A 47,549-nucleotide genomic window follows, 5' to 3' on the forward strand; every position below is an offset into this window, starting at 1 on the left:
GGGGCACCGTGGGGGAATTTGCCTGCGCCGCCGCGAATTGCTCCTGGTACTTACGGATCGTCTTCCGGTCAACGCCCGTAATCCGGGCGATCTCCCGCTGACGTTTGCCCGCTGCGACGAGCGTGGCGATGGTTGTTTGCAGATGCGGCTTCAAGACATTCACTCCAACAACCCCTCTTCTTCATTCGAGGGGTGCAAGGTAACGTCCTGCCAGACCGCGCCAGCATCATGCTCCGCGTGTCTCTAGGTGGGGGATTTTGAGGTGCCCACAGGTGGGGGAATTTGCCCGCCCATCGGGGTTGTCGGCAATCGCAGGCGTGGTTGTGGGTCCTGCACTGTGGTCGTTTGCAGCGCTGATGTTCGTACTGGCGGCGGCCGGCTCTGCTTTCGACGCGCGCAAACTGTGGTCGCGCGTTGCCACCGTTGAGCACGAGGGCGCGGAGACAGACCTGGACGAGGCCTCGCTGCAAGGGTCGGTTACCGCCGCGCAATGCGGTCTCGCGCTATGTCACGATTGCGGACTACTCGCAAGTGCGCAGACTCACGCTCACCCGTTGCGTTGCCCGCGCTGTGGCGCCACGCTGCACCTGCGCAAGCCCGCAAGCCTGTCGCGGACCTGGGCCTTCCTGATTGCTGCGATGGTGATGTACATCCCGGCGAACATGTTGCCAGTGATGTACACGAACTCACTCTTCGGGACAGAGAACGACACGATCCTCTCTGGCGTCGTCTATCTGTGGACATCGGGATCGTGGCCGCTGGCGATCGTGGTGTTCGTCGCGAGCATCGCTGTGCCGATGCTCAAGATCCTCGCTCTCGGATACTTGACGATCTCCACGCAGATGCGCTCGCGATGGTACGCCGATGAGCGCACACGGATCTACAGGATGGTCGAGTTTGTGGGGCGCTGGTCGATGCTCGACATCTACGTAATCACGATGCTCGTCGCGCTCGTGCAGTTTCAGGCACTTGCGACAATTCAGGCAGGAAACGCGGCAATCGCGTTCGGTGCTGTCGTAGTGCTTACGATGTTTGCTGCTATGGCGTTTGATCCCCGCCTTATGTGGGACGAAGTGGAGCGAGATCATGCCCGGACTGGAGAAAAAGCCTGATTTCCCCAACGCGGATGCGGTGCCGCGATCGCGCTGGCGTCTGCAGGTCGTCTGGCTCGTACCCATCCTCGCGGTCCTGATTGGAGGGTGGCTCGCGGTCAAGGCGATTGTCGAGAAGGGGCCAACGATCACGATCAACTTCGCAACCGCTGACGGTATCGAGGCGGGCAAGACGAAAATCAAGCTCAAGAACGTTGACATCGGGCTCATCAAGACCGTGACGTTGACCCCCGATAGCACGCGAGTCATCGCATCCGCGGACATCAACAAAAACGCGACGAAATTGCTCGTCGGCGACACCCGTTTCTGGGTTGTGCGCCCACGCATATCCGGTGGGACAGTGTCCGGCATCGGCACGCTCCTGTCTGGCTCCTACATCGAGATGGATGTCGGGAAATCGAAAACCGGACGTCGCGACTTCGTCGGCCTCGAAGTCCCGCCGGTGACCACGAGCGATGTGCCGGGGCGCGAATTCATCCTGAAAAGCGCGAATATGGGCTCGCTCGATGTCGGCACGCCGGTATTCTTCCGGCGGCTGGAGGTCGGGCAGGTATCCAGCTATAAGCTCGATCCTGACGGACACGGTGTAACGCTGCGCGTATTTATCAACGCGCCGTACGACAGGTTCGTTCTTGCAGATACCCGCTTCTGGCACGCAAGCGGTGTCGATGTGACACTCGGGTCGAATGGCATCCAGGTGAACACGCAGTCGCTCGTGTCGATCATGATCGGCGGTGTGGCATTCGAGTCGCTGCCGGGCGCGGTCGACGAGGCCGTCGCTGCGACCGACTCAACCTTCACATTGTTCCAGGATCGGGCTGACGCGATGAAGGCGCGCTATCGCGTCGTCGTCAAGTACCTCGCGAATTTCACGGAATCGGTTCGGGGATTGACCGTGGGCGCGCCCGTTGATTTCCGTGGCATTGTGATCGGAGAAGTGACAGCGATCTACACACGTTATGATCCCAAGATCGACAGATTCACCGTTCCGGTCGAAATGGATCTGTATCCGGAACTCTTCACGTCCCACTATGAGGCCAACAGGGGCACCACCGCCAGCGGCCGACTGTCCAACGAGGATCCTCACGCGCTTGCGGATCGCCTCGTCGCAAAGGGACTGCGTTTCCAGCTTCGAACTGGCAATCTGCTGACCGGGCAACTGTACCTGGCCGCCGACTTCTTTCCCGATGCGCCGAAAGCCGCAGTCAACTGGGCTTCGTCGCCTCCGGAAGTGCCGACAATACCGGGTAACCTCCAGCGGTTGCAAGACAACGTCACGCAACTCCTGGCAAAGCTGAACACGATACCTTTTGACACGATTGGCAAGAACACACAGCAGACGCTGGCGAGTGCGAAGACGCTGCTCAACGATCTCGACACCCAGGTCGTCCCGCAGGCGCAAGGCACCTTCGCTGCGGCCCACACTGCGCTCGACTCGGCCAATAGCGCGTTGCAGCCGGACTCCACCCTGCAGCAGAACGCGAACGACGCGGTACAGGAGCTTTCGCGCATGGCCACCGCTTTCCGTACGCTTGCCGATTATCTGGAGCAGCATCCGGAGGCCTTGATTCGCGGCAAGAAGCAGGGGGCCCACCCGTGAGATTGCTCTTACAGCCCTCTTGGTTACACTTCTTCCAGCCCCGGATTTCGTCTCGTGTCCGAAGGCAGCCAGTGCAAAGACCGGTCTTCCAATCAAACGCGCAGACATCGATGCAAGGGGATTTGACTGCCATCGGTCAGGCAACAGCGGGCGTCGGATTCACTTCGACCGTTACGTGCGATAGTTCCTTGAAGCGCTTGAGTGCTGCTCGATAGAAGCCCGGGCTCCGCCGCGCTTCACCGGTGGCCACCGATACGATCGCGCTCATGTGCCCTGGACCGACGCGCCAAACGTGGAGGTCTAGCACGGTGTCGCCGTTGTCTTCGATGACATGACGGACGTTCTCGGCCATACGCCTGTCCAGATTCATGTCGAGCAGAATGCCACCTGTATCGCGCATCAAACCCCACGACCAGTTTGCAATCACCAGTGCGCCGATTACGCCCGCAAGCGGGTCCATCCAGACCCAGCCAAACGCTCGCGCAAGCAGCAGCCCGATAATGGCCAGCACGGAAACCGCCGCGTCGGCAATGACGTGAATGTAGGCCGAGCGGATGTTGTGGTCACGATTCGCGGCCGCCTGTGCATCGCTGTGATCGTGCTCGTGTTCCTCGAACTCGATCTGATGTTCCCCATCGGGCAAGTGGACAATGGCCTTGAATGCGTGCGGCTCGGGAATGTCGTCTTTCGACTCCAGATAGCCGCCGCGATCCGCAAACGCGAAGGTCTGGTGCGTGCCGTCGGGGCGGATCGTCGTAACTGAAACAGCATTGGCGCTGAGCTTTGAGGACGCTGTTTCGGGCGTAATGCGGAAGACAGGCGGTACGCCGTCTTCGAAGACCGACAACGCAAATACGCCAGCGCTGCCGAAGACGCGATGCACTTCGTCTTCGTGACCGTGTTCGTCTTCATGAGCGTGACCGTGGCTGTGGTTATGTCCATGACTGTGGCCGTGGTGGTCGCCACTCAGCAACCAGACGCTCGCCAGATTCACCAGGAGGCCCAGTATCGCGATGGGAATCGCCTGGCCGAAGTGGATGGGCACGGGTGAGAGGAAGCGCGAGACGGCTTCGTATCCGATCAGCAGCGCGATCATGGCGAGCACGATGGCGCTGGTAAAGCCTGCGAGGTCGCCCAGCTTGCCGGTGCCGAACACGAAGCGTTTGTCGCTCGCGTGTCTGCGCGCGTAGGTGTACGCCAAAGCGGCGATGAGCATCGCACCGGCGTGTGTCGACATGTGCAGACCATCGGCAACGAGCGCCAGCGAGCCAAAAAGACTGCCGCCGACGATTTCAGCCACCATCATCGCGCTGCACAGCGCGATCACCATCCAGGTTCTGCGCTCGTTGTCTTCATGGGCTGCACCCAGAAAGATGTGATCGTGCCCCGCTCCGAAAGCGGAATTCGCAAAATTGCTCATAGTTCCCTCTTACTTGAAGTAGCTGTGGACTACCTCAATCAACTGCTCGGTGCCGCTGCCGTGCTCGTCGTCCGGTTCTGCGTCGACGAGATGCGTTCGGATGTGGTCCTCGAGAACTACGGCAAGCAGTCCGTTCATCGCGCCACGGCTACTGGTAATGAGTTGGAGCACATCCATGCAGCCGCGCTCTTCTTCAAGTGCACGTTCAATCGCCTCAACCTGTCCCTTGATGCGGCGAACACGGTTGAGCAATTTCTGTTTTTCTCGAATCGTATGGCTCATGGTCACATCCAGAATAGCGTAGGGGGGTATCTTACCCTGGATAGGGTACGGGGGTATACATTTCTGTCAGGCTGGGCCCGCGTGAAACGCTGCTCACGCAGTCGCAAGATAAGGGCGTTGCCTGCAAAGCAAGTGCCTTCCGGGGAATGGCTTGTAGCACGACGGTCAGGGGCGTAGAGTGATTAAAGGAGATGGCATTCTCCTGAAACCGCCCCGACGGGCTAATGATGCCTACAGGCCTGGGAACAGGCACTGTCGGTTCGCGGTTTTTTCGCTGGCCCCACCTGTGTCTGAGCCGTCAAGACGGCGATTCCCGGTTCACATCGTCACAGCCCAACCTTCATCTGGGCATGGGCTTCGTCGCGATCACCTGGCGACAGGAGGCATTCATGCAAGGTAGTCAACTCACTGTATTCGCGGCTAATCAACATCATCGTGTACGGCACCTCCCGGTCGTGGATTGGATACTTGATGAAGCCAAACACGCTGGCATTCAAGGCGCAACGGTTGTCGACATAGCGGAGGGCATTGATGCGAAGGGAAAATATCATGCAGCGCGCTTTTTTGAGCTTGCGGAACAATCGGTCGCCGTCACGTTCATTGCAGAAGATGCCCAGATCGACGATCTGCTTGAAAGACTGAACGTCGGCGGCGTTCGCCTTTTTTATACGCGGGCGCGAATCGAATACGCCACGCTTGGAACGGAAGGAGCGCGTTGATGGACTGCAGCGGGATACCGGCGGCGGACAACGTCCAGGATGAAGGCAACGCAGCATTGTGATTCCGTGACACGGCGATGCCGATGCGTTCCCTGGCGGAAGGGGGGGGCAGTGCGCTGCGATGCAGCAAATGTCGACGCCGGAAGGTTGCCCTAGAATTAGTCAAAGGTCGGTCGGTCGCGTGGCGGCACGGGGCAATGCCGCCGGTCGCAGCGTCTGCTCAGCGGCCCCGTGCGAGTGGGCGGAGGAACCCATGAACGGCTATCAGCTTACGTTTTATACCGAACACAACCGACGTCACGATCATCGGACGGTGTGTGAGTGGTTGCTTCACGAAGCGAGCCGGTTGGGCATCCACGGCGTTTCGGTTATCAATTGTGCGGAGGGCACGGGGCACGCCGGCGCGCATCATGGGGCGCATCTGCTGAATCTCGCCGACCAGCCGGTGCAGATTATCCTCGCGGTCACTGAGGATGAGGCCCAACGCATGCTGGAAGCGGTAGAAGCTGAGCACGTCCATGTCTTCTACACACGGACTCCCATTGAATTTGGGGTGCTAGGCGGGGAGGAGCCCCGGAAGGAGAAAAAGCACCTTTCGATATTCGGTCATAACCCGCACTAGATCCTTCTACAACTGCATTCTCATCGTACTGGTCGGCGTGACGCTGGTGCGTCTTTGCGCCTATGCGTCACGCTCCCGTCGACACGGCGCGAAGCCCCGGCCCCCGCGATCAGCCGCGTCGCTCAAACGTGTTATTTGATGCGCCAATATCGAATGCAAAATGAACCGCAAATCACGGTTGCCCGGCAGATTCCGCGCAGCGTATGGATTCTCGGTTGCGTGAGCCTTTTCATGGACATCTCATCTGAGATCATCCACAGCCTGCTGCCCATGTTTTTGCTCGCCACCCTTGGCGTCAGCGCTGGAACGATCGGACTCATTGAAGGCATCGCGGAGGCCACGGCACCCATCGTCAAGGTGTTTTCCGGTGCGTTGAGTGATTACCTGGGCAACCGGAAGTGGCTGGCAGTGGCCGGGTATTCGCTCGGGGCAATGAGCAAACCCCTTTTTGCCGTCGCGCCTGCTGTCTGGGTAGTCGTGGCGGCCCGCATCATTGACCGCATCGGCAAGGGAATCCGGGGTGCGCCCCGCGACGCACTCGTGGCTGATGTCACGCCGCAGCATCTGCGTGGCGCAGCCTTCGGGCTGCGCCAGGCGCTCGATACGGTCGGCGCATTCCTCGGACCGCTGCTGGCTGTTCTCATTATGCTGGTGTGGGCAGACAACTTTCGGCTCGCCTTTTGGCTTGCGGTCATCCCGGGCGTGCTCGCGGTAGGCCTGTTGGCGTTTGGCGTGAGGGAGCCAGTGCACGAACCACTCGCAACGAAAAGCAATCCGGTGCGTCTGGAAAGCCTCAGGGATCTTGGTTCGGACTACTGGTGGGTCGCCGGAATAGGCGCCGTTTTCGCGCTGGCGCGATTCAGCGAAGCGTTTCTGGTGCTTCGTGCCATGAAGAGCGGGATACCGATTGCGCTCGTTCCGCTAGTCATGGTGGTGATGAATATTGTCTACGCACTGTCCGCTTATCCGTTCGGCAAGCTCGCGGACACCATGAGCCATACGCGGTTGCTGGTGGCGGCCCTCATTGTGTTGATTGGCGGTGACCTCGTGCTTGCGAACGGGACGCACTGGAGCGTCGTCGTCGCGGGCGTCGCGCTTTGGGGGCTGCACATGGGGATGTCCCAAGGGCTGCTCGCCACGATGGTCGCGCACACCGCGCCTGCGCATTTGCGCGGCACGGCGTTTGGCTTGTTCAACCTGCTTGGCGGTATCGTTACGCTGGTTTCGAGCGTCATCGCGGGCCAGTTGTGGGAGCGCCTGGGGGCGGCGACCACGTTTTATGCGGGTGCAGCTTTCAGCGTTGTGACCGTCGTATTGCTCGTGTTACACCCCACTCCGGCAGCCGGACAGGCAGGCTAGATCACGATGCCGACGAGCTTGTCGTCGCGCAGTACGGGAACGGGCTTGATGCGGTGCCGTTCGAGCAGGTCGGCAATCTCCGGCAGCGGCGTATCTGCAAAGCGCTGGTTCAGGCCGCGCTTTGCCGCCGGTTGCCCTTCTCACGAGTCTCGATCAGGACCGCACAGGGGGACTTTTCGATGACAACTCCGCACGTCGACGGATTGGCCCAGCGGCGTAGCCGCGATAAGTGGTGATGCCCCATCACAATGACCTCTGCGTTCAGCAGGCGTGCCTGCTCGACGACGACCTCTGCAGGATTTCCTGCACAGAAGTGCTGCTCCACCGCGAGACCCCGGTCGGCAAGCTGGGTGGCTGCGGCAGCGAGGACTGATCGTGCAAAAGACGTCTGCTCGTTTGCGCAAGGATAGATCAGACCATCGGAGGCGACACCGCTCTCACTACTGGAGGGCAACGCGTAGGAGGGGTCGACCACGCATAGAAGGTGGACGGTTGCCGTACCCGGCGCGGCCACGCGGCTGGCCAGATCGATGACATCGATGCTCTGTGGCGAGCCGTCCAGTGGAACGAGGAGGATAGTGAACATGGTGGTGATCCTCTTGCAGCTCCGCTCGACACGCGGCCTGTTGTCTTCGGGAGGAGACGTGTCAAGCGAGTACGCGCCGGGATGCTCAACAGATTGTCCCGCTTTTGCATGGCGAAGTGGAATCGTCGGCACGATCGTCCACAACCGCGCGCCTTGATGTTTGCCAATCGTAAGGTGCAGGCACGCATATTGCGGCATTAGCCGGTTGCGCCCTCGCCAGCAGTCGCGACCCTCACCTTTCATGAAGTCGACGGCTGCTCCGCAACGTCGCGAGCAATCGATTCAATTAGAACAAGCTCCGACGACAGAGACCGCGTGGCATCGGACTCCCCCTTGCTTTTTTTCGGCCCTCGAGGTGAAAAAAATGGACGCTCCTACGAGTACGGCGACGGCGGCGCAAGAGAACAACATCGAGCGGATTGCTCTTATGCTGGGTGCTTTCCGGCGCGGCGACGCGTCGGCACGACTGCCTGACGATTGGGAGGGGCCATCAGGTAGAGTCGCGGCGGAATTCAATCTGCTTGCTGCGCAATGCGGCAAGATGTCCGTCCAGCTCCGGGATGTGACGAGCAATCTATCCCCGCATACGACGGACAATGCCGGGCGGCGTCTGTCCGTCGAGGGACTCGACGGCTTCTGGTTTGATCACGCCACCAATATCAATGTAGTCATCGAGCGCGGCGAACCTGCCACGGAGTGCGCAAAGACGATCCTCCGCGCGGTAAGTGCGCTCAAGGATGGCGAAACAATCGAGCTGCCCCCCGAGTGGTCCGGTGTGCACGGCAGGCTGGCCCAGGTCTTCAACGAACTCGTCGACCAGAACGTACGCATGTCCGAAGAGCTCGCGCGTCTGAGCCGGGTCGTCGGCAAGGAGGGGCGTCTCAATGAGCGCGCCGCATTGCCGTTTGCCCGCGGGTTCTGGCGCGATTCGGTCGACGCCATCAACTCGTTGATCGGCGACCTGGTGCACCCCACGAGTGAAGTCGCCCGTGTGATCGGGGCGGTGGCGCAGGGCGACCTCTCCAAAAACATGGCACTCGAAGCCGATGGCCGCGCGTTGCAGGGCGAATTTCTCCGCACGGCGCGCACGATCAACACGATGGTCGACCAGCTGGGTACGTTCGCGGCAGAGGTCACACGCGTGGCGCGCGAAGTGGGAACCGAAGGCAAGCTTGGCGGCCAGGCCGACGTCCAGGGCGTTGCCGGAACCTGGAAGGACCTGACTGACTCCGTCAACTTCATGGCCGGCAACCTGACGAGCCAGGTGCGCAATATCGCCGAAGTGACCATGGCGGTCGCCGCCGGTGACCTGTCCAAGAAGATCACGGTCGACGTCAAGGGCGAAATTCTCGAACTGAAGAACACGATCAACACGATGGTCGATCAGCTTCGGTCGTTTGCCTCAGAAGTGACGCGGGTTGCCCGCGAAGTCGGCACCGAGGGACGGCTCGGCGGACAAGCCGACGTCCAGGGCGTCGCGGGCACCTGGAAGGATCTCACCGACAACGTCAACTTCATGGCGGGCAATCTGACGAGTCAGGTTCGAAACATCGCGGAGGTCACAAAAGCCGTTGCGGCTGGCGACCTTTCAAAGAAGATTACGGTTGATGTGAAAGGCGAGATTCTCGAACTGAAGAACACCGTCAACACGATGGTCGACCAGCTGCGCTCGTTCGCCTCAGAAGTGACGCGCGTCGCCCGTGAAGTCGGCACCGAAGGCAAGCTTGGCGGCCAGGCGGACGTGCAGGGCGTGGCCGGTACGTGGAAGGACCTGACCGACTCCGTCAATTCGATGGGCGGCAATCTCACCGCGCAGGTGCGCAACATTGCTGACGTGACCACCGCCGTCGCCGCCGGGGACCTCTCCAAGAAGATTACGGTCGATGTGAAAGGCGAGATTCTGGAGTTGAAGAACACCATCAATACGATGGTGGATCAGCTCCGTTCCTTCGCCTCGGAAGTGACGCGCGTCGCCCGCGAAGTCGGCACCGAAGGCAAGCTCGGCGGCCAGGCGGACGTGCAGGGCGTGGCCGGTACGTGGAAGGACCTGACCGACTCCGTCAACTCGATGGGCAGCAATCTCACCGCGCAGGTCCGCAACATCGCGGAGGTGACCACTGCTGTCGCCGCTGGCGATCTTTCAAAGAAGATTACCGTCGACGTGAAGGGCGAAATCCTCGAGCTCAAAAACACGATCAACACCATGGTCGATCAGCTCGGGTCCTTCGCTTCGGAAGTGACACGCGTGGCGCGCGAGGTGGGCACCGACGGCAAGCTCGGCGGCCAGGCGAATGTGCAAGGCGTGGCGGGCACATGGAAGGACCTCACGGACTCCGTGAATTCCATGGGCAGCAACCTCACCGCGCAGGTTCGCAACATTGCCGACGTGACAACGGCGGTCGCTGCGGGTGATTTGTCGCGGAAGATCACCGTTGACGTGAAAGGGGAAATTCTCGAGCTGAAAAACACGATCAATACGATGGTGGATCAGCTTCGTTCGTTTGCGTCCGAAGTCACGCGCGTCGCGCGCGAGGTCGGCACGGAAGGCAAGCTCGGTGGTCAGGCCGACGTGCAGGGCGTGGCCGGCACCTGGAAGGACCTGACCGACAACGTGAATTTCATGGCGGGCAACCTCACGAGCCAGGTGCGCAACATTGCGGACGTGACCAAGGCCGTGGCGGCCGGTGACCTTTCCAAGAAGATCACGGTAGACGTCAAGGGTGAAATCCTCGAACTGAAGAACACCATCAACACGATGGTCGACCAGCTTGGTTCGTTCGCCTCGGAAGTGACGCGGGTGGCGCGTGAAGTCGGAACGCTCGGCAAGCTCGGCGGCCAGGCGGACGTGCAAGGCGTGGCCGGCACCTGGAAGGACCTGACCGACAACGTGAATTTCATGGCGGGCAACCTCACGAGCCAGGTGCGCAACATCGCGGACGTGACCAAGGCCGTGGCAGCCGGCGACCTTTCCAAGAAAATCACCGTGGACGTCAAAGGCGAGATCCTCGAACTGAAGAATACGATCAATACGATGGTCGACCAGTTGCGCTCGTTTGCGTCGGAGGTCACGCGCGTCGCGCGCGAGGTCGGCACGGAAGGCAAACTCGGCGGGCAGGCGGACGTGCAAGGCGTGGCCGGCACCTGGAAGGATCTGACCGACAACGTGAACTTCATGGCGGGCAACCTGACGAGTCAGGTGCGCGGCATCGCCCGGGTCGTGACGGCCGTCGCCAATGGCGACCTCGACCGCAAGCTGACCGTCGAAGCCAAGGGCGAAATTGCTGCGCTCGCCGACACGATCAATAGCATGACCGACACACTCGCAACCTTCGCCGACCAGGTGACGACGGTGGCGCGCGAGGTGGGCGTGGAGGGCAAGCTGGGCGGTCAGGCGAAGGTGCCGGGCGCCTCTGGCACCTGGAAAGGGCTCACGGAGAACGTCAACCAGCTTGCCGCGAACCTGACCACCCAGGTGCGAGCGATTGCCGAAGTCGCGACCGCCGTGACCCAGGGCGATCTGACCCGCTCGATTACCGTGGAGGCCCAGGGCGAAGTTGCGGCGCTCAAGGATACGATCAACGAGATGATCCGTAACCTGAAGGACACCACGCAGGTCAATACGGAACAGGACTGGCTCAAGACCAACCTCGCAAAATTCAGCCGCATGCTGCAGGGCCAGAAAGACCTCGTGGCGGTTGGCGAATTGATCCTTTCCGAACTCGCCCCCGTGGTCGGCGTGCATCGGGCCGAGTTCTACGTGCTGGATAGCGCTTGCACGCCGCCATCGCTGCGCCTGACGGCGAGCTATGCGTCGGGCGGCCACGCGACCCACGGCAAGCTTGTCCGTCTCGGCGAGGGGCTGATCGGCCAGTGCGCAGTTGAAAGGCGCAAGATCCTCCTCGAGCCGCCCGCAACGGAACCCTTCCGGATCACGTCAGGCCTCCTGAGCGTGACGCCTCACAACGTGCTGGTGCTTCCGGTCGTCTTCGAGGCGAAGGTCAAGGGGGTGATCGAGCTGGCGTCCGTCGAGCGCCTCAACCCCACGCATCAGGCTTTTCTCGATCAGCTCACGGAAAGTATCGGCATCGTGATCAACACGATCGAGGCCAATACCCGCACCGAAGACCTGCTAAGGCAGTCCCAGACGCTTGCGCATGAGTTACAGAGCCGGCAGGAGGAGCTTCAGCAGACCAATCAGCAGTTGCAGGAAAAGGCGCACCTCCTAGCGCACCAGAATGAAGAGGTCGAACGCAAGAATGCCGAGGTCGAGCAGGCGCGGCAGGCACTTGAAGAAAAGGCGAGGCAGCTGGCTCTCACGTCCAAATACAAGTCCGAGTTTCTCGCCAATATGTCTCATGAGCTGCGTACGCCACTCAACAGTTTGCTGATTCTCTCCGACAACCTGTGCAGGAACGCGGATGGCAATCTCTCGCAGAAGCAGGTCGATTTTTCGAAGACCATTCATTCATCGGGCAACGATTTGCTGATGCTGATTAATGACATCCTCGACCTTGCGAAGATCGAGTCGGGTACCGTTGTCGTGGAGATCACCGAACATCGCATCGAAGACCTTGCCGTCTACGTGGAGCGTACGTTCCGTCACGTCGCGGAAGCACGCAAGGTCGACTTCATGGTCCACACGGGCGCTCAGCTGCCCGCATCCATCTATACCGATCCGAAGCGCCTGCAACAGATTCTCAAGAATCTGCTGTCGAACGCGTTCAAATTCACACACGAAGGGCGTGTCACGTTGTCGGTCGAAGAGGCTCTCGATGGCTGGAGTCCGGATCATGAAGGCCTGAATCGTGCCCACCAGGTCATCGCATTTTCGGTGTCCGATACCGGCATCGGTATCTCGGCCGAGAAGCAGCAGATCATTTTCGAGGCGTTCCAGCAGGCTGACGGCAGTACGAGCCGCAAATATGGTGGCACGGGCCTTGGCCTCGCGATCAGCCGCGAACTGTCCAAACTGCTCGGCGGGGAGATCAGGCTGGTCAGCTTGCCTAACAAGGGAAGCACCTTCACGTTGTACGTTCCGTCCGGGAGCGATCCCGGAAAAGCAGTACGCAGGACCGCGATCCGCGACGATTCGCACGGCTCGACGCCTGTCACGGAACCCCCGGCGTACGCGCAGGCGACAGCCGATCCCGCCGTACGTGAGCTCGTAACGGCTGCGGTGGAAGAGGTTGCGAATCTCGTCGAAGCCACGCAAGACGATCGAAACAGCATCGCCCATGGCGATCGCGTACTGCTGATCGTCGAGAACGATCGGGCATTTGCGGACTTTTTGCTCGACGCAGCGCGTGAAAAAGGCTTCAAAGGTCTGGTTACGCCATTGGGCTCGGCTGCGTTGACGCTCGCAGATCAGTTCAAGCCCGATGCGGTCACACTGGATCTTTTTCTGCCCGACATGGAAGGCTGGCGCGTCCTGTCACGCCTGAAGCATGACCTCGCAACGCGTCACGTGCCGACCTGCGTGATTTCCACGGACGAGTCGCGTGAACGCGCGTTCAATTCAGGAGCGTTCGGCTTTTTGCCCAAGCCGATCCAGTCGCGTGAGCAACTCGACGACGCGCTGGATGGCCTGATGAAATATGTGGCGGTAGACATTCGCCGGCTACTGGTCGCGTTGGCCCCGACACCGCAGCGCGACACGTTTCTCAGGTTGCTTGCGAGCGAGCGGGTGACGATCGAATCGTGCGAAACGGGCGCAGAAATATTGAGCCGTCTGCCAGCGAACCACCAGGATGGACTGGTCGTCGATATCGACGGATTGAGAGGCATATCGCCAGAATTGCTCGATGAGGCGCTATCCGGGCGCCCCTCTTTCGCACCGCTACCCGTCATCGTGATCGGAGATCGGGAAGCGCTGCGGATGCAGCAGTGGCTGCGACCTGCCGAGCGATACATTGTCATGCCCGTCGCGGGTTTCGATCGTCTTCTGGACGCGACAGTCGCTGCGCTACATGTCGGATCGACTGGACTCGGCAAGGAAGCCCAGGTGGAGATCAGCAGCCTGCGCGAATCGGAACTCGCGCTGCACGGCAAAACGGTGCTGATCGTAGACGATGACATGCGCAACATATTCGCGCTGGCGACTGTCGTCGAAGATTATGGAATGCGCCACGTGTGGGCGGACAACGGTCGAGATGCGATTCGGCTGGTTGCGACGGACCCCGCAATCGACGCGGTGCTGATGGATATCATGATGCCCGAGATGGACGGCCTCATGACGATACGTGAGATCCGTAAATTACCGGCTGGCCGCTCGTTGCCGATCGTTGCGGTCACAGCCAAGGCGATGAAGGGCGACCGCGAACGATGCATCGCAGCCGGCGCGTGGGACTACCTGTCAAAGCCAGTCGATCGCGGTAATCTGCTCGCGGTTCTGCACGCGTGGCTACACGCATAGGAACGGCCATGGAAACGCATTCGCGGGACGACGGCGACCGGGTCAACATCCTTGTCGTCGATGACATTCTGGAGCAGCACTTCGTACTTCGCAGCGTTCTCGAAGAACTCGGGGAGAACATCGTTGCGGTGTCATCCGGGCGTGCCGCGCTTCGAGCCGTACTTGAGCAGGAATTCGCCGTGATCCTGCTTGATGTCAACATGCCAGGCATGGACGGATTCGAGACAGCGTCGATGATGCGTTCGTACCGAAGAACGGCGCGTACACCGATCATTTTTATCACGGCATACGTCGACGACAACGAGATGTCGCGTGGTTACGCGCTTGGCGCCGTCGACTATATTTCGTCGCCGGTGGTTCCGGAGATCCTGCGCGCGAAGGTGCGTGTTTTCGTTGACATGTACCGGATGCGAAACCAGTTGATCGCACGTGCTGCCGAGCGCGAAGCACTGGCGATGGCCGAGGTGCAACGCGCCGCTGCCGAGCAGGCGCGGTTGAGAGCGGATTTTCTCGCTCGCGCGAGCCAGGCACTCACACGTTCGCTGGAAGTCGACGATACGGTGGCAAAGATAGTCGAATTGCCCGTGCCTACGCTTGCCGATGCGGCTGTGCTCGTTTTCACCGCGGGGGAGGGGCAGGCGCCGAAAACCATCGCGTGCATCGCGAATTCCGCCTGTGCGGACCCGCGTTGCGGTGCCACAGCTACGCTGCAACATCGGGTTTTATCCTTGCCGGATCTCGACATGCTGGTCCGCGAGGCCCTGTCGACGGGGCAGCCGGCCCACCTGCAGATCGACGGGCGCCCAATGCTCGCATGCATCCAGGATGACGGAACGTGCTGCGAGGTGCCGCTGGATCTGAGTGAGATGACGGCTTATCCGTTGCTGACAGGTGCGGCGCAGCCCTCCGCCATCCTGCTGGGCATCCACAGGCCAAACGAACGCAATGACGATGCTTCGGTTACACACGAGTTCGTCAGCCGTGCGGCGATAGCGCTCGAGAATGCGTTGCTCTTTTCGACAATCCGGGATGGCGACCGGCGCAAGAACGAATTTCTGGCGATGCTGGCACATGAGCTGCGCAATCCGCTCGCGCCGATTGTCAACGCAGTGGCCGTCATGCGACGCGCGAGACCGACAGATTCTCAGGTGTTGCGCTGGGGCAGCGAGATTATCGGAACGCAGGCGGAGCATCTCGTGCGAATCGTGGATGACCTGCTCGATGTCTCGCGAATTGCTCGTGGCGTCGTCACGCTGCGCACAGAGCCCGTGCTTCTTTCCAGCGTCATTGATCGCGCAGTCGAGACAAGCGGGCCGAACTATACCGCGCGATCCCAGTCGCTGACCCGTGACGAGCCGGGCGTAGCCATTGTCATCGATGGTGACATCGTCCGGCTGTCGCAGGTAGTAGCGAACCTGCTTAACAACGCATCCAAATTCACGCCACCCGGCGGCCGCGTGCACATCTCGACGGCGCACGACGGCGCGATGGCCTCGATAGTTGTCTCCGACGAGGGCGACGGTATCGATCCGGCTTTCCTGCCGCATGTATTCGACCTCTTTGCGCAGGGACAGACCTCGCTGGACCGCGCGCAGGGCGGTCTGGGCATTGGACTTACGCTCGTGCGTCACCTGACCGAGATGCACCGGGGGTCCGTTCAGTGCCAGAGTGAAGGGCGTGGGAAAGGCAGCAGGTTCACGGTGCGCTTGCCGGCGCGGGTCGTCGTCGACGAGGCATTCGACAGCCGCCCGAACGTCGTGCCAATTCGACGCGCCCAGGGCCTGCGCGTACTGATCGTCGACGACATGGCCGCGACAGCAGAAAGCCTCGAAGCATTCCTGCGCATACACGGGCATCAGGTCGAGCTCGCGGCGGATGGGGCCGCGGCCCTCACGCAGGCCAGGATATTCTTGCCCGACGTCGTGCTGCTCGATATCGGACTGCCTGGCATGAATGGCTTCGACGTGGCACATCGTCTACGAACCGATGACGCGTTGCCGCAGAGTCTGATCATTGCCATCAGCGGCTACAGCCAGGAGGAGCATCGACTTCGAGCCACCGACGCCGGCATAGACCACTACCTGGTGAAACCGGCTGATCTGAACGTACTGATCGGCATCATTGAAGAGTACGGAAACTCGAAGGCTACGGACAACGGCGCGGCTGCTTGAGCCTTTGCTTGAGCCTCTGCCTGGCCGCTATGCGAATAGTTGCTTGTCCTGGGTCGCCCCGCTTCTTGTCGCTCAGGCCATGGCAATCGCTATGGCTGCGCCAGGCGTCCGCACACGCCTGTTGTGCAGGAACACTGACCGCCGCGGGGACGTCGAAGGCCACGTATCGTAGAATCGAAATCATCGACTCACGATATTCGAAAAGCACATGGCCAAGGACGTGACTTTGCGGCAGTTCCGCTACTTCGTGGCGGCGGCGCAGAACGGGCAGTTTTCGATGGCGGCGGCGGCCGAGCATGTCTCGCAGTCGGCGATCACCAATGCGGTGCTCGCGCTCGAGGAGGCGCTCGGCACGCGGCTCTTCGTGCGCTTGCCACAGGGCGTGGAGCTGACGCCCGACGGGCAGGACTTCCTCAATCACGCGCGCCACGTGCTGGAGTCGGTGCGCGACGCGCTGCACAAGGCGCCGTTTCGCGCACACAGCTTGCGTGGTACGGTGCGCCTGGCCGCCTCCTATACGCTGCTCGGCTACTTCCTGCCGGAACTGCTCGCGCGGTTTCGTGCGACCTATCCCGAGATCGAGATCGATCTGCACGATCTGGACCGGCCTGCCATCGAGGAGGCGGTGCTCGCGGGCAAGGTGGATCTTGGCGTGGCGTTGCTTTCCAACGTGGAGCGGCGCGCGCGCTTCGGCCACCACTTGCTGATGCGTTCGCGACGGCAATTGTGGGCCGCGCCGACGCATCCTCTCGCGCAGATGGGCACCGTCACGCTGCGCGACATCGCGCGTTACCCCTATATCCAGCTCACGGTGGACGAGGGCGAGGCCTCGACGCTGCGCTACTGGAAAAAGCGGCGCGTTGCGCCGAATATCGCGTTTCGCACGAGTTCGATGGAGGCGCTGCGCGGGCTCGTGGCGCATGGCTTCGGCGTGACGATACTCTCGGATATGGTGTTCCGGCCGTGGTCGCTGGAGGGCAAGCGCATCGACGCTTGCGCCATCGAGGATGCCATTCCGCAGATGGAAGCGGGCATGTTGTGGCATCCTGGTGCCGTGCTCAGCGATCCGGCGCGAGCGATGCAGCAGTTTTTGATTCATGCTTGCGGGAATTGAAGGGGGCGGCCGCGCTCCTCCACTCACCGTACCTGGGTAAAAACAAGGAAGCCTCATGTCGGCTGTGTCGGCGTTCAAGCTCGTGCTCCTTTCGCTCATTGCCATCATCGCGCTCGAGCTGCTCGCCAAACGCCTGCGCCTGCCGCCCGCTGCCGCGCTGCTGGTAGGCGGCGCCGCCATGGCTTTCACGCCCGGCCTGCCGCCGGTCGTGATCGACCCGGACCTCGTTCTCATCGTGTTTCTGCCGCCCTTGCTGATGGACGGCGCTTACTTCTTCGTCTGGTCCGACTTCAAGCGTCACCTCGCGCCCATCCTGCTCTTCGCCATTGGCGCGGTGGCTTTCACAACGTGGGCGGTCGGCGTGGTCGCGCATTGGGCCGTTCCGTCGCTGCCATGGGCCGCATGTTTCGCACTGGGCGCGGTGGTATCGCCGCCCGATGCGGTTGCCGCGAAGGCCGTGCTCGAGCGGCTCGCGCTGCCGCGCCGCCTGATGGTGCTGCTCGAAGGCGAGAGCCTGCTCAACGACGCCGCCGGTCTCGTGCTGTTTCGCTTCGCCGTCGCGGCGGCATTGACGGGCGTATTCAGCGAGCCGAATGCGGCGCTCAGTTTCGTAGGGCTCGCGCTGGGCGGCATTGTGGTCGGCGCTGTCGTGGGCTATGTCGTCGTCTGTTTGCTGCGCCAGCTCGAAGACGAGTATCTGATCATCACCGCCTCCGTCCTAGCAGGCTGGATCGCCTATATCGCGGGGGACATGCTGGGCGTTTCGAGTGTGATCGCCACGGTCACGTGCGGCATGCAGTTAGGCTGGCATCAGCACGAAATCTTTTCGGCCACCGTACGTAGCCGCGGCACGGCGTTCTGGCAGGTCATGGTCTTCGTGCTCGAGGCGCTGGTGTTCGTGCTGATCGGCCTCTCGCTGCGCGGGGTCATGCTGCGCCTCGGCGGGACGGGCAATGCCGTCGCGCTGCTCGGTCCGGCCGCGATGGCCGTGGTGCTCGCCGTTGTCGTCTCGCGCTGCGTGTGGACGTATGGAATCGAGATCGTGAGGACCGCGCTGCACCGGATAATGCCGCGCCACGTGGGCGCGCCGGACTTTCGCGGTGCGACGGTGGTGAGCTGGGCCGGCATGCGTGGCGTCGTCACGCTGGCCATTGCGCTCGCGCTGCCGGAGGCGATGCCGGGCCGCGACCTCATCCTCTTCGCCGCGTTTGCCGTCATTCTTTTCACGGTGCTGCTGCAAGGCACGACCATCGGGCCGCTCATCAAGCTGATCAGGCCTGCGAACGATATGGAAGGGGAGGAACCCTACCTCAACGAGCCGCAGGCATGGGCCCGCCTCGAAGCCGCCCAGCTGGCGGCAATCACGCCGCTCGTCCATGGGCCGGACGGCAGCGTGATCCACCCGCGGCTGCTGGAGCAATACACGTATCGTGCGAACCTGACGCGCAATTACGCAAACGCCGAGAGCTATCCCCAGGAAATGCGTGCCTCGCACTACGATGTCGTGCTGGCCGCCGTGGAGGCCGGACGCGCGGAGCTGCTGAAGCTGCACCGCGCCGGCCTGATCCACGACGAACTACTGCGCGTGCTCGAACGCGATCTCGACCTGGAGGAGCTTTCGGCACGGCATGGGAGAGGGTGATACGTTCCCTCACGTTCCTCAGGCACGCACGACGAGTGGCGCAAACACGTGCGAGAGGTCGCGCTGCTGGTCGAGACTCCAGAGAAAACCAAGCGCATCGTCGGCGCGCGCCTTGCCGATCACTGGCACCGCATTTTTGCGGAACTTCACCTCGAAGTCGCCGCGCTGCATCGGCCGCGTGGCGAAGCCTGGAATGTCGTCCACGCGCTTCGACACGGTTTGTCCGTCCGTTAGCGTGGCGCTCACGATGGTCGCGTAATACTTCGGATAGAGCCGGGTCAGTTCGGGATCCTCTGCAACCTTGATCTTCTGCATGAAGGCGCGGATCTTCGGGTCATGGAGCGCTTCGGTGCGATAGCTCGCCAGGCTGATATCGCCGTCGAACATGGCGCGCGCCGTCACGTAGGGCAGGCTGTGATCGGCGGTCTCACTCGTTTCGGGGGTCCATTTCTGCGGGTCCATGCCTGCCGAGAAGTAGCCTTCGTGCGAGGTGCGAATCTCCATGCTGACGATACGGTCGAGGTCGCCCACCTGTTTCGCCACGTCGATGCCGGCAGCAATGGCCGTTTGCGTGAGCGCCTGCGCCGGGTAGAACTTCACGGCACAGTCGTTGATGCGAAACGGCCGGCCTTTGCCGCCGAAGCTCGCCGTGTCGATGCTGAATGGGCCGGATACCTGCTTGAACAGCCCCGCATTACCCTCGAAGATCGGTGCGGGGCCTGTGAGTCCGTCGCGCGCGAGGGCGGCGGAAAACACGGCGTTGCGCGCGGCGTCGGCATCGGCGAGACCCTTCCAGTTCGACATGGTCTGCACGCGCGTCTGGTTCAGCGCGAGATGGCCGTTGAGCGCGATGTTGACCGCCTCGGCCAGCTGCCGCTCGTCGAGCTTCATGAGCTTGCCCGCCGCGAGCGCGGCCGCGGGCAGGCTGAAGATGGGATGATCCCAGCCGCGCGAGCTGATCGAAGCGGCGTCCATGAGGCGGCAATCGACTTCGTAGGCAAGGGCGATCGCGACGATCAGGTCGCGGCCATTCGCACCTTCGGCCTCGGCCTGGGCGAGACACGCCGCGATGTTGTCGCTCGGGTGGCCGATTTCCTTGCCCGCATAAACGTCGTTGAGATCGTAGTAGCGGATGGCCGCGCCGTTCGCAAAGGTCGCGAGGTCGGGTGACGTGCGCCGCTGCGTGCCGAGCACTGTTGCACCCTTGCCGTCGCCGCTTGCGTAGTTGAGCGCAACCTGGCGCGCGATGCCCACGGGTTTCTCGCCGAGCGCGGCGATGCCGCAGCCTAGTGCGTCGGCGGTGTGGGTCTTGACCGCTTCGATCGTACCGGCGTCGAGGTCGTCGTAGCTCAGCGCGGCAGCGTAGGCCGCAAGCCGTTGCGCGATGGTGGACGTTGGCGATGCGGACGCGACCTTCTGCGCGTGCGCCGCGCCGATGCCGCCGAATGTCCCCGCGCCCGCGGCGAGCGCCGTGAGCGACGCCATGAATGCACGCCGTTGCATGCGGTGTCTCCTTGTTCTTTGTTGGTCTTAGGGAAGAATGCCGATCAAACGAGCAGCAGCAGCGCCGCGCCGAACACCACGGTGCCGAGCAGGAACGTCATGACCGTGAAGCCCAGCACGCGCTGCACGCCAATGCCTGCCATTGCCACGACGGGCGCGGCCCAGAACGGCTGCATCATGTTGGAGACCTGCTCGCCCATTGCGACGGCCATGGTGGTTGCAGGCATCGAAGCGTGCAGCGCGATCGCGGCGGGTACGACGAACGGACCCTGCACGGCCCAGTGGCCGCCGCCGCTCGGAATGAAGAACGTGACGATGAGCGAGCACACATAGCTCCAGAACGGCAGCGTGTGCGTGTTCGAGATCGCGATGAAGAAGTGCGAAATCACGTTGGGCAGGCCCGTGGCGTCCATCATGCCCATCACGCCGCCATAGAGCGGGTATTGCAGCATCATCGAGCCGGTTTGTTTGGCGGCGTTCTTGACCGCATCCGCGTAAGCGAGTGGATAGCCATGCAGGATCACGCCCGCAATGAACATCACGAAGATCACGGCGTTCACGCCGGAGAACGCTTCGATGTGCTCGATGTGCGCGAGCACGAGGAACGTCACGCCCACGAGGCCGATGAACGCGCTGCCGATCCACGAGTATTCGAGCCACTTCGCGAAGCTCAATTTGCCTTCGGGGCGCTTGCGGGGTTCCAGGTCGGGGTTCTTCTCGATGTCGAGCACGACGGCATCTTCATCGCGCGGCTTGAGGAGCGCGAGCACGATGGGCGTGGCGATCAGCATCACGACCACGGGCACGAGGTTGAACGCCGTGAACACGGTGTCGTTGAACGGCAGCACTTCGCCCGTGAGCTTTTGCACGACGTTCATCGCGCTGCCGGGCGTGGATTGCGCGAGCGCGATGGAGCTGGAAATACCGCTCGCCCACACCACCCAGCCCGAAAAGCCCGCCGCGACGATCCACGCGAAGTCCACGCGCATGCGTTTGGCCACTTCGCGCGCGAGCAGCGCGCTCACGACGAGACCCAGGCCCCAGTTGAAGAACGAGGCCACGGCGACGAGCACGAAGGTGAGCGCCGCGGCCTGCACCGGCGTGCGGGCAATGCCGACGAGCGCCTTGAACACGCGCTGCACGGGCGCGGCGTGAGCGAACGCGTGGCCTGTGACGAGGACGAGCGTGATCTGGAAAGCGAACGTGAGGATATTGAAGAATCCCTTGTACCAGCCGACCACGAGCGTATTGAGCGTCGCATGCGGGGCGAACATCGCCGAGAGCGCGGCCACGACTGCGGTGATGAGAATCGCGAGCACGAACGGGTCGGGAATGGTGCGTTCGAACAGGCTGATCGTCGCGTCGGTAAAGCGAGTCTTGCGTACGGGTGCGGCAGTGGCGGTGGACTTCACGTATCGTCTCCAGGTGCAGAATGTGGCCGCGCGTACCTCGCGCGCGGCTGTTTGTATATGGGCGCGGTGGCGCTAGTTCATCGTGCGAAGCCGTAGAGTTCGGCGGGGTTGTCGACGAGAATGCGCTTGCGTGCCGCTTCGCCCTCGACCCATGTGCCGAGCAGATCGAAGATCGCGGCGGTGTCGGGCTTGTGCGTCTCCGTCACGTGCGGCCAGTCGCTGCCCCACACGGCGCGCTCCGGCAGCAGTGCGGCCCATGCGCGTGCTGTGTCGGCGAGGTCGGCGTAACCGCCTGCGAGGCCCACCTGCGAATCGAGGTAGGCGCCCGAGAGCTTGACCCACACGCGCCCCGAAGCGGCCAGACGGCGCACCACGCCATACGCGGGATGCGAGACGCCCGCTGGCAAGGGCAGGCGCGCGAGATGGTCGAACACCATCTTGCAGGGCAGGCGAGTGAGCAGGGCTTCGTGCTCGACGATCTGGTCGGCGGTCCAGTGCAATTGCACATGCCAGCCGAGTTCCGCTATCCGCCGCGAGAGCGGCTCGACCATGTCGAAGGTGACGACCGCTTGATGCGGCGTGTACAACGTGAAGCGGATGCCGCGGATGCCGCCGCGATCGAGCATGTCGAGTTCGGCGTCGCTCACATCGGGGCGCAGGACAGCTACGCCGCGGGCATTGTCGATCCCCAGTTGGCGGATCGCGTCGAGCGTCACGCAGTTATCGGTGCCGTAGGGGCGCGGCGTGACGATGACGGTGCGCTGCGTGCCGGTGCGTTCCTGTACGCGTCGATAGTCCTCGACCGTCGCGTGATCGACGATATGCGCGCCGTTGCCGGGCGAGGCCGCAAAGCGGCGATCGTAGATATGGATGTGCGAATCGCACGCGAAGGCGGGCGTCTCTCCGCGCGCCCTGGGGGCCTCGATGGTATGGACATGCTGCTCACGGTCCATCGCGTTGTCTCCTTGTTTGCCGCGCGCGCCCAAAGGCATGGATGCGCGCGGTTGCAGCTTCTTGTGTTCAGAGCACGGCGTGCTCGTTTCTCAATCGCTCGATATCGGCGTCGCTCCAGCCGGCCTCGCGCAGCACCGCATCGGAATGCTCGCCAAAGGCGGGCGCCGCGATCGGGTCCGGTGCGGGCGTCGCGCCGAAGCGAATCGGCTCGCGAAATCCGCGATACGCGCCCACGCCGGGATAGTCGTAGCGCGTGACCATCTCCTCTGCGAGCACCTGTGGGTCGTCGAACATGTCTTCGATCGTACGCGCTGCCGCGCAGGGCACCGCCTCGCCGAAGTGCGCTTCCCATTCGAGCGCGCTGCGCGCCTGCAAGGCGGCGTGCAATTGCGGCACGATCTCGTCGCGATGCTCGGCACGTTTGCGCACTGAATCGTAACGCTCGTTCTGCGCGAGTGCAGCGAGCCCGGTTTTTTCGCAGAGCGCCTGCCAGAAATGCGGCGTGTTCGCGGAGATGTAGAGCCAGCCTTCGCGCGTCGGATGAATGCCGGTGATGCCGCCCGAGCGCATGTCGCGGCCTACGTCCTTCGGTTCATCGTCGGCCCAGATCATGCGCGCGGACTGCATGGTGAGCGCGCTGCGCAGCAGCGAAACGCCCACGTACTGGCCCGCGCCGCTGCGCTCGCGCTCGAAGAGCGCGGAGGATACGCCTGCTGCAACGAGCGCGGCGGCATAGTAGTCGACGACGGAGCCGTAGAGAATCTCGGGCGGGCCATCGCTCTTGCCCTGCAGCGCGCACATGCCCGTCATGGTCTGCAGCACCTGGTCGTAGCCGGCCTTGTCCTTGTTCGGGCCCTGGTCGCCGTAGCCGGTGACCGCGCAGTAGATGAGCCGCGGGTTCACGTCGCGCAACTGTTCCCAGGCGATACCGAGCCGTGCCGGCACACCGGGTCGGAAGTTGTGCACGAGCACGTCGGCCCGTTCGACGAGACGCTGTAGCACGTCCTGCGCGCTGGGTTGCTTCAGGTCGAGCACGAGCCCGCGCTTACCGCGGTTGACGCCGAGAAAGGCGCGGCTTTCGGCCTGAAGCGTGGACGGATACTTGCGCAGATTGTCGCCTGTGGGCGGCTCGATCTTGATGACGTCCGCACCCTGGTCGGCGAGCAGCGTGCAGCCATACGGGCCTGCGATATAGGCGCTCAGGTCGAGCACGCGCACGCCCGCGAGCGGGCCGCGCGACGCTGCATTCGTTTCGACAGGCTGGTTCATTGGCGCACCTCGCCAGACGTTGCGGATGCAACGAGTCCAAGCCGCTCGGCGCTTTGCACGAGCGCGCGGGCGCGTTCGACGAAAGGCGCGTCGATCATCTTGCCGTCGACTACATAAGCGCCCACGCCGTCGCGTTCGGCGTTGCGGGCCGCTTCCACCACGCGCAGCGCGTGGGCGATTTCTTCGTCGGAAGGGCGGAACACGTCGTTGGCGAGCGCGATCTGGCTCGGATGGATGCAGCTCTTGCCGAGAAAGCCCAGCGAGCGGGCCAGTTCGGCTTCAGCGCGAAATCCTTCGACATCCTTGATATTCGCGAAAGCCGAATCGTAGGCGAATACGCCTGCTTCACCGGCCGCGAGCCGCAGGCTGAACATGGCTTGCTGAATGGCTGCCGGGTCGCGCCGCGCGATGCCGAGCGGCTCGAACAGGTCGCCAAGACCCAGTTGCAGGCCCGCCACGCGTTCATGCGCGGCGGCGAGCGTCGCCGCTTCACGCAGTGCGCGCGGCGACTCGACGTTGAGCAGCAGCTTCACGGGGCGGCTCACGCCATTGGCACGCTCCGCGCGCTCGATCGCGGCAGCGGCGGCGCGCACGTCGTCGGCGGATTCGGGTTTCGGCAGATTCACGTAATCGAGGCCGGGTTGAACCACGGCGGCGATATCGTCGGCGAACCACGGTGTATCGAGCGCGTTCACGCGCACGATCAGCACCTTGCCGCGCTCGCGCACGGCGGGCGAAACCAGCAGCGTGCGCAGCGCCTCGCGCGCTTCGGGTTTACGCGCAGGCGCAACCGAGTCTTCCAGGTCGAACGACAGTGCGTCCGCGGCGCTCCCGAGCGCCTTTTCGAACAGCTCCGGGCGCGATGCCGGCACGAACAACTTGCTTCTCATCTCCATGCGTTCCGTATAGATCACCACTAAGGGCAGTCTACGATCGGCAACGATTTAGATAAACTATGCGGATCTATCTTTAAACCATAGAGAAGCTACGTTTATGGACACCGGGTTTCTGAGCAACCTGCTGCTGGTCGTGGAGAGCGGCTCGATGGCGGAGGCCGCGCGGCGCGTGGGCGTGACGCCCGCCGCGATCGCGCAGCAAATCCAGGCGCTGGAGCGCGAACTGGGCGTGGCGCTCGTCATGCGCGCGGGGCGCACCGTCATTCCCACGGAGGCGGGCCAGCGCGTGGTGGAGCGCGCCCGCACGCTCGTACGCGGTTTCGACGAGTTGAAAGCGCTGGCGCAGGAGCAGGAAATGGGCGGCGAGTTGCGCGTGGGGACCATCACGTCGGCGCTGCTGAGCGTGCTGCCCGACGTGCTGGCGCGCTTCGCCGCGGCTTTCCCGCAGGTCAAGCTGCTGATACGCGCGGGCACGTCGATGGAACTCTTCGAGGCCTTGCAGCGCGGCGAGGTGGACGTGGCCATTTGCCTGCACCCCGCGTTCGCGCTGCCAAAGTCGTACGACTGGCACCTGTTACGCGAAGAGCCCATCGTCGTGCTCGCGCCAGCAAAGTTCGCGCGCGCGGATCCGCACGACCTGCTGCGTCGCGAGCCGTTCATTCGTTACGATCGCGCGCTGGGTGGCGGCAAACAGGCCGACCAGTATCTGCGCCGCGCGAAGATCGTGCCGCGCGAGCTGTTCGAACTGAACTCGCTGATGGCGATTGCGCTGATGGTCGATCGCGGCCTCGGCGTCTCGCTCGTGCCCGATATCGGCACGCCGCTTACGAAGGGCTTGCGGCTCGCGCGCCTGCCGTTGGCTGAAGCAACTGAGCCACGCCGCTTCGGCATTCTGTGGTCGCGTGCGTCCGCGCGCAGCCGCTTGATACGGGGGATGATCGAGTGTTCCGGCGAGGCGTTGCGCAGGTGAGGGCGCGGACTCAAACGGCCGCCGGCTTGCCGATGCGCTTGTACCAAAGCTCGATGAACGACTCCGCGGCGGGCGAAAGCGAGTGCTCGGCCCGCCGGATCAGATTGACGTCGCGCGTCACGACGGGCGCTTCGAGCTTGCGCGCGACGAGATCGCGGTGCGGAAACGCGCCGAGCAGCATGCCCGGAAAGATCGCAATGCCGAGTCCCGCCTCCGTCATCGAAAGCCCTGTTGTCATATAGGACACCTCATATTCAATGGTCTTGCGCTCACCTAGCGCGAAGAGCGTCTCGTCGATCAGACCGCGAATGCCGCTGCCCGGCTTCACGCCGATCCACGGGTAGCCGAGCGCATCGGCCCAGGTTACGCGGCGCTTTTTCGCGAGTGGCGAATCCTTGCGGCAGATCGCGCAGAGCCTGTCGCGCGCGAGACATTGCAGCGTAATGCCTTCGGGTTTGTCGCTGATCGTGCCGATGCTGAACTCCACGTCGCCGGTGAGCGTGGATGCCGTGAGCCGGTCGGGCGCGGCGTCGTCGATCGACACTTCGATGTTCGGGTACAGCGCCCGATATTCGGCCACGAGCCGCGGGACGATGGCCGCCGCGATGGAGGGCGTGGCGGCGAAACGCAACTGCCCGCGCTCTCGTCCGGCAAGCTCCTTCACGCTCGACTGAATCGATTCGAGGTCGCGTAGCATGCGCTCGACGGTGGGCAGGATTTCGCGCGCCGCCACCGTGGGCCGCAGCGAGCGCGACGTGCGGTCGAACAGGCGCATGCCGAGCGCTTCCTCCATCTGCCGGATCAGCACGCTCACGGCGGGTTGCGTGATGAACATTTCGTCGGCCGCGCGCGTGAGCACGCCGAAGCGGCAGACGAGTGCGAACGCGCGCAGTTGCTTGATGGTCGGTTGCATAAAGTAACTTTATGGAGCCATTGAATTTGTTCGATTGTCTTCATGACTATAGTGCCTTACATTGCATTGCGGCAGATGCGAGTGAAATCGAAAACGATCCAATAAAGCAGGCCAGCCGCGAGCCGGCCGCAGGAGACAGTCGTGAGAGCAATGGATACGCGCATTCGCTGGCGCGGCGCCGTGGCGTCGACGCTCGGAAACGTGCTGGAGTGGTACGACTTCGTCGTATTCGGGTTTCTCTCTATCATCATCGCGAAGCAGTTCTTTCCCGGCGACAGCGAATACGCGGCGCTCATGCTGACCACGGCCACGTTCGGCGCGGGCTTCGTGGTGCGGCCGCTCGGCGGCGTGCTGCTCGGCATGTACGCCGACCGCAAGGGCCGCAAGGCGGGTCTCACGCTCGTCATCGCCTTGATGACGCTGGCGGCCGCGATGGTCGCCTTCACGCCGGGTTTTCAGCAGATCGGACTCGTTGCGCCCGCAATCGTCTTGTGCGCCCGCCTGCTGCAGGGTATTTCGGCGGGCGGCGAGTTCGGCACGGCCACGGCCATGCTGATCGAGTACGCACCCAAGGGGCGGCGCAATCTCTACGGCAGCTGGCAGATGTTCGCCCAGGCGCTGGGTGCGCTGCTGGCCGTGGCAATGGGCAGCGCGCTCACGCATCTTTTCACGCCGCACGCGCTCGAGTCATGGGCGTGGCGCATTCCTTTCCTCTTTGGTCTGCTCATTGGCCCGGTGGGCTTCTATATCCGCCGCAGTCTGCCCGAGACCGAGGCGTTCGAGCAGGTCGACAAGCGCGTGAAGGCGCCGTTCAGCCGTGTGGTGTCGCAATACCCGCGCGAGCTGTTCGTGGCGACGGCGCTGAGCGCCGCGCTCAATGTCATGGCGTACGTGATCATCACCTATCTGCCGATTTATTCGGTGCAGAACCTGCACATGCCGGTAACGCTGCCTTTTACCGTGCTGCTCGCCAGCGTGCTGCTGCGCGTGGTCACGATTCCGCTCTTCGGCCATCTGGCCGACCGGGTGGGCGGCAACCGCATGATCTGCGGCGCGCTGATCGTATTTCTTGTCGTGCTGTATCCGGCCTATTACTGGATCGTGAGCGCGCCTTCCATCGTGTCGATCATGACGGTGGAGTTGCTGTTTGCGTTGCTGATCGGCGCCTCGAACAGTCCGATTCCCACGGCGCTCGCTACGCTCTTTCCCACCGAAGTGCGCTCCACGGGCCTGGCGATTTCGTACAACATCGGCGCGGCGATTTTCGGCGGCTTCTCGCCGTTCGTGCTGACGTGGCTGCTGCATACCACGGGCAACAACATGGTGCCTGCCCACTTCTGCGCGGTGTTCTTCGCGCTGGGTCTCGTTGGCGCGTTTATGCTCAAGCGCGACGAGCCGCATTTGAGCGACCTTTCCGCGCCTTCGTCCATTTGAACGGAGCGGCACAACCCCTACACGCCGACGCTTCGATCCACACGATAAGGATGACGAAACGTCGGTCATTTCATCAGCGAATCTCGAACAGGAGACAGCAGCATGCCCGTTATCGACGTCCATACCCATATCTTCACGCACAAGTGGCTCGAACTGCTCAAGCAGCGCGGCGGCGCCTACAACATTCAAACGCGGCCCGACGGGCAGCAGGAAGTGTTTCGCGGCAACACGCCGGTTGTGATTCCGCAGAAGGGCCATTTCGATTTTGATCTGCGCATCGAGCATATGAACGAAGCGGGCATCGACGTGTCAGTCGTTTCGCTGACGTGTCCGAACGTATTCTGGGGCGACGAGGAAACGAGCTGCCAGGCTGCGCGCGAGACCAACGACACGATTGCCGAGGGTCAGGCCGCGCACCCCGAGCGTATCCGCTGGTTCGCTTCGCTGCCATGGGAATATCCGGCGCGCGCGGTGCATGAACTGGAGCGCGCTTGCGCAAACGGTGCGAGCGGCGTGATGGTGCTCGCCAACGTGGCAGGCCGCAGCCTCACCGACCCAATGTTCGCGCCGATCTGGGCCGAGATCGACCGGCGCGCGCTGCCGGTGCTCGTGCATCCCACCGATCCGCCGGGCGCCGAACAAATGGACATGACGAAGTTCGACCTGAGCTGGTCGGTGGGCTTCATGTTCGATACGACGCTCGCCATCACGCGCATGATCTTCGAAGGCTTCTTCGACCAGTATCCCAACCTCAAGATCATCGCCTCGCACGCGGGCGGAGCGCTGCCGTATCTCGCGGGCCGCTTCACCAAAGGCGACGACGTGGAAATTCCGCAGCGCCGCCAGATGAAGCGCAAGCCCATCGACTACCTGCGCCACATCTATTACGACTGCATCACGTATAGCCCGGCCTCGCTCGAGTTCCTGATCTCGGTGGTGGGCGCGGACCAGGTCATGTTCGGCACGGACTGGCCGCACCAGGTGCATGACACGCGCGGCGCATTTGCCAATACCGCGCGCCTGCCGAAAGCACAAAGCGACGCGGTGCGCGGAGGCAACGCGCTGAAAGTGTTCGGATTCTGAGCGTTGGAAATGGCAGGCGTGGCGTGTGCGCCGCGCCTGCCGGCATGAAGTTCGCGCTTATTCCGCGAAAAGATCCGGTCCGAAGACTTCGTAGTGAATCCGGGCTTCGTGAACGCCGAGATTCTTGAGCGCATCGTGCTGCATGCGCATGAAGGGAATGGGGCCGCAAATATAGTAGTCGGCGTCCGGTTGCAGAATCGCCTGCTTGATCTGCCCGATGTCGACGAACCCCGCGTAATTGTAATCGCGGCCTTGCACGTCGCCTGGCAGCGGCTCGTTGTAGAAAATCTCGAGGTGGAAGTTGGCATTCGTGGCCGCGGTCTCGCGCAGACGGTCGCGCATCGCATGCACGCCACTATTACGCGCGCCATGCACGAACACCACTTTGCGGTTCGGATCCTGAAGTGCTCGCTTGAGCATGCTGATCATCGGCGTGAGACCCACGCCGCCGCTGATGAGCACGATAGGCGTATGCGCGTTCACGTCGATATGGAAGTTACCGTAAGGCGCGGCCAGCTTCACTTCGTCGCCCACGTTCACGTGGTCGTGCAGCAGGTTCGAAACATATCCGGCCGGCTGCGGGCCGCCGGCCTCGCGCTTCACGGAAATGCGGTAGGTCCTGCCATTGGGCATGTCGGAGAGACTGTATTGCCGGATCTGCTGCAAGCCGAGCGTCGGCACGTTCACGCCGATGCTGATGTACTGGCCAGGCTCGAAGTTCGCGACCGGGCCGCCGTCGGCCGGTTCGAGCACGAATGAGGTGATGATGCTGCTTTCGGGCCGCTTCTCGCGCACGACGAACTTGCGCCAGCCGGTCCAGCCGCCGAGTTTGTCGGCGGAACCTTCATAGAGTTCGCTTTCCATGCCCATGAGCACGTCGGCGAGGTTGCCGTAGGCCAGTGCCCATGCGGAGATGATGTCCTCTGTGGCCGCGTCGCCGAGCACCTCCTTGATCGCGCCTAGCAGATGTTCGCCAACGATAGGATAGTGCTCGGGCAGCACGCCGAGGCTCGCGTGCTTGTTTGCAATGTTCTTGAGCACGGCCGCGAGGCTCGAAGGGTCTTCGATGTTTTCCGCATACGCATAGACGGCGCGCGCAAGCGCCTGCTGTTGCTGCCCCTGTTCCTGATGCGCCATGTTGAACACATTCTTCAGTTCAGGGTGAGCTTCGAAGAGCCGCGTGTAAAAACGCTTGATGATGGCGTAACCGTGGTCGGCGAGCACGGGCGCGGTCGCCTTCACGATGTCCTTCGTTCGCTGCGTGAGCATTGTCGGTCCTCCTTTCACGAGTGGGGAAGCGCGCATACTCGTTCCAGTCTAGACAATGGCACACGCAATCGCAGGATCCAATGGTATCGGCTCACTCATCCTTTTCGTCAGCCGAACTAGTACCAGTGATCATGCGCACGCGTTTGCGAATTTCCGAATCGAGAATCAGTCGCCCGCGTAGTTTGCCTTTCATTCGCTTGACATGCTTGGGCGCCTCCGTCATGTGCTCGACCATCAGCGCGCGCACGCGCTCGACGTCGCGCTCGCGCGCGGCTTTCACGATCTCGCGGTGAATCTTGACGTTGGATGCGCCGAAGCGGCGGTGTTCCGCAATGGGCGTGTCGTTCCTGAACTCGATCAGCTGGCGGATCATTTCGTTGATCAGCTCGCAGATGAAGCGCAGGAATGGATTGGGATTCGCGGCCGCCAGGATGTCGTGAAAGGTCATGTCCTCCTGGCGCTGCCGCACGAGGTGGCCGCGATCGTGTGGCCCGCTCGCACCGTCGCAGCATTCGATATTCGCTTCGAGCGCGGCGAAGTCCGCTTCGGTGAGGTGCGGCACGGCGCCTGCGGCGAGCTCGGGCTCGAGCTGCTGACGCACCGTATAGATGTCGTCGATCGAGACATCCTTGAAGAACAAATAGTTCTGCAGCAACTGCAGCGTGCGATCGAGCGGCACTTCCACCACCATGCCGCCGCCGCTCGGCCCGGTGGACACCTTGATGAGCCCTTGCACCTCGAGCGACTTGAGCGCCTCGCGGATCGTGCTCTTGCTGACCGAATAGAGCTGCTGCAACTCGGCTTCGCGCGGCAGCCGGTCGCCTGGTTTCAAGTCCTTCTCGGTAATGAGGCGCTTGATCTCCTCGGCGACGAGATCGCCGCGCTTGGGCTGCTTGATTTCGACGGCGGTCCCCGATCTGACGCGGTTCGTGACCATCTTCGCGACTCCCTGCGTGAGGTTGTTTCGTAGTTTCGCGCCGGCCGAGCCGCATTTCACGGACGGGCGCGGCGAGGAAGACGAGGTTTTTGACGGATTGACACTGAAATTAATTATACCTAGCATCTGGTTCATTCTATTTATCATGATAAATAGAATTTACCGTCTCGCGGGCCGCCTCGTGTGCGCCGGTGCGGTTTTGCAGTGTGTCGCGTCGTTCGTGTGTGTTTCCCCACAAGGAGCCTCAACTTGAATCGCCGAGAACTGTTGAAACTGGCCGCGCTGTCGGCCATGCCGGGCGCGCTGAGCGTCCTCTCGTCCTCACGGGCGTTCGCGCAGGGCGCATCGGGCGTGCAGTTGGCCTGCCCCGTGCCGATGTCCGGGCCGTTCGCGGCCAACGGCAAGTACGCCGATCTCGGCATGCAGCTCGTGGTCAAGCAGTACGGCAAGGTGCTCGGCTTGCCGCTCGACTACACCACGCTCGACACCGAGGGCAAGCCCGCGACGGCCGTGCGCCGCGTGCAGGAGATCGAGCAGCAAAAGGGCGTGCGCTTCTTTGCGGGCGGCGTGCTGTCTTCCGAAGCGCTCGCCATGGGCAAGGAGGTCGACAAGAGCGGCGGCGTGTTCATCACCACGGCCGGCGCCGACGAAATCACGGGCAAGGACTGCAACGCGGCGACGTTCCGCTGGTCGGTGCCGACGTTCGGCGCGATCGAGCAGACTGTGCGCCCGCTCATCCAGATGCAGCCGAAAGCCAAACGCTGGTACACGATCACGCCGCAATACGTGTTCGGCGAGGGGCTGCTCACCGCCGCGAAGAACGTGTTCAAGGAGAAGGGCATCGAGCACGTGGGCAACAGCTATCACTCGCTCACCGAAAAGGAATTCAGCGGCTATCTGACGAACGCGGTGGCGGCTAAGCCCGACGTGCTGCTCATTCTCAACTTCGGCTCGCAGTCCTCCGACACGCTGCGCCAGGCCGTGAGCTTCGGCATGAAGAACAACTGCACGATCCTCATGGCGTGGGCCTCGGGTCTCGAACAGTTCGAGGCGCTGGGCGCGGACTTGTGCGATGGCGTGTACTTCGGCGCGCAGTACTGGCACGGCATCGACACGCCGCTCAATCACGATCTCGTGCAGCGCACCCAGGCGGCCTTCAAGGCGAACCCGAACTACAGTCTCGCGGGCTCGTACATCTGCTCGAAGATCCTGCTCGACGGCATGGTGAAGGCAGGCAGCGCCGACCCGAAGAAGGTCATTGCAGCGCTGGAAGGTATGAAATATGCGGGTTTGACGGGCCCGGAGGAAATTCGCAAGGGCGACCATCAGGTGCTCAAGAACTACTATCTTTTGAAGGGCAAGAAGAAGTCGGTGATGAAGAATGCCGACGACTACGTGGACATCGTCAGCTCGGGGCAGTCGTTCCTTCCTCTCGACAAGACGGAGTGCAAGATCGCCTGAGGTCTCATAGCGGCCTCGGGTGCCGCTCGTTCGTCACTTCTACGCTACGCACGCCATGAATGTCTATCTGCTGCAGATCATCAATGGAATCGGCGTCGGGATGTTGTATTTCCTGCTGGCGGTCGGTCTTTCGATCGTCTTTGGCCTGTTGCGCTTTGTGAATTTCGCGCACGGCGCGTTCTATCTGCTCGGCGCGTATTGCTGCTATCAGGTTCTGCAATGGTCGGGCAGCTTCTGGCTCTCGCTCGTGGTGGTGCCGGTCGTGGTGGGCGCGCTCGCATGGGTGGTCGAGAAGCTCGTGCTGCGGCATATCTATGCACAGCAGCATGAGTTCCATATTCTCGCGACAGTCGGGCTCGCACTGGTGATCCAGGAGTGTGCGATTCTCGTGTGGGGACCGCTCGGCGACAACGTCGCCGTGCCCGACGCGCTCAATGGCGTGGTGATCTGGGGCAGCTTCGTGTATCCCAAATACCGCCTCTTCGTGATCGGCTTCACCGCCGTGCTCGCCGTGCTGCTCTGGTGGGTGCTCGAGGGCACGCGCCTTGGCAGTGCGGTGCGGGCGGGCAGTGAGTCGTCGGAGATGGTGTCGCTGCTCGGCATCAACGTTACGCGCGTGTTCAGCCTCGTGTTCGCGCTCGGTGCGGCCACGGCGGCGCTCGCGGGCGTGCTGGCCGCACCCATTCGCGGCGTCGATCCGTTCATGGGGCTCGAAGCGCTGAGCGTGGCCTTCGTCGTGGTGGTGGTGGGCGGCATGGGCAACTTTCTCGGCGCGCTGGTGGGCGGCCTGCTGGTCGGGATCGTGCAGAGCCTGATGAGCACGCTCTGGCCGCAAGGCGCGCAGCTCATGATCTATGTGGCGATGGCGGCTGTCCTGCTGCTGCGTCCGAACGGACTGCTCGGGAGGGCCGCATGATCGAGTCGACGAAGCTCGCCGCCGGTGCGGGCACACGCGATGCGGCCGGGCCTGTCGGCCTGCTGCGCCGCTATCGCTACGTTTTCCTTGCAATCGTGGTGGTATGCGCGTTGCCGCTCACCATCCGGTCAGGGTCGCTCGCGACCGAGGTGCTCGTGTTCGCGCTCGCGGCGCTGGGCTGCAATCTGCTGCTGGGCTTCACGGGACTGCTCTCGTTTGGCCAGGGCATTTTCTTCGGCCTTGGCAGTTATACCGCCGGCATCCTGCTCACAAATGGCGTGCCATCGGTGATTGCAGCGCTCGCGGCTGCGGCTGTGCTGGGCGCGCTTGCGGCGGCGGTGGTCGGCTGGTTTTCCATACGCCAGCGCGGCACTTACTTCGTGATGCTCACGCTTGCGTTCGGCCAGCTCTTCTACTTTCTCGCCTATTCGTTGCCCGACATCACCGGAGGCGACAACGGCCTGCTCGACATTCCGCGTCCTGCGCTTTCACTCGGATCGCACGCGCTCGTCGCGCTCGATTCGCCGTGGCAGTACTACGGTTTCGTCGCGGCGGTGTTCGTGGTCGTATTCGCGTTGATGGTGCGCGTGTCGCACTCGGTATTCGGGCGCACATTGCTGGCGATTCGCGACAACGAAGCGCGCGCGGGTGCGGCGGGCTATCACGTGAGCCGTTTCAAGCTGATGGCGTTCGTGATCTCCGGCGCGGTCACGGGTCTCGCCGGCGCGCTGCACGCCATGATGACCGGCATCGCGCCGCTCTCCAACATCGACTATCACACGAGCGAAATGATCCTGCTGATGACGGTGATAGGCGGCAGCGGCAACCTGTTCGCCTCGGTCATCGGCGCCGCGTTCTACGTGCTCTTTGCCGATTGGCTCTCCACTTTGTGGCCGCGCTGGCTGCTCCTGCTCGGCCTCGTGCTGATCGCAGTGAGCCTCTTCATGCAGCGCGGCTTGTGGGGCTTGGGCGAGCGCGTCGCGGCGTCGCTGCGGCGCGGTGACGGCGCGGATGCACACAGCAAGGAGCAGCCATGAGTGAAGCGATTCTGGAGGCACGCGGCGTGGTGAAGCGCTACGGCAAATTCACGGCGCTTTCCGGCGTGGACCTGCGCATCGCGCCGCGCACGGTGCATTCGGTGATCGGGCCGAACGGCGCGGGCAAGACCACGCTCTTTCACGTGCTCACGGGCACGGTGCCGATTTCTTCGGGGTCCATCGTATTCGACGGCCACGACGTCACGCGCGAGCCCGATCACAAACGCGTGCGGCGCGGCATAGCGCGCTCGTTCCAGGTGACGAGCCTGTTCCAGAATCTGAGCGTGCGCGAGAACCTGCGCGTGGCGGCTCAGGGCGTGCAGGCGCGCAGCGCGCTCAACGCCTGGACGCCGCCGCACGGCGCGCTTGCCCACGCGGAGACGGTGGAGCGCGTGCTGGAGCGCCTCGCGCTGCAACGCCATGCGGATACGGCGGCGGGTGCGCTTTCGCATGGCCAGCAGCGGCGCCTCGAAGTGGGCATGGCGCTGGCCGCGCGGCCGCGCGCGATCTTTCTGGACGAACCGACTTCGGGCATGGGCATCGACGATCTCGACGACATGAAGGCGCTGATACGCGGCCTGCGCGACGAGTACACGGTCGTGCTCATCGAGCACAACATGGGCATCGTCATGGACATCTCCGACACTATCACGGTGATGCAGCAGGGCCGCGTACTCGTGGAAGGCAAGCCCGACGCGATTCGCGGCGACGAACGCGTGCGCAGCGCCTACCTCGGCAACATGATTACGGGAGGCCGCGCATGATGCTCGACGTGCGGGATATTCACGCGTACTACGGCAAGAGCCATATTCTGCAAGGCGTTTCGCTGCAAGTGAACGAGGGCGAAACGATCACGCTGCTCGGCCGCAACGGCGCGGGCAAGTCCACGACGCTCAAGACGATTGCGGGCGTGGTTGTGCCGCGTGGCGGCACGATCGATTTCTCCGGCAAGACAGTGAGCGGACAAGCCGCGCATCGCATCGCTGCAGCGGGCCTCTGTTTCGTGCCGGAGCATCGGGGGATATTCCGCTTGCTGAGCGTGGAGGAGAACCTGCGCCTCGGCGCGCGCAAGGATTCGCCGTGGCAACTCGACGACATCTACCGGATCTTCCCGCGCCTGAAGGAGCGACGCAAAAACGGCGGCGCGCAGCTTTCTGGTGGCGAGCAGCAGATGCTCGCGATCGGGCGCGCGCTCATGAATCATCCGCGTCTGCTGATGCTCGATGAACCGGTGGAAGGCCTCGCGCCCGTGATCGTCGAAGAGATCGTCGAGCAACTCAGGCAGATCAAGGCGGCAGGCGTCGCGATCGTGCTGGTCGAGCAGAACCTCGAAGTGTGCACGCAACTGGCGGACCGGCATTACATCATCGAGCAAGGCGTGATCGTCTACGCAGGCGGCAACGCGGAGTTCGCCGCCGATCATACGGTGAAGGACCGCTATCTGGGCGTGGGCGTGGTTTGAGCGTCGCTTCCCATTCAAGCAAGGAACCTAATCGATGCAAGTTCAGGAAATGACTCGCGCTTCGGTCGCCGGCCTGCGCACGAACGGCGCGCGCCTGTGGGACAGCCTCATGCGGCTCGCCGAAATCGGCGCAACGGAAAAGGGCGGCGTATGCCGCCTCGCACTCACGCCGCTCGACCGTGAAGGGCGCGATCTGTTCGTGGCGTCGGCGAAGGAGTTGGGCTGCACGGTGCGCGTGGATGCCATCGGCAACATTTTCGCGCGGCGCGCGGGCGAGCGTGAGGACCTGCCGCCCGTGATGACGGGCAGCCATATCGACACGCAGCCCACAGGCGGGAAGTTCGACGGCAACTACGGCGTGCTGGCGGGCCTCGAAGTGCTGCGCACGCTGGAAGAAGCAGGTGTGCGCACGCTCGCGCCGCTCGAAGTGGCCGTGTGGACCAACGAGGAAGGCTCGCGCTTCGTGCCGGTGATGATGGGATCAGGCGTGTTCGCCGGCGCGTTCACGCTGGAGCATGCAATCGCGCAGTGCGATCGCGATGGTGTTTCGGTGTCCAAAGCGCTAGAGAACATTGGCTACGCGGGCGAGAAGCCGTTCGAGTCGCATCGCGTAGGGGCTTATTTCGAGGCGCATATCGAACAGGGGCCCGTGCTCGAAGCACACGAGAAGACAATAGGCGTGGTGCAGGGCGCGCTCGGCCAGCGCTGGTACGACGTGACGGTGCACGGGATGGAGGCGCATGCGGGGCCCACGCCGATGGATTCGCGACGCGACGCAATGCTCGTTGCAGCGGGCCTCATTCAGGAGGTCAATCGCATCGCTCTTGCGCACGCGCCGCACGGGCGCGGCACCGTGGGCTGGCTCGACCTGCATCCGAATTCACGCAACGTGATTCCGGGGCGCGTGACGTTCACGGTGGACCTGCGCGCGGCCGATGATGTGGCGCTCTCTGCGATGGACGCACAATTGCGCGCAGCGTGCGGCGCGGCGGCGCGGCAGGCGGGTGTGAACATCGACATCGAGCAGGTCGTGTACTTCCCGCCGCAACCCTTCGATCCCTCGCTCGTGGAAGCCGTGCGAGCGGGCGCGCAAACGCTCGGCCTCTCCGCTATGGATGTGGTGAGCGGCGCGGGGCACGACGCCGTGTATCTCGCACGCGTGGCGCCCACGGCCATGATCTTCGTGCCGTGCAAGGACGGCATCAGCCATAACGAAATCGAGGATGCGCGCCCTGAGCATCTGGAGGCCGGATGCAACGTGCTGCTACACGCGATGCTTGCGGCCGCAGGCGTGGCCGGGGGTGTGGCTCCTGCGCGTGAGGAGGGCGACGCATGAAGATCCTGATAGCGCGGATGAATCACGAAACCAATACGTTTTCGCCGGTGGCGACGCCGCTTGCCGCGTTCGGCGGCAACGGGCCCGCGTGGGGCGAAGTGGCGTATCGCGAGAACAAGGGCATGCGTACGGCGATGTCGGCGTTCATCGATGTGGCCGAGCGCGAAGGCGCGCAGCTCGTCACGCCCGTTTCGGCTTCGGCGAATCCGAGCGGCCCCGTTGCCGCCGATGCCTACGATGCGATCTGCGACGCGATCATCGCTGCCGCGCCCGGCTGCGATGCGGTGATGCTCGATCTGCACGGCGCGATGGTCGCGCAGCAGTCAGCGGACGGCGAGGGCGATCTGCTCGCGCGCGTGCGCGCCGCGTTGCCCGATGCGCCGATTGCCGTCGCACTCGATCTGCACGGCAACGTCACGCAGAAGATGATCGACAACGCGGACGTGATCGTGAGCTTCAAGACCTATCCGCACGTGGATATGTACGAGACCGGCGAACACGCGGCGCGCCTGCTGCTCGATCGCATTCATGGCCGCGCGCAGCCGGTGCTCGCGTGGCGGCAGCCGCCGCTGCTCACCTCGACGCTGCGCAGTGCGAGTGCCGAGGGCGCAATGCACCGCGCCGTCGAAGCAGCGCGCGAGGCCGAGGCGCAGGGCATGCTGGCCGTTTCGGTGCTCGCGGGATTTTCGCTTGCCGACATTCCTGCGCCGTGCATCAGCGTGGTGGTGGTGGGCAACGGCGACGCTGCTGTTGCGGAGGCAGTTGCGGATCGCATCGCGCGGCAGATCTGGGACGAACGCGGCGAATTCGTCTATCGCAGCCCGCCTCTCGAAGCGTCGGTCGCGCAGGCGGCGCAACTGGCGCAGGGCGCCGACAAACCCGTGCTGCTGCTCGACCATGGCGACAACTGCATGTCGGGCGGTACTTGCGACACGATGGACCTGCTCGAAGCCGCGCTCGCGCAGGGGCTCACCGGCATGGTGAGCGGGCCGCTGTGCGATCCGCAAGCCGTGGCGGCGTTGATCGAAGCGGGCGTGGGAGCGAGGGTTACGCTGGGCGTCGGCAACAAGCTCGCGCGCGAAGGCGCTGCGCTGCGCGCGCCCTTCATGGCGACGGGCGTGGTGCGCGCGATCACCGACGGCGAATATGTGATCACGGGCCCGACCTACACGGGGCAGCGCGCGTACATGGGGCGCGCGGCGGTGCTCGACATCGGCGCGGCCACGCTCGTCGTGACCGAGCGCACCCACGAGCCATGGGATCTTGGTGTGTTCGAGAGCGTGGGCATCGACCCGCGCCGCGCGCGCTTCCTGCTGCTCAAGTCGCGCATGTACTGCCGCCCGGTGTTCGTGCCGATTGCGGCGGCGCTCGTGGAATGCGACAGCCGCGGCGTGACCGGCTCTGATTACGGGCTCTTTCACTACAAGCGCCTTGTGCGCCCCCTCTATCCGCTCGAAGCAGACATGGCGTGGCCCCCCCGTTGAGCATTGGGTCAGCGTTGGTCATGCGTCGATAGCCAGGCAGTACGAAGAAACGTCCTCCACTTCGAAAGGAAACCTTCATGCGTTTGCTGCTCGCGATGTTCAAGCACGAAACCAACACGTTCTCCCCCGTTCCCACGCCCTTCGAGCGCTTCTTTCGCCGCACGGGCGGCGCTATCTCGGGCGATGCCGCGCTCGAAGCCTACCGCGGCACGGGCGGGGCGCTGGGCGCCTACATTGACGTGGCTGACGAACTGGGCGCGCAAATCGTGCTGCCGGTCGCGGCCGACGCCTTCCCGAGCGGCCCCGTGCATGACGACGCCTACCGCCGGATCACGGAGCTGATTCTGGAGGCGGTCGCGAAGGGCGGCTACGACGGCATCCTGCTCGATCTGCACGGCGCCATGGTCACGCAATCGCTCGACGACGGCGAAGGCACGCTGCTGCGTCGTCTGCGCGAGATCGACCCCCGTACGCCGGTGGGTGTGACGCTCGACATGCATGCGAACCTTTACGACGACATCGTGAAGCACGCGACGGTCGTGACCGGCTATCACACCTATCCGCACGTGGACATGTATGAAGCCGGACTGCGCGCGGCGCGCATTCTCGCGCGCACGATTGCGGGTGAGATCAAGCCGGTGATGGCCTGGGGCAACAAGCCCATGCTGCCGCATGTGATGCGTCAGGGCACGCACTCCGAGCCGAACAAGTCGTTGCAGGCGCGCTGCATGGCGTACGAGGAAGGCGAGGCGCTGGCGGCATCTCTCTTCGTGGGCTTTCCGAACGCCGATATCGAAAACGCGGGACTGAGCGTCGTGGTCTGCACCGATGGCGACGAAGCGAAGGCGGCCAGGCTGCGCAATGCGCTGCTCGACGAGGCGTGGCGCGAGCGCGAAACGTTTCTCTATGCGAGCGAGCCGCTGGCGGAATCGGTTGCGCACGCAAAGGCTTCGACGACCGCTGGCCCGCTCGTGCTGCTCGACCATTGCGACAACACCGCTTCGGGCGGCACGATGGATACCACTGAAGTGCTCGCAGAGGTCCTGAAACAAGGGCTCGACAACGCGGTGTTCTATGCGATCTACGATCCAGAGGCGGTGCAGCAGGCGGTTGCGGCAGGCATCGGCAATGACGTCACGCTCTCGCTAGGCGGCAAGCTGCCGATGCCCGCATTGCAGGAGACGAGCCGTCCCATCGAAGTGACGGCGCGGGTGAAGCTCATTTTCGACGGTGTGTTCCGCAATCGCGGGCCCATGTATCGCGGCGCGCTCAACAATACCGGGCCGACTGTGGTGCTCGACACCGGCAAAGTGGAAATCGTGGTGGTATCGGCGCATCAGGAGCCGTTCGACCTGAACTGCCTGTCTTCGGTGGGCATCGACCCCACGCAGAAGCGGTTTATCGTGCTGAAAAGCCGTGTGCATTGGCGCGCCGGGTTCGGCGACCTTGCGCGCGAGGTGATCGAATGCGCGGGCGTGGGCGTCACGACTTCGGATTACGGCAAGCTCGAATTCCGGAAGGTGCGGCGGCCGATCTATCCTCTCGATGCGATCTGACCGCCGCGGTACGTATGCTTAGCTAAGACCCTAGTACCCCTGCACCCAATGCCCCGGGATCCACACCCACTGGTTGCCTTCCCAGCGGTAATGTCCCTTTCTCCAGGCATAGCCTTCGGCCGGTGCGGGCGGCGGTGTCTCGACGCGCGGCGCCGGTTCCGGTGGTCGGGCCGGCTCCACGATACATGCGGAAAGCAGCGAGGCGCCTGCGATCAGCGTAATGGGGAGCAGGAGTTTTATCTTCATGACGGTTTTCCTCCACTGATTGAAGTTGTTTGGTTATCCGAACGGCTTTTCGGCCTCATCGCATGCAAGGCATCCGGGTCCGACAAAAGCGGCCCGCTTCTGTGTGAGTCAGCGCATTCGGTTCATGCCCTTATCAAACCCGTAGTCGCATTTTTTGTGCCCGCATCGCCGAACAGCGTCGACGCCGTGCGCTGCGGATCGAGCCCGAGGCTCTCCGCGGCTGCGCCCGCGATCAATGCGTCGAGTGAGGCGGTGGGCTTGAGGTCGCGCGACTCGTAGAGATCTGCGCTGCGCAGCCCCGGCCAGTCGGCCTGCACGCGTCCGCCCGCCACGGCACCGCCCACCAGCATCGCCACCGAAGCCTGCCCGTGATCGGTGCCGCCCGTGCCGTTCGCCGCGGCCGTGCGGCCGAACTCGGTCGCCACGAGCACGGTGGTCTTGTCCCACGCGGGGCCGAGGCCGTCGCGCAGCGAGGCGAGCATCGTGTCGAGCGCCTTCAGCTGATTCCCGAGCCGCGCGTTCTGCGCGCTGTGCGTGTCCCATCCGCCGGTTTCGATCATGGCGATGCGCGGGCCGTCGGGGCGCGAGAGGAAGCCCGCGGCAAGCTTGCCGACGCTCGCGGGGTCCTGGCGCGCGCTGACGTCGCCCGCGAGCCCGCGTGCGTTCATTGCCGAAGTCCAGAGCGCGCGCAATTGCGGATCACCGTCGTAGAGTGCGGACACGCGCGTGAGCAGATCGTCGGATGCGCTGGGCAGCGCCGAGGGCGCGTACGAACTCACCTGCACCGTGCCGCGCAGCGCGAGCGGCACGGTGGGCGCGAGCGCAATGGCGTTTTCGCGCGAGGCAGGCAGCATGGCGACGAGCCGGTTGAGCCAGCCGTCCTTGACCTGGTAAGGCGCGCGGCCGCCCGTTTCCAGCACGTTCTGACCGTCGAAGTGGGAGCGGTCGCGATATGGCGAAGCGATCGCATGCACGAAGAGCGCCTGCTTCTCGCCATACATCTGCGCCATCTGGACGAGCGACGGATGCAGCGCGAACGTGCCGTCGAGTTTCGTGGCCTTGTCGATGTCGATGGCGAGCGGGCCGCGCAGCGTGGCGTAGGCGGGCTCGGCATAGGGCACGACGATGTTGAGCCCGTCGGCCGCGCCGCGCTGGATCACGAACACGAAGCGGCGCTCGGTTTCGACGCTGGCGAACACGATCTGCGGTGCGACGAGCATCGCGCCTGCGCCGGCGGCGGCGACGCGCAGGAAATGGCGGCGGGAAACCATGGCGGTTATCTCCTCAGGAAATCGGGCGAGACGAGCAGCAGGGCGATCGCAGTGGACGCGCTTTCGGCATGTGCGACCGCGCTGGCCGTGGGCGCGCTGAGCGTGGCGCCCATGAGCGTGTTGCCGAGCGTGCGCGGGTCGAGCTGGTCGCCCACGCGCGCCGAGAAGCGCTGCGCGACTTCCACGCGGCGCACGAGCGCGTCGGGCGCGGCCCAGCTCGCGGCGATGTCGTCGTAACCGGCGGGCGAGCCCGGCCGCCACACTGGCTGGCCGAGCTGCGTGAGCAGCGGCGCGGCATTGATGTTGCCTACGTCGGCGAGTTCGTGCCAGCCGAGACCTCGCATCGAAGAAACGGTCCATTCCCACGGCGTCTTGAACTTCGTATCGACGGGCGCCCACGCTTGCGGCGCTTCAATGAGCGCGCGGTAGACGGTAGGCAGGTCGCCGCCGCTTTGCTCGAAGGCGAGCGCAAGGCGCTCGGTGAGCGCCGGTGGCGGATTGTCGGCGACGAAGTGACGTGCGAGCTGGAACGCGATATGGCGGCTCGTGGCGCTCGCGTGTGCGAGGTCGTTCAGTATGGCGAGCGCCTGCTGCTCGCCCGGTTGATCGTAGCGCTTGCCCATCACGGTACGCGCGCCTGGCTCGTGCAGCGCGGGGCGAAACACGAAGCTGCCGGGCGCGGCATTGCCGGGCTGCGGCCCGCGCACGCCAGCCACGCTCCAGCCCGTGAGCGCACGCGCAAATTCGGTCACGTCGTCCTGCGTGTAGCCGGTGCGCACGCCGAGCGTGTGCAGTTCCATGATCTCGCGTGCGAGGTTCTCGTTCAGGCCGCGCTTGTGCGCGGGGTCGCGCTGATCGGCGCGCAGTGCGGCGCGGCTGTCGGGCCCAACCGAGCGCGTCTGATCGAGAAAGAGCTGCATGGCAGGGTGCTGCTCGACGGCGACCAGCATGTCCGCAAAATTGCCGAGCACGTGCGGCCGTATCGCTTCCATTTCGAACGCGCCGGCAATGCCCGCAATCAGCGCCTTGTCCACCGATACGGCGAAGTGGTTCGACCAGAAATGCACGAGGCGCTCGACGAACGGCGTGTCGGTCTGCAAGGCGCTCGTGAGGCGCGCGTTGACCGCGTTGCGGTAGATGCCCACGCTCTCGCGGCGGATCGCCTGGTTGACCGCACGGCGTGCGGCTTGTTGCGGGTTGTCTTGTGCATTCGTCACGGAAGCCGCGCTCGCTGCCGCGTCGCCTGCCATGCCTTGCTGGCGTTCCTCTCCGAAGCGCGCGGCGAGCGCCAGCGTGCCGGGCTCGTTGCGCCACGCCGCGGGCAAAGGTTCATATGCGGAGAACTGGCCGAGCAGCCAGCCTTGAGGGTTGGCGGGCGGCGTCTCGTTGGCGCGCGCGCCGAGGCCGAAGCGGTTCATGGCGATCGCGCCGGCGCGGGCATTCGAAAGGCTTTCCATGCGCGGTCCTTGTGCTCGATGGAGCGTTGCGTATTCTCGTTAAACGCTCATCGCACGCGCTATCCGTCGCTGGTCCGCCAAATTTTTTACTGCGCGCCGCTCGCCTCGCTTACCGCCTTCTGCGGCTGCTTTTGCTGCTGCGCCGGCAGACGCCACTGGCCGCGCTTTTCGAGCCCTTCGACAAACTTCACGCGTTCGTCGGGCGTGAGCGTGGCCGCGAAATCGACTACGCCGCTTTCGATTTGCGCGCGCAATGCGCTGTCGGCGGTGCGCGTACGCGTGAGCGCTGCGTCGATGGCGTTGCGGTCGAGTTGCGGCGCGGCGAGCAGATCGAGCACCTCGCGCCGTCCGTCGCGTCCGTCGCGCGCGTACTGGCGGCCTTCGCGGCGCGAGGACTTGAGCGCTTGAGCGAACTGCTGCTGGCGTTCCGGCGAAAGTTCCTCGGTGGCGAAGCGCAACGCCACGCGCTGCGCCGGTTGCACCTGCGGTTCGCCGCGTACGGCGAACCAGCGCCACGCACCGCCCGCAATTCCGCCGAGCAGAAAAACGTTCAGGACTACCGAGCCGACGAGCAGCGTTTTCCATGAGCAGCCGTTCATTCGTCACTCCCTTCGGCGCCGGGGTTGAGGTTCGCTTCGCTCCAGTCCGAACTCGTCCCGCCGAAGCTCGTGCTGAGATACGTCTCGTGCGGTGCTGTGGGCGGCGTGCCGCCGAGGACGACAAACGATATCGTCAGCGCGCCCGCGAGCGCGCCCGCGAGGCCTACGCCCGCGAATGCCGCGCCGGACCACCAGAAGCTGCGGCGCTTCGCGGCCGCAACGGGTTTGACCGATGCGCCCGCAACGATCTGGTCGAACAGCGCGCGTGAGGGCGGTGCGACCATATCGCGGGAGAGCCAGCTATCGAGCTCCATGGCTTCGTCGAGCGCTCCGTTGGCTTCGGCGCGGTGCGCGCGCGCCCATTCGAGCGCGTCCTGGCGCTCGTGCTGCGGCCAGCGTTGCGGGTCGGCGCCATAGGCGGCGACGAGCGTGTGGAATCGTTCGGGTGTCATACGGAGTCCTTACCGGCAGCTTCGCCGGCCAGTTGTGCGCGCAGGGTGCGCCGGGCGCGCGCCAGCAGGCTTTCGAGCGCGTCCACCGAAATATCCATCAGGCTGGCTGCTTCGAGGTTCGAAAGCTCCTGATAGTAAGTGAGCACGAGTGCTTCGCGCTGCCGCACGGGCAGCGCGGCCAGTGCGGCTCGCACGCGTTCGTCGCGCGTGCGCGCTTCGATCTGCTGGTCGGGCGAGCCTGCGGGATCGGGTGTCGGCTCGCTCATGGCGTGCACGTCTTCCACGGTCTCTTCGCGGCGTCCGCGCAAGCGGTCGTAGCAGAGATTGAGCGCCACGCGATGCAGCCACGTGTCGAATTTCGCTTCGCCGGTGCGCCAGGTCGGCGCCTGTTTCCAGATCCGCACGAAAGCTTCCTGTGCGACGTCTTCGGCTTCGCTGTGGTCCCCCAGCATGCGTGTGGCGAGTGCGATGAGGCGCGGCAGCTTGCTCGCGACGAGCGCGCGCACGGCAAGCGGATCCCGCGCGCCGACACGCGCGACGAGTTCCGCATCTGGATCGCGTTCGTTCAAGGCCGTCCCGGCCTTGTTGGTCTGCAACGATGGAACCGCAGGCGAACCCGCTGCCGCGCCGTCATAGTCGTTTCTCAGTTTGAAGTCGGGCATTCACACCTTATGCCGGTCGATGCCGCGTTATGCCCAGTGGCCCGGAATCCATCGCCAGTTCGGGCCGTCCTCGACCCAGTGGCCCGGCACCCAGTTATAGCCCGTGCGGGCTTCTTCCCAGCGGCCCGGTTCCCAGACGTACACGCCCCGGTCCCAGCGCCAGTGGCCGGATTGCCACACATAGCCCTGGCGCGGCGGCGGGGCGGTTTCTTCCCGCGGCGGAGGCGGCGGCGAAGTGGGCGCGACGACCACGGGCTGCTGTGGCGACTCGTTTGGCGCGACGATCACAGGCTGCTGTGGTGGCTCATTTGGCTGGACGACCACGGCCTGCGCGAGCGCGGCCGTTGCGGTGCAGGCAAGCAGCGTGGCGGCAAATGACGAACGCAGTGCTTTCATATTGTCTCTCCCTTGATGCAGAGGGGTCAGCAGCCCCTATAAAGACTTAAACGGCGCCGCGGGGAAAATCCGTCGCGGGCCATCTCTCACCATGCAATTTCCGCGCTCAGCGTCGAACTTACCGACCCGGAAAGCAGGTTGCTTGACATCTGCAAGTTCCGAACCCGAAAGAGTTACGGTAAGGGTTTTTACCTAATATGAAGCGCCACAAAATTGTTAAATTTCTGTCTTAGAATGGACACTCTAGATTGACTGCGGCGATGCAGCATTAGTTTTCAAACATAGGAATACAGCCGCAAGTCAGGCCATCGGGGGTTGGCGCTTTAATTAGTAAGACTAACCAAGGAGTATGAGCTGATGTCCGTTTCCGCACCCGAACAATTCCGCGCGAACTACCAGGCTGGCGTCGCAGCGTTCTTTGCGCTTACGAAGCCCGTTGTCGAGGGCGTGCAGGCCATGATCGATCTCAACGTCCAGGCCAGCAAGGCTGCCATCGCTGAAAGCGAAGCGACGCTCAAGGGCGCCCTCGAAAGTGGCAATCCCGCTGAGTTCCTGACGCAGCAATTTGGTGCGTCGCAACAAGCCGCCGCCAAGGCCATGTCGTACGGCCGCCATCTCGTCGACATCGCGACGACGACCCAAAACGAGTGGATTCAAGCCGCCCAGGCACAATCGGGCGAGAACGAGCAGCGCTTCAAGGCCTTTTCCGAAGGTCTGACCCAAAACGCGCCCGTGGGCGCTGAGCCCTTCGTCGCGGCCATGAATTCGACGTTCGCAGCCGTGAACAATGCCGCCGAAACGCTGCGCGGCGTGACCCGCCAGGCCATCGAAACGGCCCAGAGCGGTTTCCAGAACGTCGTCGCTTCCGCCCAGGAAGCCGTGCCGACTGCCGCCAAGGCAAGCTCGGCCAAGGCCTGATTCGCGTTCCTGCCCACCGGCAATACGCCAATACGCTTCAATACGCGTCTTCGTCGTTCTAAATGAACGACGAGGGCGCGGCGTTTGCCGGTTCAGCTTTCCAGACATCGATATTCCAGTGCATTTGCACAGCAGGAGCTCAACATGACTGACATTGTGATCGTTTCGGCCGCACGTACGGCAGTAGGCAAATTCGGCGGCTCGCTCGCGAAGGTGGCGGCGCCTGATCTGGGCGCAATCGTCATCAAGGCCGCGCTCGAGCGCGCGGGTGTTACGCCCGACCAGGTGAGCGACGTGATCATGGGTCAGGTGCTGACCGCGGGTTCGGGCCAGAACGTGGCGCGCCAGGCGTCGATCAAGGCGGGCCTGCCCGCGGCCGTGCCCGCCATGACGATCAACAAGGTGTGCGGCTCCGGCCTGAAGGCGGTGATGCTCGCGGCCAACGCGATCATCGCAGGCGATTCGGACATCGTCGTGGCCGGCGGCCAGGAGAACATGAGCGCCGCGCCGCACGTGCTGCCGGGCTCGCGCGACGGCTTCCGCATGGGCGACGCGAAGCTCATCGACAGCATGATCGTCGACGGCCTGTGGGACGTGTACAACCAGTACCACATGGG

At 63.5% G+C, this 47,549-nt stretch carries 41 protein-coding genes, 2 pseudogenes and 1 riboswitch; of the genes and pseudogenes, 22 read left to right on the plus strand and 21 right to left on the minus strand.

Annotated features, from left to right (window positions below; genetic code table 11):
- Window positions 1–163: helix-turn-helix domain-containing protein (locus tag E1N52_RS37755; protein WP_246089378.1), on the minus strand; the 163-nt coding region annotated here is incomplete at its 3' end.
- Between the two features lie 136 nt (window positions 164–299).
- Between E1N52_RS37755 and E1N52_RS37765 the strand changes: the two are divergent.
- Both E1N52_RS37765 and E1N52_RS37770 read left to right on the plus strand, forming a co-directional pair.
- A pseudogene (locus tag E1N52_RS37765) lies at window positions 300–1,112 on the plus strand (paraquat-inducible protein A); the annotation flags it as partial.
- Window positions 1,087–2,712 (plus strand): PqiB family protein, encoded by a 1,626-nt coding sequence (locus E1N52_RS37770; RefSeq protein ID WP_133189564.1) that lies wholly within the window; start codon window positions 1,087–1,089, stop codon window positions 2,710–2,712. The pseudogene E1N52_RS37765 and the gene E1N52_RS37770, both read left to right, overlap by 26 nt.
- Window positions 2,713–2,740: 28 nt before the next feature.
- Here E1N52_RS37770 and E1N52_RS37775 read toward each other — a convergent pair.
- The 3 genes and pseudogenes from E1N52_RS37775 to E1N52_RS37785 form a co-directional block, all read right to left on the minus strand.
- Window positions 2,741–2,845: pseudogene (locus E1N52_RS37775) on the minus strand (DUF1289 domain-containing protein); the annotation flags it as partial.
- 3 nt (window positions 2,846–2,848) lie between these two features.
- On the minus strand, window positions 2,849–4,132 hold the full coding sequence (dmeF, locus tag E1N52_RS37780) for a CDF family Co(II)/Ni(II) efflux transporter DmeF (RefSeq protein WP_133189566.1): 1,284 nt from the start codon (window positions 4,130–4,132) through the stop codon (window positions 2,849–2,851).
- A 9-nt stretch (window positions 4,133–4,141) separates the two neighbouring features.
- A complete protein-coding gene (locus tag E1N52_RS37785; RefSeq protein ID WP_028206235.1) occupies window positions 4,142–4,414 on the minus strand; it encodes a metal/formaldehyde-sensitive transcriptional repressor in 273 nt (90 codons plus the stop codon).
- Window positions 4,415–4,592: 178 nt separating this feature from the next.
- A riboswitch (Fluoride riboswitch) is annotated at window positions 4,593–4,655 on the plus strand.
- A 148-nt stretch (window positions 4,656–4,803) separates the two neighbouring features.
- Between E1N52_RS37785 and E1N52_RS37790 the strand changes: the two genes are divergently transcribed.
- From E1N52_RS37790 to E1N52_RS37800, 3 genes are all read left to right on the plus strand, one after another.
- On the plus strand, window positions 4,804–5,133 hold the full coding sequence (locus E1N52_RS37790; RefSeq protein WP_133189568.1) for a DUF190 domain-containing protein: 330 nt from the start codon (window positions 4,804–4,806) through the stop codon (window positions 5,131–5,133).
- A gap of 253 nt (window positions 5,134–5,386) precedes the next feature.
- Window positions 5,387–5,755 carry a DUF190 domain-containing protein gene (locus tag E1N52_RS37795; protein ID WP_133189570.1) on the plus strand — a complete coding sequence of 123 codons (369 nt, stop codon included), beginning with the start codon at window positions 5,387–5,389 and terminating at the stop codon, window positions 5,753–5,755.
- Window positions 5,756–5,908: 153 nt separating this feature from the next.
- A complete protein-coding gene (locus E1N52_RS37800) occupies window positions 5,909–7,114 on the plus strand; it encodes an MFS transporter (protein WP_133189572.1) in 1,206 nt (401 codons plus the stop codon).
- Here E1N52_RS37800 and E1N52_RS45075 read toward each other — a convergent pair.
- On the minus strand, window positions 7,111–7,227 hold the full coding sequence (locus tag E1N52_RS45075) for a CBS domain-containing protein (RefSeq protein ID WP_342777945.1): 117 nt from the start codon (window positions 7,225–7,227) through the stop codon (window positions 7,111–7,113). The genes E1N52_RS37800 and E1N52_RS45075 overlap by 4 nt on opposite strands.
- Window positions 7,224–7,700, minus strand: a complete 477-nt coding sequence (locus tag E1N52_RS37810) for a universal stress protein (protein ID WP_133189574.1) — start codon at window positions 7,698–7,700, stop codon at window positions 7,224–7,226. Before E1N52_RS37810 ends, E1N52_RS45075 begins: the two co-directional genes overlap by 4 nt.
- Window positions 7,701–8,064: 364 nt before the next feature.
- On the opposite strand from E1N52_RS37810, the gene E1N52_RS37815 reads away from it, so the two are divergent.
- The 4 genes from E1N52_RS37815 (at window position 8,065) to E1N52_RS37830 (ending at window position 19,039) form a co-directional block, all read left to right on the plus strand.
- The gene (locus E1N52_RS37815; protein ID WP_205965734.1) at window positions 8,065–14,112 is read left to right on the plus strand and encodes a HAMP domain-containing protein; all 6,048 of its coding nucleotides are present in this window, start codon (window positions 8,065–8,067) and stop codon (window positions 14,110–14,112) included.
- 8 nt (window positions 14,113–14,120) lie between these two features.
- Complete coding sequence (locus E1N52_RS37820) at window positions 14,121–16,283, plus strand: ATP-binding response regulator (RefSeq protein WP_133189576.1); 2,163 nt, start codon at window positions 14,121–14,123, stop codon at window positions 16,281–16,283.
- 208 nt (window positions 16,284–16,491) lie between these two features.
- Window positions 16,492–17,397: a LysR family transcriptional regulator gene (locus E1N52_RS37825; protein WP_133189578.1), complete on the plus strand. Its 906-nt coding sequence runs from the start codon at window positions 16,492–16,494 to the stop codon at window positions 17,395–17,397.
- A gap of 55 nt (window positions 17,398–17,452) precedes the next feature.
- Window positions 17,453–19,039, plus strand: a complete 1,587-nt coding sequence (locus tag E1N52_RS37830) for a Na+/H+ antiporter (protein ID WP_133189580.1) — start codon at window positions 17,453–17,455, stop codon at window positions 19,037–19,039.
- Window positions 19,040–19,057: 18 nt separating this feature from the next.
- On the opposite strand, the gene E1N52_RS37835 is transcribed toward E1N52_RS37830, so the two are convergent.
- The 5 genes from E1N52_RS37835 to E1N52_RS37855 all read right to left on the minus strand — a co-directional run bounded on the left by E1N52_RS37835 (window position 19,058) and on the right by E1N52_RS37855 (window position 25,067).
- Window positions 19,058–20,542: an MmgE/PrpD family protein gene (locus E1N52_RS37835; RefSeq protein ID WP_133189582.1), complete on the minus strand. Its 1,485-nt coding sequence runs from the start codon at window positions 20,540–20,542 to the stop codon at window positions 19,058–19,060.
- Window positions 20,543–20,586: 44 nt separating this feature from the next.
- Window positions 20,587–21,954, minus strand: a complete 1,368-nt coding sequence (locus E1N52_RS37840; RefSeq protein WP_133189584.1) for a short-chain fatty acid transporter — start codon at window positions 21,952–21,954, stop codon at window positions 20,587–20,589.
- A gap of 77 nt (window positions 21,955–22,031) precedes the next feature.
- Window positions 22,032–22,907 (minus strand): amidohydrolase family protein, encoded by an 876-nt coding sequence (locus tag E1N52_RS37845; RefSeq protein ID WP_133189586.1) that lies wholly within the window; start codon window positions 22,905–22,907, stop codon window positions 22,032–22,034.
- A gap of 67 nt (window positions 22,908–22,974) precedes the next feature.
- On the minus strand, window positions 22,975–24,177 hold the full coding sequence (locus E1N52_RS37850; protein WP_133189588.1) for a CaiB/BaiF CoA transferase family protein: 1,203 nt from the start codon (window positions 24,175–24,177) through the stop codon (window positions 22,975–22,977).
- The gene (locus tag E1N52_RS37855; protein ID WP_133189590.1) at window positions 24,174–25,067 is read right to left on the minus strand and encodes an HpcH/HpaI aldolase/citrate lyase family protein; all 894 of its coding nucleotides are present in this window, start codon (window positions 25,065–25,067) and stop codon (window positions 24,174–24,176) included. Before E1N52_RS37855 ends, E1N52_RS37850 begins: the two co-directional genes overlap by 4 nt.
- 103 nt (window positions 25,068–25,170) lie before the next feature.
- On the opposite strand from E1N52_RS37855, the gene E1N52_RS37860 reads away from it, so the two are divergent.
- Window positions 25,171–26,043, plus strand: coding sequence for a LysR family transcriptional regulator (locus E1N52_RS37860; protein WP_133189592.1), 873 nt, complete (start codon window positions 25,171–25,173; stop codon window positions 26,041–26,043).
- Window positions 26,044–26,053: 10 nt separating this feature from the next.
- Here the strand turns inward: E1N52_RS37860 and E1N52_RS37865 are convergent, their stop codons facing one another.
- Window positions 26,054–26,956, minus strand: a complete 903-nt coding sequence (locus E1N52_RS37865) for a LysR family transcriptional regulator (RefSeq protein ID WP_133189594.1) — start codon at window positions 26,954–26,956, stop codon at window positions 26,054–26,056.
- A 150-nt stretch (window positions 26,957–27,106) separates the two neighbouring features.
- Here E1N52_RS37865 and E1N52_RS37870 point away from each other — a divergent pair, with 150 nt between their 5' ends.
- Entirely contained in the window at window positions 27,107–28,390 is a 1,284-nt protein-coding gene (locus E1N52_RS37870; protein ID WP_246089398.1) for an MFS transporter, read from the plus strand.
- A gap of 102 nt (window positions 28,391–28,492) precedes the next feature.
- Window positions 28,493–29,473: an amidohydrolase family protein gene (locus tag E1N52_RS37875; protein ID WP_133189598.1), complete on the plus strand. Its 981-nt coding sequence runs from the start codon at window positions 28,493–28,495 to the stop codon at window positions 29,471–29,473.
- A gap of 57 nt (window positions 29,474–29,530) precedes the next feature.
- Here the strand turns inward: E1N52_RS37875 and hmpA are convergent, their stop codons facing one another.
- A complete protein-coding gene (gene hmpA, locus E1N52_RS37880; RefSeq protein WP_133189600.1) occupies window positions 29,531–30,742 on the minus strand; it encodes an NO-inducible flavohemoprotein in 1,212 nt (403 codons plus the stop codon).
- Between the two features lie 91 nt (window positions 30,743–30,833).
- Window positions 30,834–31,679: a FadR/GntR family transcriptional regulator gene (locus E1N52_RS37885; RefSeq protein ID WP_133189602.1), complete on the minus strand. Its 846-nt coding sequence runs from the start codon at window positions 31,677–31,679 to the stop codon at window positions 30,834–30,836.
- Between the two features lie 249 nt (window positions 31,680–31,928).
- On the opposite strand from E1N52_RS37885, the gene E1N52_RS37890 reads away from it, so the two are divergent.
- The 8 genes from E1N52_RS37890 to E1N52_RS37925 all read left to right on the plus strand — a co-directional run bounded on the left by E1N52_RS37890 (window position 31,929) and on the right by E1N52_RS37925 (window position 40,931).
- A complete protein-coding gene (locus E1N52_RS37890) occupies window positions 31,929–33,140 on the plus strand; it encodes an ABC transporter substrate-binding protein (protein ID WP_133189604.1) in 1,212 nt (403 codons plus the stop codon).
- A 55-nt stretch (window positions 33,141–33,195) separates the two neighbouring features.
- The gene (locus E1N52_RS37895) at window positions 33,196–34,056 is read left to right on the plus strand and encodes a branched-chain amino acid ABC transporter permease (RefSeq protein ID WP_133189606.1); all 861 of its coding nucleotides are present in this window, start codon (window positions 33,196–33,198) and stop codon (window positions 34,054–34,056) included.
- Window positions 34,053–35,093 carry a branched-chain amino acid ABC transporter permease gene (locus E1N52_RS37900; RefSeq protein ID WP_133189608.1) on the plus strand — a complete coding sequence of 347 codons (1,041 nt, stop codon included), beginning with the start codon at window positions 34,053–34,055 and terminating at the stop codon, window positions 35,091–35,093. Before E1N52_RS37895 ends, E1N52_RS37900 begins: the two co-directional genes overlap by 4 nt.
- Window positions 35,090–35,857 carry an ABC transporter ATP-binding protein gene (locus tag E1N52_RS37905; RefSeq protein ID WP_133189610.1) on the plus strand — a complete coding sequence of 256 codons (768 nt, stop codon included), beginning with the start codon at window positions 35,090–35,092 and terminating at the stop codon, window positions 35,855–35,857. The genes E1N52_RS37900 and E1N52_RS37905 overlap by 4 nt, the downstream gene beginning before the upstream one ends.
- Window positions 35,854–36,555, plus strand: a complete 702-nt coding sequence (locus tag E1N52_RS37910; RefSeq protein ID WP_133189612.1) for an ABC transporter ATP-binding protein — start codon at window positions 35,854–35,856, stop codon at window positions 36,553–36,555. The genes E1N52_RS37905 and E1N52_RS37910 overlap by 4 nt, the downstream gene beginning before the upstream one ends.
- Window positions 36,556–36,589: 34 nt before the next feature.
- Complete coding sequence (locus E1N52_RS37915) at window positions 36,590–37,891, plus strand: Zn-dependent hydrolase (RefSeq protein WP_133189614.1); 1,302 nt, start codon at window positions 36,590–36,592, stop codon at window positions 37,889–37,891.
- Window positions 37,888–39,375, plus strand: coding sequence for a M81 family metallopeptidase (locus E1N52_RS37920; protein WP_133189616.1), 1,488 nt, complete (start codon window positions 37,888–37,890; stop codon window positions 39,373–39,375). Before E1N52_RS37915 ends, E1N52_RS37920 begins: the two co-directional genes overlap by 4 nt.
- Window positions 39,376–39,452: 77 nt before the next feature.
- Entirely contained in the window at window positions 39,453–40,931 is a 1,479-nt protein-coding gene (locus tag E1N52_RS37925; protein WP_133189618.1) for a M81 family metallopeptidase, read from the plus strand.
- A 30-nt stretch (window positions 40,932–40,961) separates the two neighbouring features.
- Here the strand turns inward: E1N52_RS37925 and E1N52_RS37930 are convergent, their stop codons facing one another.
- From E1N52_RS37930 to E1N52_RS37960, 7 genes are all read right to left on the minus strand, one after another.
- A complete protein-coding gene (locus E1N52_RS37930; protein WP_133189620.1) occupies window positions 40,962–41,177 on the minus strand; it encodes a YXWGXW repeat-containing protein in 216 nt (71 codons plus the stop codon).
- Between the two features lie 122 nt (window positions 41,178–41,299).
- Window positions 41,300–42,448 (minus strand): DUF1501 domain-containing protein, encoded by a 1,149-nt coding sequence (locus E1N52_RS37935; RefSeq protein WP_133189622.1) that lies wholly within the window; start codon window positions 42,446–42,448, stop codon window positions 41,300–41,302.
- 5 nt (window positions 42,449–42,453) lie between these two features.
- A complete protein-coding gene (locus E1N52_RS37940) occupies window positions 42,454–43,905 on the minus strand; it encodes a DUF1800 domain-containing protein (protein WP_133189624.1) in 1,452 nt (483 codons plus the stop codon).
- Window positions 43,906–43,991: 86 nt separating this feature from the next.
- A complete protein-coding gene (locus E1N52_RS37945; protein ID WP_133189626.1) occupies window positions 43,992–44,504 on the minus strand; it encodes a periplasmic heavy metal sensor in 513 nt (170 codons plus the stop codon).
- Window positions 44,501–44,956 carry a hypothetical protein gene (locus tag E1N52_RS37950; protein WP_133189628.1) on the minus strand — a complete coding sequence of 152 codons (456 nt, stop codon included), beginning with the start codon at window positions 44,954–44,956 and terminating at the stop codon, window positions 44,501–44,503. Before E1N52_RS37950 ends, E1N52_RS37945 begins: the two co-directional genes overlap by 4 nt.
- Window positions 44,953–45,618, minus strand: a complete 666-nt coding sequence (locus E1N52_RS37955; RefSeq protein ID WP_133189630.1) for an RNA polymerase sigma factor — start codon at window positions 45,616–45,618, stop codon at window positions 44,953–44,955. The genes E1N52_RS37950 and E1N52_RS37955 overlap by 4 nt, the downstream gene beginning before the upstream one ends.
- 27 nt (window positions 45,619–45,645) lie before the next feature.
- On the minus strand, window positions 45,646–46,014 hold the full coding sequence (locus E1N52_RS37960; protein ID WP_133189632.1) for a YXWGXW repeat-containing protein: 369 nt from the start codon (window positions 46,012–46,014) through the stop codon (window positions 45,646–45,648).
- 357 nt (window positions 46,015–46,371) lie between these two features.
- Between E1N52_RS37960 and phaP the strand changes: the two genes are divergently transcribed.
- Both phaP and E1N52_RS37970 read left to right on the plus strand, forming a co-directional pair.
- The gene (phaP, locus tag E1N52_RS37965; RefSeq protein ID WP_133189634.1) at window positions 46,372–46,932 is read left to right on the plus strand and encodes a TIGR01841 family phasin; all 561 of its coding nucleotides are present in this window, start codon (window positions 46,372–46,374) and stop codon (window positions 46,930–46,932) included.
- Window positions 46,933–47,076: 144 nt separating this feature from the next.
- A partial coding sequence (locus E1N52_RS37970; protein ID WP_281282818.1) for a thiolase family protein occupies window positions 47,077–47,549 on the plus strand: 473 nt, incomplete at its 3' end.

This window comes from Paraburkholderia guartelaensis (assembly GCF_004353905.1).
Lineage (GTDB): Bacteria > Pseudomonadota > Gammaproteobacteria > Burkholderiales > Burkholderiaceae > Paraburkholderia > Paraburkholderia guartelaensis.

Coding starts and splice junctions, on each gene's coding strand:
- E1N52_RS37770 (WP_133189564.1), top strand. CDS start 1,087: ATGCCCGGACTGGAGAAAAAGCCTGATTTCCCCAACGCGGATGCGGTG.
- dmeF (WP_133189566.1), bottom strand. CDS start 4,132: ATGAGCAATTTTGCGAATTCCGCTTTCGGAGCGGGGCACGATCACATC.
- E1N52_RS37785 (WP_028206235.1), bottom strand. CDS start 4,414: ATGAGCCATACGATTCGAGAAAAACAGAAATTGCTCAACCGTGTTCGC.
- E1N52_RS37790 (WP_133189568.1), top strand. CDS start 4,804: ATGCAAGGTAGTCAACTCACTGTATTCGCGGCTAATCAACATCATCGT.
- E1N52_RS37795 (WP_133189570.1), top strand. CDS start 5,387: ATGAACGGCTATCAGCTTACGTTTTATACCGAACACAACCGACGTCAC.
- E1N52_RS37800 (WP_133189572.1), top strand. CDS start 5,909: ATGCAAAATGAACCGCAAATCACGGTTGCCCGGCAGATTCCGCGCAGC.
- E1N52_RS37810 (WP_133189574.1), bottom strand. CDS start 7,700: ATGTTCACTATCCTCCTCGTTCCACTGGACGGCTCGCCACAGAGCATC.
- E1N52_RS37815 (WP_205965734.1), top strand. CDS start 8,065: ATGGACGCTCCTACGAGTACGGCGACGGCGGCGCAAGAGAACAACATC.
- E1N52_RS37820 (WP_133189576.1), top strand. CDS start 14,121: ATGGAAACGCATTCGCGGGACGACGGCGACCGGGTCAACATCCTTGTC.
- E1N52_RS37825 (WP_133189578.1), top strand. CDS start 16,492: ATGGCCAAGGACGTGACTTTGCGGCAGTTCCGCTACTTCGTGGCGGCG.
- E1N52_RS37830 (WP_133189580.1), top strand. CDS start 17,453: ATGTCGGCTGTGTCGGCGTTCAAGCTCGTGCTCCTTTCGCTCATTGCC.
- E1N52_RS37835 (WP_133189582.1), bottom strand. CDS start 20,542: ATGCAACGGCGTGCATTCATGGCGTCGCTCACGGCGCTCGCCGCGGGC.
- E1N52_RS37845 (WP_133189586.1), bottom strand. CDS start 22,907: ATGGACCGTGAGCAGCATGTCCATACCATCGAGGCCCCCAGGGCGCGC.
- E1N52_RS37850 (WP_133189588.1), bottom strand. CDS start 24,177: ATGAACCAGCCTGTCGAAACGAATGCAGCGTCGCGCGGCCCGCTCGCG.
- E1N52_RS37855 (WP_133189590.1), bottom strand. CDS start 25,067: ATGAGAAGCAAGTTGTTCGTGCCGGCATCGCGCCCGGAGCTGTTCGAA.
- E1N52_RS37860 (WP_133189592.1), top strand. CDS start 25,171: ATGGACACCGGGTTTCTGAGCAACCTGCTGCTGGTCGTGGAGAGCGGC.
- E1N52_RS37865 (WP_133189594.1), bottom strand. CDS start 26,956: ATGCAACCGACCATCAAGCAACTGCGCGCGTTCGCACTCGTCTGCCGC.
- E1N52_RS37870 (WP_246089398.1), top strand. CDS start 27,107: ATGGATACGCGCATTCGCTGGCGCGGCGCCGTGGCGTCGACGCTCGGA.
- E1N52_RS37875 (WP_133189598.1), top strand. CDS start 28,493: ATGCCCGTTATCGACGTCCATACCCATATCTTCACGCACAAGTGGCTC.
- hmpA (WP_133189600.1), bottom strand. CDS start 30,742: ATGCTCACGCAGCGAACGAAGGACATCGTGAAGGCGACCGCGCCCGTG.
- E1N52_RS37885 (WP_133189602.1), bottom strand. CDS start 31,679: ATGGTCACGAACCGCGTCAGATCGGGGACCGCCGTCGAAATCAAGCAG.
- E1N52_RS37895 (WP_133189606.1), top strand. CDS start 33,196: ATGAATGTCTATCTGCTGCAGATCATCAATGGAATCGGCGTCGGGATG.
- E1N52_RS37900 (WP_133189608.1), top strand. CDS start 34,053: ATGATCGAGTCGACGAAGCTCGCCGCCGGTGCGGGCACACGCGATGCG.
- E1N52_RS37905 (WP_133189610.1), top strand. CDS start 35,090: ATGAGTGAAGCGATTCTGGAGGCACGCGGCGTGGTGAAGCGCTACGGC.
- E1N52_RS37910 (WP_133189612.1), top strand. CDS start 35,854: ATGATGCTCGACGTGCGGGATATTCACGCGTACTACGGCAAGAGCCAT.
- E1N52_RS37915 (WP_133189614.1), top strand. CDS start 36,590: ATGCAAGTTCAGGAAATGACTCGCGCTTCGGTCGCCGGCCTGCGCACG.
- E1N52_RS37920 (WP_133189616.1), top strand. CDS start 37,888: ATGAAGATCCTGATAGCGCGGATGAATCACGAAACCAATACGTTTTCG.
- E1N52_RS37925 (WP_133189618.1), top strand. CDS start 39,453: ATGCGTTTGCTGCTCGCGATGTTCAAGCACGAAACCAACACGTTCTCC.
- E1N52_RS37930 (WP_133189620.1), bottom strand. CDS start 41,177: ATGAAGATAAAACTCCTGCTCCCCATTACGCTGATCGCAGGCGCCTCG.
- E1N52_RS37935 (WP_133189622.1), bottom strand. CDS start 42,448: ATGGTTTCCCGCCGCCATTTCCTGCGCGTCGCCGCCGCCGGCGCAGGC.
- E1N52_RS37940 (WP_133189624.1), bottom strand. CDS start 43,905: ATGGAAAGCCTTTCGAATGCCCGCGCCGGCGCGATCGCCATGAACCGC.
- E1N52_RS37945 (WP_133189626.1), bottom strand. CDS start 44,504: ATGAACGGCTGCTCATGGAAAACGCTGCTCGTCGGCTCGGTAGTCCTG.
- E1N52_RS37950 (WP_133189628.1), bottom strand. CDS start 44,956: ATGACACCCGAACGATTCCACACGCTCGTCGCCGCCTATGGCGCCGAC.
- E1N52_RS37955 (WP_133189630.1), bottom strand. CDS start 45,618: ATGCCCGACTTCAAACTGAGAAACGACTATGACGGCGCGGCAGCGGGT.
- E1N52_RS37960 (WP_133189632.1), bottom strand. CDS start 46,014: ATGAAAGCACTGCGTTCGTCATTTGCCGCCACGCTGCTTGCCTGCACC.
- phaP (WP_133189634.1), top strand. CDS start 46,372: ATGTCCGTTTCCGCACCCGAACAATTCCGCGCGAACTACCAGGCTGGC.